Source organism: Ornithinimicrobium cavernae (assembly GCF_003121625.1).
Taxonomy (GTDB): Bacteria; Actinomycetota; Actinomycetes; order Actinomycetales; family Dermatophilaceae; genus Ornithinicoccus; species Ornithinicoccus cavernae.
In genome coordinates, this window is the sequence record NZ_QDDJ01000004.1 from 1 (window position 1) to 57,671 (window position 57,671).

Genomic DNA, 57,671 nt, shown 5'->3' on the forward strand with positions numbered 1-57,671 from the left:
GCGAACCCGACCGCCTCCACCTGCGACCGCAACCGGCCCACCGCCTCCAGGCCCTCCACCACACCCGCATCGAACACCCCGACCAGCTCGGCCGGACCGACCCCGACCACCCGACCCAACCCCCGCGCCGCGGTCTCCAACCCGCCAGCCAGCTCCTGCGCGACCGACCCCGGGCCCTCCCGCCCGGCCAGGACCTCATCCACCTCCACCAGCCGGTCCCACTCCGCCGGCCCCATCAACTCCTCGACCGGCCCCAGATCCCCCCACACCGGCGACGACACCGCCGCCGCGGACGCCGCGGACGCGGCCATCATCGCCGCGAACCCCGCCTCGGTCAACGGCCCCGGCAACACATCCACCCCCACCCCCGACGCGCCCTCGTCGTGGTCAAGAGCCCCGCCCCCGACCACCACCCCAACGCCCGCCTGCCACATACCCACACCCAACCACCCACCACCGACAAAGCCCTGACCAGCACAAACACCGACCCCAGGAGGCTGGGCAGCAGACCGGGGACGGGCACGATCTAGCGTTGGGAGCGTCCGCCGTGCGCCAGATGCCGCTCGGCCCATGCCCAGTCGATCCGCTCCTGCTCCAGCCGCAGCCGCTCGGCGAAGCGGTCGGAGACGAGATCGTCATAGAGGGCAGCCTCGTCCGACGAGAGTCGAGTGAGCCGGGCGGAGGTCGGGCTCGGTTCCCGGCCCCACCGGTCGCGGTGCTCCAGCAGCGTCCGGCGGTCCATCAGGACGGACCGGGTCTGCGGCAACCACGCCCGCAGGCGGTCCAGGATCGCGAAACCGTGCGTGTCGAGGTCACCCCAATACCAGATGTCGGCCTCACGCAGCCAGCGCAGCGCTCCGGCACGGTCGACCTCAAAGCCCTTGCCCCACACGACGACCCCGGCATCCGGGACCGGGACGCTGAGGTAGGTGATCTCGTTCTCGACGATCAGGGCCGTGCGCACAGGGAGGTCGACCGCGGCCAGTTCCTCCACTCGCAGCGCGGCCTCGGAGAACCCACCGAGGAGTCCGATGGACGGGTCCGACCGCAGGCGCACCAGCTCCGGCTTGCCGCGCAGACCGAGGGCCGACACGAACCCGGCGCTCGGCGAGGGCACGCCGAGCCACCCAGCCAGCAGTGGGCGGTGCTGGTCGATGAACTTCGTGTCCACACCGGGTGCATCCACCTCCCGCAGGTAGCGTCCGCTCCCCCGTTCAGACAACAGCCACCGATACGCCCGCTTCAGGCCCTCCACCGAGGCACCGACCTGCAGCGCCTTGAGCGGTTGACCCTCGGCCCAGGAGCGCAGCACCGGCTCCTCCGCCACCACCGCGATGATCCGGTCCAGCTCACGGACCTCGCCAGCAACCCCGAGCAGGGCCCACGCCTGACCGTAGTCGGACACGACCGCGCGGTCGGGCAGCTCGTTGCGACCGATGACCCGACCGCCGACCGTCTCGTAGGTCAGGGCATAGTGCGCGCCACCACGGCGGCCGGCATCGAGCGCAGCCACCCACTCCCGGACGGCGGACAGGTCGTCGCCGATCTCCGAGGCGCGGGGGCGCCGCAGCGGGAGGTCGAGGACCGGGAACGGCTCCCCCGCGGCGTACGCCCGCAGCAGGGTGCCGTCGTCCCACCGCCGCCGCACCCTGGCCCGGACGTCGGCCACGGTGGACCACGGCCGCGCGGCGCCCGATCGGCTCACCCGCCGGTCCCGGCGAGGGAGGCCTCCAGGTGCTGGGTGCGGACCTCCTGGAACTGCTCGATCGTCAGTGTCTGCAACCGCGAGTAGCTGCCCGAGGGGTTGTCGACGAACCCGATGGCGTGCACATAGGGCTCGATGACGTGAACCTTCTGCAGGGGCGTCACGATGAGCAGCTGCAGGCCGAGCTTGGCGAACAGGTCGAGCGCATAGCGGGTGGACACATCCGACCCGCGCCCGAAGGCCTCATCGATCACCGCGAAGCGGAAGTCCCGCGAGCGCTCAGCGCCCCACTCCAGGCCGAACTGGTAGGCCAGCGAGGCGGCCAGGATCGTGTAGGCGAGCTTCTCCTTCTGCCCACCGGACTTGCCGTCGGAGTCGCGGTAGTGCTCCCACTCCTCGTCGGTCTCCCGGTCGCGCTCGGAGGCGGAGAAGGTGAACCAGTTGCGCACATCGGTGACCCGCCGGGTCCACGCCTTGTCCGACTCGGCGTGTCCCTCCCGGCCGCGGAAACGCTCGATCAGCCGCTCCACATCCAGGAACCGCTGCTCGGAGTAGTGGTCCCCCTCGGGCGTGAGCGTGTCATCGGTCGCCTTGCGCAGGTCACTCCGGAAGGCCTGGATCTCGGAGTTGACGGTCCGCTCGCTCTCCAGCCGGATATAACGACCCTCGTTGTAGGGGATCGCGCCAAGCGCCTCGTTGATCCGGTCGACCCGCGCGTGGATCTCCTCGGACTGCCGCCGCAGCCAGCTGTTGAACTGCGCGAGCTCTCGGATGGTGTTGGTGTTGAGCTGTCGCTTGAACTCCTCCTCGAAGCGTGGCAGGTCGTCGCCGGCCACCCGCTCGTGGAAGGTCAGGTAGTCGGCGCGTGCCTCGACGCTGGCGTCCATCTCAGTCGTTGCCTCCGGCCAGCGCTGGCGCACCTCACTCATGTAGGCCAGCAGGCTCTGGGTGTAGCCGCCCAGCTCTCTCCCGACCCGGTCGATCACAGCCTGCAGGTCGGAGGTGAGCGACTCCTGGGCCCCCGCGCACGCGTCGGCGTCCTGCGGCAGGTCGGCTCCCAGCCTCTCCTCCAGGGCCGGGTATGCCGCACGCGCAGTTGCGAGGACGTCAGCGGCCTGGGTGTCCACGAGGGTCTGGTCACGGTCGCGGGCCGTCCGGGCCCGCCCGATCCGCTCCTCCAGGACCCGGATGTCGCCGGTGAGCCGGGACAGCTCGTCGGTCAGGGCACCGGCCTCGGTCTCGTTATCCTCCAGGCGGCGGGTGATCTCCGACAGCTCAGAGGACCCGGAGACGAGCCGCTGCCGCTCGGCCTCGTCGGTCTCGGCACGAGCCTGAGCGCTGGCCCAGTCCAGCTCCTCCCAGCTGCTGCCGTATGCCGACAGTTGGCTGAGCGCGGACAGGCGCCCTCCCAGGTCGGTCGCCTCGGCCTTCACCGCAGCGAGGCGCTCGTCGCGGGGCTCGATCTCCGCCTGAAGGCCGATCAGCTGCTCGGTGAGCGCGGCGACCTTGCGCTCGTTGGCCCAGCCGAGCACCCAGTTGCGGGGGTCGTCGACGCGGGAGCGGTCGTCCTTCTCGTGCCGGTCACCGGAGCGCACCTGGCCCTGCAGGGTCACCGCACGGTGCTCCTGGCGGAAGGCCTCGACCGTCTCGACACAGCGGTGGTCGGCGCGGCGGGTCAACTGGTCGCGCAGGTAGTCGTGGAACGGGCCGTCCGCCGTCTCAATCGTGTCAGCGAGCAGCAGCGCTCCGGGAGTGTCGGTGTGCTGCAGCCGGATCCGCCGGGCGGGGACCCGCTCGTAGACCAGGCGCGTGCCGGCCACCCGGCCGTCGCTGCGGCGGTAGGTGAGCCGGCGTGCATCAACCCAGGAGGCGACCCGGTCGTAGTGCTCCTGCGGCACCAACAACGAGAGCGCGAAGCCGCGCAGCACGCGCTCGGCCGCACCCCGCCACTGGCTGTGCTCCTCGCGGACGTCGAGCAGCTCGCCGGCGAACGGCAGGTCAGTCTCCGCCAGACCGAGCGCCTCACACAGCGCAGCTCGCACGTCCAGCTGGCTGCTGGGCAGGTTGCTGGTGCGCCCGGCCAGGCTGGTGAGCTCGGAGCGGATCTGCGTGGCTTCCTTGAGCAGGTCGTTCTTCTCACCCTGGACCGTGGTGCGCTCGTCGTCCAGTGCCTCCCGCCGGTCCGCCAGCTCGGCGCTGAGCTGCTCCACGCGGGCGAGGGTGGCTGCGAAGGTGGCGCCGTCGTGGACCGGCTCGAACTCGGCGGTGCGCACCGTGGCGTCAAAGCGCCCCCAGCGGTCCTTGCGCTGGGTGGCCTCGGCGCGGGCGGTGGCGATGCTGCGCTCCAGCTCGGCGACGCGGTTGCCCCCGGCACGGGCCCGCGCCTCGATCAGGTCCTCCCGTGCGCGGACGAGCGCGACCTGGCTCTGCCGGACCTGCTCGGCCAGCCCGGTGTGCTCGTCCCGCTCGCGGGTGTTGCCGTCGATCTCACTGTCCAACAACTCGATCCGCCGCTCGGCGACGAACAGCCGGACGGCCTCCCGGTGTGCCTCAGCCTCGTCGCGGCGGGCGATGGCGTCGTCATACTTGCGGCTGGTCGCGACGAGGGGCTCGAGGGCCTCGAGTTGCTCCCGTGCCCGCTTGACCGCATCGTGGGCCTTGGTGAGGTCCTCGAAGTGGTCGACGATCTCGGCGACCCGCTGGGCGGCGTCCACCGGCTCGAGCATGTGGTTGCGGACGAACTCGTTGAGGTTGCCGACCGACTTCATCGACACGGTCTGGTGGAACAGCTCCATGGCCTGCGGCGACCGGATGCCCAGCAGACGCCGGACCCGCTCCCCGTAGCGGGGGAAGTCGTCGTGCAGGTCCACACCACCGTCCCGCAGCCTGCGGCGCAGGTCGTTGAGCGAGCTGCCGAAGTCGACGAAGTCGGGCTCGATGCGCAGCTCTCGTCCGGCGGTGACATAGAACCGGTAGGGCTGCCCGGTGCTGTCACGCTGCTGGAAGACCTGAGCCAGGGTGACGGTCTCGTCGTGGCCCTCGTTGACGAAGACGCCCAGGATGACCGAGTAGGAGCGGTTGTCGCGCAGTCCGATTGCCTTGGAGGCGCCGGTGGCCTCAACCCGCTCGGACTTGTAATGGCCCTCGACATAGCTGCGCAACGTCCGCTCACGCGAGTCGGCTCCGGCCGCCTTGTTGTAGGAGATCCGGTGCGCTGGCAGCAGCAGCGTCGTCATGGCGTCGACCAGGGTGGACTTGCCGCTGCCGATGTCGCCCGTGAGTAGGGCGGTCTCGCCGTCGGGGGTGATCCGCCAGACCCGCTTGTCGAAGGTGCCCCAGTTGAACACCTCCAGGTGGCGCAACCGGTAACCGGCCCTGCCCGCAGTGGCCACCTCCACCGTCGAGAACAGTGCGTCAGTCATCGTCACCGCCCGGGTGAGCGCCGGCATACTCCTGCAGCTTGCCGGCGAAGTCGTTGAGGGTCTGGGCATCGACGTAGGCCTTGAGGATGCGCCGGACCTCCCAGTGCCCGGGCTGGCGGGGCAGCTGGCGCAGGAACCCGAGGTCGGCCACCTGGCGGATCGTGGTGTCCACGCGGTCGACGACCCGCGCCTCGTTGCTGGAGTCAGCCAGGAAGAGGCGTAGGAGCTCGATCAGCTGGTCGCGGGTCAGCACCAGCTTGCCCTCGCCGCCGGAGGCCTCGAACTCCACCAGCCGTTTGCGCAGCAGTACGAGCAGCAGACTCACGTTGTAGGTCAGGCTGCGGCGCCGCACGAGGCGGGGCAGCGGCTCCTCGGTGTCCTCGTCCTCGGCGCTGCGCAGGTAGGCATAGCCCTCGACGTCGTCGACCACTACCTGCACACCGACCGAGGTGAAGTGGTCGCGCACCGGCGCACCGTGCCGCTCCAGCAGGCTCCATGTGTCCTCGTCGGTCTCGCGGTAGACCACGCCGCGCATCAGCCGGATGATCGCGGTGGCGACCGCGTGCTCCTGGGGTGTCCTCACCGTCGCCTCACGGTGACTCTGGGGAGGCGAGCCCGACGCGGGCCGGTGCTGTCGGCATACTCGATGATGCTCTGCTGGCCCTCGTCCATGGTGACCTCCAGGTCGTCGTCGGTGAGCGCGAGGTAGCCCACGATCTCCGCTGCGCCCTGCTCGACCGGGTAGAAGCTCACGATGTCCTCCAGTAGCACGGTGCCGGACGGGGGCACGATCGTGCGGATGTGGTCGGCCAGGCGGGCCTGGTCGACGAACGTCTGACCGAACAGCACGGAGATGTCGACGTCCGCCTCGGCCTCGGGGTCCAGCAGGCTGTCGACCTCGGCCGCGGGGCGCGCGTCATAGAGCGGCCGCTCGAGCGGCAGGGCGATCTCGATCCCTGGCACGTCGACGTCCAGTCCGATCGGGGGCGGGCTCTCACGGCAGGCCAGCGCGGCGGCCTCGACCGAACGGACCAGCTCGAGGACGCGGCGGTTCTCGAGCCACAGTTGGTCATCCAGGAAGCGACGCAGCTGCTCGGAGATCTGCCGCACGGTCCGCTGGGTGCGCTCGGCGGCGTCGGACCAGTCGTGGTGGATGGTCCGCAGCCGGCGGTCGGGGTCGACGTCAGGGAGGCTCTGCACGCGGGTGAGCAGCTCGGACAGCTCGTCCTGGCGCGCCTCGGACAGCAGCAGGTCATAGAACGCCTGGAAGCTGCGCCCCTGGTCGGAGGCGGTGATATCTGCTCGGTTGCCGACGAGCTCGGCCAGCAGCTCGCCCTTGCCACCTGCCCAAGAGGCGATCTGCTCGCGGGCGGCGCGGTCGAGGGAGCGGAAGTTCTCCTCGACCTCGCGGAAGTCGGACAGGAGCTCGCGGGCGGTGCCCGAGAACTGCTGGTAGCGCTCGCGCAGCGCCGTCGGGTCGAGCACAGCCACCTCACCGGCCTCGGCGCGTGCGATCTCCTGATCGAGTTCGTCACGGCGACGGCGGAGCTCGGCCAGCCGGGCCTCGGGGTCGTCCTCGGCGCCGTGGACGATCTGCCGCAGCAGGTGGAAGACAGTCTCCAGCCGGGAGGCCGTCCCGACGAACGACCTCGCGCGCAGGCCGACGACCCAGGCGTTGGCCTTCTCCAGGTCGCTGGTCGCCTCGTAGTGCACCTCGTCGGAGCCACTCGGATAGAACCGCCGCAGCCACCCGCTCTCGGTGGCCGCCCAGTCCTGTAGGTAGTCGGCGGCGCTCCGCGGGTAGCGGGGATTGTCCGGGTCGGGCAAGTTGAGCGCGTGCAGCTCATCGTCCAGCGCTGCGGCCAGCTCGGTGGAGCTCACCGCGCCGTGGTTGTCCTCGACGAAGAACCGGCCGAGGAAGGACAGGACGAGCGCCGCGTTGCCGGCACGGAGAAGGCGCCAGGCGGGAGACCCCTCCCGCAGCACCTCGATCTCGTCGTGCTCCATGTATGCCGTCCATCGCCTTGCTGTGTCCCTGTCGGGGACAGCCTACGAAGGAGGACCGACACGACCAGCATCCGGCGCCAGGACCTTCGTGCTCCTGTGTCACCCGTTTCAGGGTCAGCACCCCGGAAACGCCTGACACTGTCCCGACTCCGGTCGAGGTTGCCGGCGAGCAAGGCTGGCCTGAAGGTGCTGCCCCCGGTCGGCGCGTGGTCACGGCCGCAAGGTGCCGTCCTCGATGCCGGCCCAGACGTAGGTCGCCACCTGTATCCCCAGCGCCGTGCGGTGCAGAGTCTCCCCCTCGCGGCGCCACACCCCGGTGTCCTCGAGATCCCACAGCAGGCTCTGGACCCACCCATCGCTGTAGTGCCGCACGTGCGCCTTCTCTGCCTCCGGGATGGCGGCGAAGAGATTCGCCGGATGGGACCACCACCAGTCCTTGACCTCCGGCACCGTCACCCGATCGACCCCCACCCGGAGGAACGGACAGAGCACGCGAAGCAGCGGGTCGATCCCCTGCACACCGGCCAGCTCGGGGACCAGTGAGGTGATGGCCCTCGCGCCGAGGTCGGCCCACTGCTCCTCGTCGCGAGGATGCCGTGGGTCGGCTGCTGGCGCCGCACGCGCCGTGGTCTTGCCGAGCTCGATCAGCCCGGTGGCCAGGCACGCCCGCCACAAGCGGTCGAGCGGGACGGCGTCGGCGGCGCTGCGCAGCGTTGACAGCGTCGCCCTCCTCAGCCCGTCCTCGGCCTCTGGTGGAAGGTCCTCCGGCAAGGGCGCGTAGGCCGAGTGCCGCCGGGACTCAAGGTCCCAGGCCCACAGGTCCAGTGCCTCGTAGACCTCACGGGCCGGGGCGAGTCGCAGGACACCGGTGGCAGTCACCTGTTTGCCCTCCCCGACCCACCTCGCCAGGGCGAGGCACTGCTGGATGAACGCTGAGGCCCGCACCTCCTCGGCGACGACGGCCGTGTCCGGCTCGTCCTCCAGATCCTGCACCTTCAGATCCTTCACCTGAGGAAGGAGGTCCCACGTCTCCTCAGCGAAGTCCTGGAACTCGTCGTCGAAGTCGTCGAACTCGTCCCACTCCTCGAACTCTTCCTCAGCGCTGTCGAGCTCGCCGCCATACGGATCCCACGCATCGGCACCGTGCACCTGCTGGAGCAACTCAGTCATCCGCGGGGTGGTGGAGGCGCCCGGTGTGTCCGGCGAGGGCAGCCACCGGTCGCGTTCCTCGAACGGCAGGTTGTTGAAGGCCTCCATCACCTGCTGCATCCGCGCGTTGAGCTCCTCCTCCGACTCCGCGTCGTGCAGGGACAGCCCCGCCTCGTCGGCGAAGCGCATCAGCGCCTTGGACATGGAGTGCCGCTCGGGATCGGCACACGCCTCCCGCATACCCGCCCCGGCTCGCCGGGCCTCCTTGACCAACTCCTTGGGCTCGGCGGAGCCGGAGCGCATCCGTCCGGTGCTGCGCAGGAAGCGCCAGAAGGTGTCGAGGGTCTCGATCAGCGCCTCGACATCCGGCTCCCCACTAGGCCCGTGGGACGGCCAGCGCACCAGCATGAGGTGCTCGACCGAGCCAGGCGGCCATTCCTGGGCTGTCGTGACGTCGTGGAAGGCCCGCAGGCCGATGGTCGTCTCGAGAAGGTCGCGGTCCAGTGGCCGCTTCTTGCCCTTCGCCCACGACTCGGTATGCCGCAGCAAAAGCTCGTAGTCGTCCACGCCCTCATCGTGGCACGAGAGGAACTCCTGGACGCCGCATCATCCACAGGCCGAGCATTCCTCCCACCGTCGGCCCAATGGACAACTCAGATAGTCACCAGGTCGATCGCCCGGAGGAACGGCGCTCTCTGCGTGGAGCAGCACCTCCAGCGATTCAACGACTGTCGAAGTGGTGCCCCGAATGTCCTACTACGGGCGGTGACTCCCACCGCGTCCCGCAACATACGTTCACACGAAACGTACTCCGGATCACGTCGACGTGGTCCGCAGGCACCGACGAGAGCAGGGCGCCTCATGAATGACCGGGGAGTAGGTGGCGGTGGATGAACTGCGATGAGGTCAAGCGCAGGTGGCGCCGATGAGTGCCCCGACACGGAACCGGCCCGAGCCGGCGACTCTGCCGCCACCGGATTCCGTGCGCGCGGCTCACCGGACGCACCCCGGCTGGTGGGTCCTGGTTGTATTCGTGATGCTTTGCGTGCTGGCCCTCGTGCGGATGCTGTTCACGAACCCGAACCTGCAGTGGGACGTCGTCGCAGCATGGTTCTTCAGCAAGAGCATCCTGCTGGGCCTGATGCGCACACTCCAGCTGACCGTGCTCTCAATGCTCATCGGCATCGCCCTCGGAGTCCTCACCGCGGTCATGCGGCTCTCGCCGATCCCCATCCTGTCCTCGGTGGCCTGGTTCTACATCTGGTTCTTCCGCGGCACACCGCTGCTGGTCCAGTTGATCTTCTGGTACAACATGGCGGCACTCTTCCCCACCATCCAGATTGGCATCCCCCTCACCGGTCCGACTTTCTGGTCGGGTGACGCCAACGTCGTGGTGACTCCGTTCGTAGCCGCGCTGCTCGGCCTGGCCCTCAACGAGGGCGCCTACATGTCGGAGATCGTGCGCGGCGGCATACTGTCGGTCGATCACGGACAGAACGAGGCCGCGTCTGCCCTCGGGATGCGCAGCTCACGTGCCATGCGGCGAGTCATCCTCCCGCAGGCGATGCGGGTGATCGTCCCACCGACCGGCAACCAGGTCATCAGCATGCTGAAGGCCTCTGCGCTGGTCAGTGTCACCTCCATGCCGGAGCTGCTCTACTCCGCGCAGATCATCTACAACAGGACGTTCCAGACGATCCCGCTGCTCATCGTGGCGAGCCTCTGGTACCTCATCGTGACCACCATCCTGAGCATCGGTCAGTACTACGTCGAGCGGCACTACGCCCGGGGCGGGCGTCGGTCACTCCCCCCAACGCCCGTCGAGAAGTTTCGACGACGACTGAACTCACTGCGCAGCCGGATGTCCCCGAAGGAGGCGCGATGACCGAGCACATTGAGGACAGCGGGCGTCCCGTCGTCCTGCGGGTCACGGGGCTGAAGAAGCGGTTCGGTTCCCTAGAGGTGCTCAGGGGTGTCAACCTCACCGTGCTGCAGGGCGAGGTGATGTGCATCCTTGGGCCGTCCGGCTCCGGGAAGAGCACCCTACTTCGCACCATGAACCACCTGGAAGAGGTCGACAGCGGCCGGGTCGAGCTGGACGGGGAGCTGGTCGGCTACAAGCAGCGCGGCAGCCGCTACGTCACGCTCCCCGAGAAGCAGCTGGCGGCCCAGCGGGCCCGGATCGGCATGGTGTTCCAGAACTTCAACCTGTTCCCCCACATGACGGTCCTCCAGAACGTCATGGAGTCGCCGATCGGTGTCCTGCGTCGTCCGTCCCGCGAGGTCAAGGAGACGGCGATGGGCCTGCTGGACCGAGTCGGTCTGGCGGACTGGTCGCACGCCTATCCCCGGACCCTGTCCGGAGGCCAGCAGCAGCGTGTGGCGATTGCCCGGGCGCTGGCGATGAAGCCACGGCTGATGCTCTTCGACGAACCGACCTCGGCTCTCGACCCGGAATTGGTGGGTGAGGTGCTTGACGTCATGAAGGGCCTAGCAGCCGATGGTCTGACGATGGTCGTCGTCACCCACGAGATCGGGTTCGCCCGAGAGGTCGCCGACAACGTCCTCTTCATGGATGGCGGCTACGTCGTCGAGCGCGGCCACCCGGACGACGTCCTGGGCAACCCCCAGGAGCGACGCACAAAGGCGTTTCTCTCCAAGGTCCTGTGAAGTTCCCCCATCCCCGGAGGTTCAACAATGTCCCGCACCCCCTCAACGCTCCTCTCGGCACTGCCTCTCACGCTCGCCGTAACCACAGCGCTGACGCTCGCCGCCTGCTCCGACCCGGCACCGCCGCGCAGCGACCAGGCCGCCGCGCCCCGTGGCTCTGACAAGGCCACCGGCACCGGCGGGTCCGAGGCCTCCGGGTCGATGATCACCACCACCTGGGACCTGGAGCCCGTCGACTCGGTGGTCGAGCTGCTGCCGGAGGGCATGCGCGGCGCCACCCTCACCAACGCGGTCTACAACGACTTCCCGCCCCAGGAGTTCCTCGAGGGCGACACACTGGTCGGCATCCAGCCGGACATGGCCCTGGCCCTCAGCGAAGTCATGGGGCTAACTCTTGAGAACTCCGGTAGCGCCAACTTCGACTCGATCATCCCGGGTCTGATGAGTGGCCGCTATGACATCGCCTCGGCCGACTTCGGCGTCACGGACGACCGTCTGGAGCAAGTCGACTTCGTCAGTCAGTTCGCCATCGGCACCGGCTTTGCCGTGGTCAGCGGCAGTGACATCGCCGTCACCGAACCAACCGACCTGTGTGGGCACAGCGTCGGGGTGCAGGCCGGCTCCTACTACATCGACCAGCTCGAGGCAGCAAACCAGGGGTGCCTCGACGGAGGCCTGGAGGAGATCGGGATCCAGACTTTCCCCAACGACGGTGCACGCACGCTGGCGCTGACCAACGGCCGCATCGACGTGACAGCCACCAACGAGGACGTCCTCGCCTTCCAGATCGCGAGCGACAACCTTGACATCGAGGTGCAGGACCTCGTCTATGAGCCCGTGGAGCAGGCGATCGCGCTGCCGGACGAGAGTCCCCTGGGCCCGGCCCTCGAGGCCGCGATGAAGGAGATCATCGACAACGGCACGTATCAGGACATCATGGACAAGTGGGGCGTGGGGCACCTGGCCTACGAATCCACCGACCGTGTCGTCTACTACACCGACCCCTCCGAGGCACCCTGACATGTCCCACGCGTTCGACGTTGTCGTGGTCGGTGGCGGAGCCATGGGCGGCGCCACCGCCTGGCACCTGCTCGAGGCCGAGCCTGGCCTATCCGTGGCCGTGATCGAGCCCGACACGTCCTACGCCGGTGCAGCCACCTCGGCTGCCAGCGGCGGAGTGCGTCAGCTCTTCACTCGCCCGGAAAACGTCCTGATGTCTCGCTACACCCACGAGGTGATCGACGGCTGGGCCGACTGGCAGCCCCCGTGCGGCCAGGCCGCTCCCGAGGAGGTTCCGGACCTGTCCTGGCACGCGAATGGCTACCTGTTTGTCACGGCACCGGAGCACTCAGATCTGTTGGGCGTCGACTTTGAGAGGCAACGGGGGCTTGGCGTGGACGTCTTGTGGATGGAGCCGACGGACCTCGCCGAGCGCTACCCCCTGATCCGCACCGCTGATCTGGGGCCAGCAGTACTCTCGCCGCGGGACGGCTGGTTGGCTCCGTCCGCCTTCATGGACGGCATGCTTCGCCGGTCCCGACGGCTCGGGGCGACTCTGATCCGCAATCGCGCGGTCGGATTCGAGCGCGACGGCCGTTGTCTCTCGGGGGTCGCGATGGAGTCTGGCGAGGTCGTCGGCGCCCGGCACGTGGTCAATGTCGCCGGCGTCTGGGGGCCGGACCTCTCTGCCGGGTTGGGGCTGAGGCTGCCGGTGGAGCCGATGCGCCGCTTCGACCACTATGTCGAGTCACCGATGGACTTCTCCGCCTATCCCTTCATCAAGGACCCCGCGGGGCTGGCGGTGCGCCCTGAAGGACCCGGTATGACGGCCGCTCTCGTTGACTCCTCAACGCCTGGTGGGTGGGACCTCAGCATCGACAGGACCTGGTTCGAGGGGGTGGTGTGGCCGGCTCTGGTGGACCGGGTCCCGCGCGCCGACGAGCTGAAGCTCATCTCGACCTGGTCCGGCCACTACGACCAGAACCGTCTGGACGGGCAGATGATCCTGGACCGCTGGGACGCCGAGCTGGACAACTACTACTTCGCGACCGGCTTCTCCGGCCACGGCCTGATGCACGCACCGGCCGTCGGCCGGGCCCTCACCGAGTTGATCCTGCACGGGGAGTTCCAGTCCCTCGACCTGTCACGCATGGGCCTGGCGCGGGTGCTTGCCGACGATCCCTATCCAGAGCTCACCGTACGCTGACGTCTCCGTCGCCGCGGGCTCGTGCCGCATGGCCGGTCAACGGGCGTGCACACGTTCCGCCCGTCCTGTTGTGGGCGGGCAAGGCGAACTCACACGTGTGCTGGACCTCCCTTCGCGAGGATCTCGAAGACGTGTTCCAGGTCGTGGCGTTCGGCCAGCGAGGACCGGTGGCGGTGGTGACATCACCGACTGGTCGACGGAGACGCTGATGCTTCATGGCACTGCCGACCTGATGACCCGGTGGTGAACCCCATCTTCTTGCCGACCGTTTCCCTCGGCTCGCTTCCCCTAGTCGGGCGACCCCGCCTCGCGCTCCACCGGTTCAGCAGCAAGCTGACGGTAGTAGCCCGCGTCGGACTCCGGCAGGGGGCGGACGCTCTTGATCATGTCGGCGATCTTCTCCGCCATCATCATCACCGGTGCGTTGAGGTTGCCCGTGATGACCTTCGGCATGATTGAGGCGTCCACGACGCGTAGCCCGGGCACAGCACGCACGCGAGCCTCACCGTCGACGACCGACGCGTCATCCACGCCCATCCGGCAGGTGCCAGCCGGGTGATAGGACGTGCCGGTCGCCGTCCGGATCCAGGCTGCGATCTCCGCATCCGAGCGGACGTCGGGGCCGGGGTTCAGTTCCACCCGCACGTAGCGCCCCAGGCTCGGCTGCGACGCCAGGTCGCGCGCCTGCTGGACCGCGCGGACCATGTCGTCCAGGTCGGCCCGGTTCGTATAGGTCGCGAAGACGATGATCGGCGCGGCGGTCGGGTCCGCCGAGCGCAGCCGCACACAGCCACGGCTCTCCGGACGGGACAGGTCGATCCAGAACTGGAAACCGGGGACGGGCACCAGCTTGTTGCCGCGCAGCTGACGGGTCAGCGGCAGGAACTCGTACTGCAGGTTCGGGAAGTCGACGTCGTCCCCGACCCGCAGGAAGGCCCCAGCCTCGAAGAAGTTCGTAGTGCCCAGACCTCGCCGGCGCGCCAGCCAGTCGGCCGCCAGTTTGGCCCTGCCCACAGGCCCGATCTGCGAGGTGAGCGAGTGCTCGTGGTCGGTGGCGAACTGGATGTCCACCCCAGGGTGGTTCTGCAGGTTCTTGCCGACGTCGCGCACCTCAGCGACGACCGGGATACCGTGCGGCGCAAGCTCGTCGGGGTCCCCGATGCCGGAGAGCATGAGCAGCCGTGGACTGTTGATCGCACCCGCCGAGACGATCACCTCCCGCTGCGCCCGCACCCTCTCCGCGCCCGACCACGTCATCGCCTCGATGCCCACGGCCCGACTGTTCTCGACCAGGACGCGGCTCACCGTCAGCCGAGTGCGCACGTGCAGGTTGGGCCGCTTCATCGCGGGACGCAGATACGCCTTGGATGAGCTCCACCGGACCCCGTCGGCGATGAAGGACTGGGCGATGTGCATGCCCTCCTGCCGATACCCGTTGTGGTCTGAGGTCACCTCCTGCCCGGCCTCGACGCCCGCGTGCAGGAACGCCTCATAGAGCTTGTGCTCGCCGGCCGCCCGGCTGATGCGCAGCGGTCCAGCGCCCCCTCGCCACGGGTCTGCCCCGTCCTCGAAGGTCTCCATCTTGCGGAAGTAGGGCAGGCATTGGGCAAAGCCCCAGTCCGTCAGCCCGTCGGCAGCCCACCCGTCATAGTCCATCGGATTGCCGCGGTTAAAGATCATCGCGTTGATCGAGGAGGAACCGCCCAGGATCTTGCCGGCCTTCTCGTCGATCACCTTGCCGTGTAGTTCGGGCTCGGGGCCGGAGCGGTAGCCCCACTGGATGTGCCGGTTCTGATAGACGAACGGCAGCGCCCCGGGCATGGACACGATCGGCAGCCGGTCGGTGCCGCCCGCCTCCACCAGCAGCACCTCGACGCTGGGGTCCTCGCTCAATCGGGCGGCGAGGATGCACCCTGCTGTTCCCGCCCCGACGATGATGTAGTCGAACTCCAGTGACACCTGCATGCTCCATTCGGCGTGCACGGACAGACCGTGGCCGCGCGACCGGCGGCACGTTCGACGCTAGAAGCCGCCGCACTGGTCGGCATCGCTCACCCGGCGGAAAAGTGACAGGCCAGGTGCGACACCTGTCGAAAGTCGAACGGATGCGCCCGTGCGTCGCTCAGGCCGTGGCGCGGTAGGCCGCCAGCCACAGGGCCAGTTGCAGGTGGGTGCGTGCCTCACCGTCCTGCAGGTCGACGCCGGTCAGATCCTTGATCCGCTCGACGCGGTAATAGACCGTCGTCCGGTGCACGTGCAGCGTGCCGGCGGCGCCGGCCACGTCACCACCGTTGTCCACGATCATGCGGGCTGTGCTCAGCAGGTCCCCGCGACTGTGCTCCGCGAGTATGCCCGCAGCTGGGTGAATGCTCTCGACCGCCACGTCGTCGGGGGCCTCGACGACAAGGCGCCAGGCGCCGAGGTTGTCCCAGGTGGGTGGGTCGACCTGGGCACCTGCCTGGATGGTCCGGCGGGTGGCGGCCGCGCGCCGGACAGCCTCCCTCAGGTGGACCAGTGGGACCGGTGCCCCGCTGGTGGCCTGCCGCGGGCGACGGCTGACCACGTGCGCCGACATGTCGTCCGGCAGGATCCAACCCCCAGTGGTCCCAGGAGCCTCGACCTGGACCATTGCGTCGTGCGGCATCTGCTCCAGCCGGGACAGCTCGCGGACCGCCTCCTCGTCGGGACCGGCAACCAGCCGGCCGATAAGCTCCTCGCGCACGAGACGGACGGTCTCGGCCGACTGACGCGTCTGGACCAGGACGGAGGCGGCAAGGTCGGCACAGTCGATGGCTGACTGCAGGTCGCCCTCGGACAGTGCCTCGTGCTGGTCGAGTACCCAGAGCAGCCCGAGGTAGCGCCCCTCGTGGCGGACCGGGATGGCCCAGCGCGCCCACATCTCGGCCTCGGGGTCGGCGGCCGTGCGCACGGGTCCGTGAGCCTGGCGGAGCCGGTAGCGGGGCACGATCGCAGCAGCCGCCGGAGCGACCTGACGGTGGAGGATCGTGCGCATCCGGGTGGGGTCGACCGGGCCGCGGGTGCACCACCACACCGGTCGCTGGTCGTGGTCCTCGATGAGGACCGACTGTCCGATCACAGCGGCGAGCTCGTCCACCGCCCTCTGGACATCGTCCGAGGTCGTCACACTGTTCTCCTGCGAGTGGGGGCGTTCAGGGCACGCCGCGTCCTACAACTGTAGGAGGTGGCCCCTCCCGCTTCCGATCCCCGCCCGATGTCCAGGGCGCCACTGCCGCCTAGCGTCGATGCGACGCGTCTCGCACTGGAGGTCTACACATGAACTGGGTTGGTCCCGATGTCCCCGCCGCCAGCACCCCGGCGCCGGCGACGTCGTCCCGCGCGTTCGCACCCGGCTCCCCGGAGAGAGCATCCGTGGCGGCAGCGATCGCCGAGGTCCGCAGCACCAACTGGGACGTTCCCACCATCATCGGTGGCCTTGAGGTGCGCACCGGCCGACTGCACCCGATCGTGGAGCCGCACGACCAGCATCCGGAGCTGGGCCGGTTCCACCAGGCGGGTCCAGACGAGGTGCTGGCCGCCATCGCAGCCGCCCGTGCGACCCACCGGGGCTGGTCCACGCTGCCCTTCGAGCTGCGGGCCGAGCCCTTCCGCCGCGCAGCCGACCTGCTGGAGTTCGGCCCCGCCCGGGACCGACTGGTCGCCGCTGCCATGGTCGAGCTGTCCAAGACCTCGGCGCAGGCCGAGGGCGACGTCGCCGAGGCCGTCGACTTCCTGCGGGCCAACCTTGCCAACGCACAGGCGATGATGTCGGTTCAGCCGGTGTGCACACCCGGGGTCACCAACCATCTCGACTACCGACCCCTGGAGGGGTTTGTCCTCGCGGTGACACCGTTCAACTTCGTGTCGATGAACAATCTCGCGCTGGCTCCCGCCCTGTTGGGCAACACCGTGCTGTGGAAGCCCGCCGAGAGCGCGTCCCTGGTGGCCCACCTCACGGCCGAGCTGCTCCGCGAGGCGGGACTGCCGGACGGCGTGCTCAACGTCCTCCACGGTGAGGGCGCCGAGATCGGTGGCGTCGCGCTCCCCCACAGGGACCTGGCTGGCGTGGCGTTCACCGGCTCGACGAGCACCTTCCAGCACATCTGGCAGACAGTCGGGGCCAACATCACCGGCTATCGCAACTACCCGCGCGTCGTCGGGGAGACCGGCGGCAAGGACTTCGTCCTCGCTCACCCCAGCGCCGACCTCGAGCCGCTGGCGGTCGCATGCGTCAGGGCTGCCTACGAGTACCAGGGGCAGAAGTGTGCCGCCGCCTCGCGGCTCTACGTGCCGCGCAGCCTGTGGCCAGCACTCCGCGAGCGCCTGGTTAACCTCATCGGAACGCTACGGATGGGTGACCCGACGGTGCCCGGCACCTACCTTGGAGCCGTGATCAACGCCCGTCAGTTCGCCAAGCACGAGGCGGCGCTGGCCCGGGCTGCCGAAGAGGGCCTGGTGCTGGCTGGTGGACGCACGGACGACTCCACCGGCTGGTTCGTGGAGCCGACGCTCCTCGAAGTCATCGATCCGCAGTCGCCCTTCCTGACTGAGGAGCTCTTTGCGCCGGTCCTGGCCGCCTACGTCTATGACGACGGGGCCTGGGACGAGGTGCTGAGCCTGGTCGATGGGACCAGCGAGTACGGTCTGACCGGGTCGGTCTTCGCCACCGACGAGCGGGCCCTGGCACAGGCCGACGCGACCCTGCGCTACGCCGCCGGCAACTTCTATCTCAACGACAAACCCAGCGGTGCCGCGGTCGGCCAGCAGCCGTTCGGCGGGGCCCGCGCCTCCGGCACCAACGACAAGACCGGCACCGTATGGCACCTGAGCCGCTTCGTGAGCCCCCGCGCGGTCAAACGCAACCACCAACCGCCACGGGACCTGAGGTCCCCAGATCTGGAGGCTTGAGGCAGCATGTCCACCGACCCGTTGCTCGCGCCGTTCGCGCTCAAGAACCTCACCCTGCGCAACCGGGTGGTCAGCACCAGCCACGAGCCGGCCTATGCCGAGAACGGGATGCCCACGGAGCGTTACCGCCTCTATCACGCGGAGAAGGCCAGGGGCGGTCTTGCGCTCACCATGATCGGCGGCTCGGCGAACGTCTCGCTGGACTCCCCGTCCTCCTTCGGCCAGCTCTATCTCGGCGACGACACGGTCATCCCCCACCTGCAGGAGCTCAGCGAGGCCGTACACAACCACGGCGCCCTCGTGATGAGCCAGCTCACTCACATGGGCCGGCGAGCACCGTGGGACAGCGACCGTTGGTTCCCGACCGTCTCCTCCTCTGCGCTGCGCGAGCGGGCGCACCGCAGCACTCCCAAGGAGGCCGAGGACTTCGACTTGCGGCGGATCGTCCGCGACTTCGGCCGGGCGGCGGCGCGATGCCAGGAGGGCGGCCTGGACGGCATCGAGATCAGCGCGCACGGCGGGCACCTGCTCGACCAGTTCCTCTCGCCGCGGATGAACCGGCGCACCGATGAGTATGGCGGTACACCTGCCGGGCGCCTCCGTCTCCTTCTGGAGGTGCTCGAGGAGGTGCGGTCACAGGTAGGCCACCACTTTGTCGTCGGCGTCCGGATGAGTGCCAGCGAGGAGGTCGCTGGCGGGGTTACCCGGGAGGACGCTGTCCAGACCGGGAAGGCGCTCGAGTCCAGCGGCCTGGTGGATTTCCTCTCTCTGACGGTGGGCTCAGCCACGACCGACGTCGAGCTGGCTCAGCAGATCCAGCCCTTGGGCAGTCCACTCGGCGCCTACCTCTCACTGGTCGGAGAGTTCCGAGACAAGGTGCGACTGCCTGTGATGCACGCGGGACGGATCGCGGACTTGGCGACCGCACGACACGCCCTGCGCGAGGGGTATGTCGATCTGGTGGGGATGGTGCGGGCACACCTGGCCGACCCGCACCTGGTCCGCAAGCTGCAGGCGGGACAGGAGGACCGGATCCGACCGTGCGTCGGCGCGTCCTACTGCCTCAACCGGATATACATCGGGCAGGACGCGCTATGCCTGCACAATCCGGCCACGGGTCGTGAGCGGCTGATCCCGCACGTAGCTCCGGCAGCTCCCTCGAGCAAGCGGGTCGTAGTGGTAGGCGCGGGCCCGGCCGGCCTGGAGGCAGCCCGTGTGGCCGCCGAGCGGGGTCATGAGGTGACCGTGCTGGAGGCTGCCAGTGATGTTGGAGGGCAGGTTCGCTTGGCGTCCCGCGCCGGGCCTGCGCAGGGTGAGTTGCTCAGCATCATCAACTGGCTGGCTGCCGAAGTCCGGCACCTGGGTGGGCGGATCCGGCTCAACCGGTATGCCGAGGGACAGGACGTCCTGGCCCTCACCCCGGATGTCGTCATCGTGGCCACCGGCGGTCTGCCAGCCACGCCGGAGCTCGAGGACGGCGCCGACCTGGTGCTCTCGACCTGGGACCTGCTGACCGGGGACGCTTCACCGAAGCAGCGGATCTTGGTCTTTGACGAGCACGGCAGCGATCAGGCGCTGTCCACCGCACAGAAGCTGACCGCGGCCGGGTCACAGGTGGAGCTCGTGTCGCCGGACCGGCTGGTCGGCCAGGAGGTGGTCGGGACGATGTATCCGCAGTATCTGAGCTCGCTCTATGCCTCCGGCGCCGTGCTGACCCCGGACCACCACCTGATCGCGGTCCGCCGTGCGCCCGACGGCCTCGTCGCCGTGCTGCGCAACGCCTACACCCGGCGGACGGTCGAGCGGGTCGTAGACCAGGTGGTCGCCGAGTGCGGCACCGAACCTAACGCAGAGGTCTACGAGGAGCTGCGGCCGTTGTCGCGGAACCAGGGTGAGACCGATCTGCAGGCGCTGGCGAGTGGGACACCGCCGGACCAGTCGAGCCAACAGGACCAGTCGAAGGGCCAGGGGTTCACGCTCTATCGCATCGGTGATGCGGTCGCGGGCCGCAACATCCACGCCGCCATGCTGGACGCCCGCCGGCTCGGGCTGACAGTGTGAGCCACAGCAGTCAGCCACTACCGACCCCGGACCAGGCCGCCGTCACAGCGGATCTCCTCACCGGTGATGTAGGAGGCCGGTTCGCCGGCCAGGAAGGCGACGACTGCGGCGAACTCCTCGGGGCGGCCGTAGCGCCCGGCGGGGATGGTGGCGATGGACGCCGCCCGCACGTCCTCCACAGTGCGGCCTGACCGCTCTGCGTTGGCCTGGTCGATGTGGTGCACCCGTGCCGTCTCGATGCGCCCGGGCAGGACCATGTTGACGGTCACACCGTCCCGGGCGACCTCAGCCGCCAGGGTCTTCAGATAGCCGGACAGCGCCGCCCGGCCGACGTTGGACAGGGCCAGGTTCGGCAGTGGTTGTTGCACTCCGCTGGATCCGACGGCAATGAGGCGCCCCCACCTCCGCTCGACCATGCCCGGGAGCACCAGCCTGACCAGGTCCAGATGCGTGCCGAGCAGGAGGCGGATGGCGCTGTCCACGTCACCACCGGTCATGGCGGCCGCCGTGCCCGGCGGTGGGCCGCCGCCGTTGAGCACGACGATGTCGACGGAGCCATAGACGCGCTCCGTCAGCCGCACGATCTTCTCGGCAGCACCCGGCTCGGTCAGGTCCGCGACAACGGGCAGCGCTGATCCCAGTGCGGCCGCGTGTACCCGGGTGCGCTCAGCGTCCCGGCCGACGGTCACGACGTTGGCCCCTTCGGCCACCAGGGCCCTGCTGACCGCCGCTCCGATGCCGGATGTGCTGCCGAGCACGACAGCCGTGCGCTTCTCCAGACCCAACTCCATCAGCAGACTCCCTCGTCAGGACGCGATGACTCGCGTCAATGTGCGTCCAGGCGCAGGCGGCCCAGCGCGTCCTCGTCCACGGTGACACCCAGACCCGGCCCCGTCGGCACCCGCAGTCGACTCTCCTGAGGTGCGATCACCGGGCTGGTGACCTGCTCGGCGTACTTCAGCGGGCCCATCAGGTAGGATGGGGCCGCGAGGGCGGGGAGGACGGCAGCGAGCTGCAGCCCTGCGGCGTTGGCCACCCCCAGCTCCACGACGCCGCCCACCATCACCGGCAGTCCGTGCGCAGCAGCAACCTGGGCGGCTGCCAGTGCTGGGGTGATCCCACCCATCTTGGACATGCCGACGTTGATCACCGAAGCAGCTCCGGCACGGGCCACCGCGGCGACGTCGGCCGGGTCCCGGATGGACTCGTCAGCGGCGACGTCAATACCGTGCTCACCGAGGAGGATACGGGTGGCCGTGGCATTGCCGAGCGGGTCGGCGGGGTGGACGGGCTGCTCGATCAGCTGCACGCCCGCCTCACGCAGACGGGGGCCTGCCCGGACGACGTCGGTGACCGTCCAGAGCCCGTTGATGTCCAGCAGGAAGGGGTGCTCAGCTCCGACTGCCTCGCGAGCAGCCTCGATGCTCCGGAGGTCGGCGTCCAGCGTGCCCTTGCCGGCATACAGCTTGAGCCAGGTAAACTCCTCGGCGTAGGCCTGCGCAGTCCTGGCCACAGCCTGCGGGTCCTCGTCCCAGCCGACCGAGCCGTGCACCTCGACCTGCTCGCGCACGCGGCCTCCGAGCAGGTCCGAGACGGCCATGCCATGTCCTTGTGCCACCACATCGAGCAGCGCCGTATCCAGCGCAGCCATGGTGAAGTGGATGCCCAGGTGGACCCGGTTGACAGCTGCCAGCAACGCATGTCGAGCTCGCGCGTCCTGGCCGACAAAGGCCTGCCGCACCTCGCCGTTCACGAGGGCGGTGACCGAAGCCTGCGTCTCGGCGGTCAGCTGAGGCACGGGGCAGGCCTCGCCCCAGCCGGTCGCGCCGGTGTCGGTCGTGATCTTAACCAGGACGTTCTGGGACCGGGTCCGGACGATGTTGCCGAACCGGAAGGGCTGGCTGAGTTCGGCCCGCAGCGGAATGGCCTCGACAGAGGTGATGAGCATGACGCGATCAGTTCTTCTCACGGAGCCAGACCCCGGAGGTCTCCTCGAGCTGCTTCACGGCAAGGAGCTGACCGCCGTCGCCGTAGGTCAGCAGCGCACGACGGTGCATCTGCTCCACGAGCGCGGACACCTCGAGCGGCACGCCGACGCGGCGACCCAGGTCCACAGCGAGCCGGATGTCCTTGAGCGCGAGCGCGAGGCGGAAGTACTCCTTGTAGTCGCCCTTGTAGACGTTCTGCACCAGATCGTTCTCGAGGAAGGCACTGGAAGCACCGCTGCCGGTGAGCGCGTCGTGCAGCAGGTCCAGGTCGACCCCCGCCTTGACCCCGAGGGTCATCACCTCCGCCCCCGCGATGGCGTGCAGGAAGAAGCCCAGGTTCAGGCAGAGCTTGACGGCATAGCCTGCGCCGGCGTGCCCGACGTGAAGGATCCGCTCCGGGTTGCCCATCAGCTCCAGGACGGGGCGCGCCTTCTCGAGGTCCTCGGCCGCGCCACCCACGAAGATCTGGAGGGTGCCGCCCTCGGCGCCGGGCACCCCACCGGTCACTGGCGCGTCGAGCGCTCCCCAGGTGCGCTCCGCGTGGGCCTGGAGCACGTGCTCCATCGCCTCGAGGCTGCTGCTGCTCATGTCCACCCACACCGCTCCGGGCGCGAGCCTGCTGGCCACCCCGTCGGGGCCGCCCATGACCTGCTCGATCTCATCGGGGCCGGGGAGCATGGTGACCAGGACGTCGACGCCGTCCGCGGCTTCGTGGGCGGTTGCGACGGCGGTCAGATTGTCCGTGGCCAGGCCGCCGGCCACCTCCACGTTCACGTCGTAGGCCAGCACGGGAAGGGACGCGGCCACATTGCGGGCCATCCCGGCGCCCATCTTTCCGAGCCCGATGAAACCAACCTTTGTCACGATGGAACCTTCCTGCCCGGGCGTCCCGGGATGGGTCTGGCGAGCACTCGGTTGGCTCGCGGCTGTGAGAGCTAGAATATTGATTGGTAACCCCAATCTGGGACTAGGGTAACCCACTGCACATCGTCAGGCGTCGCGAGCCCACCACTATCTTCGCAGGCCCAGCTGCTGGAACCTCCTTCCTTGACAAATTCCGGCGATACATCACCTGAACCAAACCTGGGCAGAACTGCCTCATGTTGGTACTGTGGGTCACCCACAACGATTGAAGGAATCTCATGCCGATCATTGACATCACCCTCAGCCCCGGCCGCTCCCCCGAGCGGCTGGGCACCCTCGCCCGCCTGGTCGCGGAGGTCACCAGCGCCGCCCTGGAGATCCCGCAGGAGAAGGTGCGGATCATGATGCGTGAGGTGCCCGACACCCACTGGTCAACCGGCGGTGTGACCATCGCGCAGGAGAAGGCCGAGAGGGGCGCGGTGGTGGGGTCTGCCGCGCAGGCTGTGCCGGCCACGGATGCCGTCCCCGGTCACGAGGCAAAGTAGGCCACCGCGATCAGGCCGACCCCGACGACGACGGACCGCAGTGCCCAGGACGGGAGTCGGCGTCCGATGCGTGCGCCGACCAGCCCACCGCACAGGGAGCCCGCCGCAATGATGAGCACCACGGTCCAGTCGATGGCCGAGGGCTGCACCATCAGGAACACCGTGGCCGACACGAGGTTGACGATCATACCGAGCAGATTCTTCACCCCGTTGGCAGCCTGGATGCCGATCGGCACCAGGAGCCCGAGGACGCCGAGGACGATCACTCCCTGGGCTGCTCCGAAGTAGCCGCCGTAGGTGCCGGCGAACAGCACGCCCGCCGCGACCAGGGGCCACCGCACGGTGGCCTCTGGTCCGGCCGGTCTGTCCGCAGCCCTGCGCTGGACCCACGGACCGATGATGACGAGGCCCACCGCGAGCAGGATCAGCACCGGCACGACCGCCTCGAAGGCCTCCGGCGGCAGCCAGAGCAGCAGCAGCGCCCCGGCGATCGCGCCCGTCACCGACACCGGGACCAGGCGCAGCACCAGGGTGCGCAGGCCAGAGATCTCCGTGCGGTAGCCCCACGCCCCGCTGATGCCCCCGGCGACCAGGCCCAGGCTGTTGGACACGTTGGCGACCACGGGTGGGAAGCCCAGGACGAGCAGGGTGGGGAACGTGATCAACGTGCCCGACCCGACGATGGTGTTGATCGTGCCGGCCGCCAGGCCCGCCAGCAGCAGGAGGACCACATCGACCGGGCTCACCGGACGCGGTCCGCTCCGCTCCCGAGGGCTTCGTAGCCCTCCGCGGGGACGCCGGGTGCGCCCCGGACCACCAGGTCCCACACCGCGGAAGACTCGATGACGAGTACCTGTCGCATGGGCTCAGGAGCCCATGTGCGGGTAGCGCCAGTCAGCGGCCGGAACGAAGGTCTCCTTGATCGCCCGGGTGCTGGTCCAGCGCATCAGGTTTGCAGCGGAGCCGGCCTTGTCGTTGGTGCCCGACGCGCGCGCTCCGCCGAATGGCTGCTGGCCCACGACTGCTCCGGTCGGCTTGTCGTTGATGTAGAAGTTGCCAGCGGCAAAGCGCAGTTCCTCGGTGGCGCGGGCGATCGCGGCCCGGTCCTGGGCGATGACGGCCCCGGTCAGCGCATAGGGCGCCACCGACTCCATCTGGCGCAGCATGGCGTCGTAGTTCTTGTCGGCATAGACGTGCACCGACAGCACCGGGCCGAAGTACTCCTCCCGCAGGTGCTCGTGTTCGGCATCACTGACCTGCAGCACCGTGGGCCGGACGAAATAGCCCGTCGAGTCGTCGTACGCACCGCCAGCGACCACCTCGACCGCCTCGTCCTGGTGGGACCGGTCGATCACGCCCGCCAGCCGGTCGAAGGCCCTGCGGTCGATCACCGCCCCCATGAAGTTGGACAGGTCCCGAACGTCCCCCATGGGCAGTTCCTCGACCGCTGCCGCCACCTGCTCACGCAGCCCGCCGCGCCACAGCGACTCGGGAACGTAGGCACGCGAGGCCGCCGAGCACTTCTGTCCCTGGAACTCGAAAGCACCGCGCACCAGGGCAGTGCGCAGCACGTCGAGGTCGGCGGAGGGGTGGGCGACCACGAAGTCCTTGCCACCGGTCTCGCCCACGATCCGCGGATAGCTGCGATAGCTGGCGATCCGCTCGCCAACCTGTGACCAGAGCTGCTGGAAGACGCGGGTGGACCCGGTGAAGTGGACACCCGCCAGCTGCGGGTGTGCCAGGGTCACGTCCGAGACCTCTCCTCCCCCGCCGGTGACCATGTTGATGACCCCGGCCGGCAGACCGGCTTCCCGGAGCAGGTCCATCACGACCGCGGCGGCACGCTGCTGTGTGGTGGCGGGCTTCCACACCACGGTGTTGCCCATCAGCGAGGGTGCCGTCGGCAGGTTGCCCGAGATCGCCGTGAAGTTGAACGGCGTCACCGCATAGACAAAGCCCTCCAGGGGCCGGTGGTCGGCACGGTTCCACACCCCCGGTGAGCTGATCGGCTGCTCGGTCAGGATCTGCCGGGCGAAGTGGACATTGAACCGCCAGAAGTCGATCAGCTCACACGAGGCGTCGATCTCCGCCTGATGGGCGGTCTTGGACTGGCCGAGCATCGTGGCAGCGTTGAGCCGGCCACGCCAGGGACCGGCCGCGAGGTCGGCCGCTTTGAGGAAGACGGCGGCACGATCGTCGAAGGACAGGTCACGCCAGGCGGGCGCGGCCCGCAGCGCAGCATCGACGGCTGCCTCGGCGTCGCGGTGCTGGGCGTTGCGCAGCGTGCCGAGCACCTCAGCGTGCGCGTGCGGCTGCACCACCTCCACGACGTCGCCCCCACCGGTCACGTCCTCCCCACCGATCACGTGGGGCAGCTCGACGGCCTCGGCCGCCATGCGGGTCAGCTCCTGCTCGAGATCGGCCCGCTCTGCGCTGCCGGGCGCGTAGTCACGCACCTGCTCGTTGACGGGGGTCGGCACGTCGGTCACGGCATCCATGCTGATGGGGGTTCCTCTCTGGGTGGTCAGCACCGGCTCAGACGAGCTGGCGCACGGTGGCGGTGAAGCGGCGCAGGCCCTCGGCCACGGCGGCCCGCTCGCCGCTGAACGACAGCCGCACGAAGCCCTCACCGGACGGCCCGAACTCCCGGCCGGACCGGACGAGGACACCGCCGGCAGTGAGTCGCTCGACGAGCTCGTCGGACGTCAGGTCACTCTGGATGCGCGGGAAGGCATAGAACGCCCCGCCCGGCTCGGCGAAGGTGACCGCGGACCCGAGCTTGTGCATCGCCCGCACCACGAGCCGGCGGTTCTCGCGGTAGTGCTCCAGCAGCGGCGGCAGCACGGTCGGGAGCACCTCGAGGGCGCGCACAGCGGCGTCCTGGACAAACATGGCGCTCTGGCCGTTGAACGTCTGGTGCACCGTCCCCACGTGAGCGAGCAGAGAAGCCGGCCCCGCGGCATACCCCAGTCTCCAGCCGGTCATCGAGAAGGTCTTGGAGAAGGTGCCCACGAGCACGACGTGCTCGCTGGTCCCCAGCCAGTCGGCGGAGGACTGGAACGGGATCTCGTCGTCCAGCAGGATGTCGCGGTAGGCCTCGTCTACCACGCAGAGCACCCCGAGCTCCTCGCACCGCTCAATGAGAGCCTGCAGCACCGCTGGGGTGAGCACCTCGCCGGTGGGGTTGCTCGGGTGGCACAGGACCAGCATCCGCGCGCCGCCCAGACCTGCCAACACCCGCTCCGGGTCGAGCGTGCCGTCCGACCTGGCGGGCACCCACTCGGTCTGGGCGCCCGCCATGGCGACCAGGTCCGCATACAGCGAGTAGGTCGGCTCCGGCAGGACCACCCGGTCCCCCGGGTCGAGATGGGCCAGGAAGACCGCGGCGAGCCCGGCGGCCGCGCCGTGCGTGACCACCACCTGGTCGAGCGGCCGGGCACCGTTGGTGCCCAGGTCGAGGTGGGCAGCGACGGCCGTGCGCAGCTCGGGGGTCCCGAGCATCGGGGGGTAGGTCGTGCGGCCGGCTCGGAGCGCGGCCTCGGCAGCCTCGATGATCGGTTGGGGAGTGCCTCCGGCAGGCTCACCCATGGCGAGCGTGACGGCGCCCTCCGGCACCTGCCCGAGGGTAGCCGGGCGACGGCTCACCTCTCGGATGCGGTTGGTCAGGATGGACATGGGTTAACTCCTTGCCTGACGCCACAGGGCCAGACCGAGGCTGAGCACGGTGAGCACCAGGAGCGTGAGCGGGATGGGGTCGAACAGCCAGGCGAACGAGCCGTCGCTGACGATGAGGGCGCGGCGCAGGCTGCTCTCGGCGATGGGGCCGATGATGGCCCCCACGACGAGCGGGATGATCGGCACTCCGGCCTTCATCATGAGCCAGCCGATGACACCGAACACCGCCATCACGAGGATGTCGAAGGTGTTGCCGCGCAGGGAGAACGAGCCCAGCATGCAGAGCACCAGGACGATGGGCCACAGGATGTTGCGGGGCACGCGCAGGACCTGTCCCCAGAGGCGCGTGCCGGCGTAGCCCACGATCAGCACCAGGATGTAGGCGATGATCAGACCGACGAACAGGCCGTAGACCAGATCGGTGTTGGACTCGAACAGTCCGGGCCCGGGGCGCAGGCCATGGACGGTGATCGCCCCGATGAGCAGCGCCGTCGCCGCGTCGCCCGGCAGCCCGAGGGTGAGCATGGGCGCCAGGGCGCCCGCGATCGAGCTGTTGTTGCTCGCCTCGGCAGCGGCGACACCGCGCGGGTCGCCCTTGCCGAAGGAGTCCTGGGCACCCTTGGCGAAACGCTTGCCCTCGTTGTAGGCCAGGAACGAGGCGACGGTCCCACCGGCGCCCGGGGCGACGCCCACGAAGAAGCCGATCAGCGAGGACCACCAGGTTGTCGGGGCGAGCTTCGCCCAGTAGCGAAGGGGCAGCGAGAAGGTGCCGATCGGCATGGGCTTCTGCTGCTTGTCACGGAACTTCTCATACTGCGTGAGGGCCTCGGCGACACCGAAGACACCAACCAGCACAGGGACGAACTCGATACCGGACGCGAGGTTGTCCACACCAAAGGTGTAGCGGGCGAAAGCCTGGATCGGGTCCTGCCCGACGGTGGCGATGCCGACACCCACGAGTCCGGCCATCACGCCTCGGATCACCGCGCCCTCGGAGAGGCTGGCGATCATCACCAGCGCGAAGACGGCCAGCATGAAGTACTCAGGGGCACCGAAGGACAGTGCCCACGCCGCCAGGAAGGGGACCAGGACGGCCAGCAGGATCACGCCGATGATGCCGCCGACCGAGGAAGCCACCAGTGAGACGGTCAGGGCCTCTCCGGCCCTGCCCTTCTCTGCCATCGGGAAGCCGTCGAGCACCGTCGCGGCGGCGCCGGGGGTCCCAGGCGTCTTGATGAGGATCGCCGGGATGGCTCCGGAGTACAAGGCGCTGGCGTAGAGCCCCAGCAGGAGCATAAGCCCCGGGAGCGGGTCCATCGCGAAGGTGAAGGGCAGCAGGATCGCGATGCCCATGTTGGCGGTGAAGCCGGGGATCGCCCCGACGAAGATGCCGAGCAGCACACCGGCGCTCAGCATGAGCATGGCGTCAACGGTCAGGACCGCCTCGAGACCGAGCATCCAGTCGCTCACGGCAGCCACCCTTCGACCAGGCCACGGGGCAGCGGCACGTTGAGCAACTCGGCGAAGACCCCGTGCACCCCCAGAGCCGTGATGAGCGTGATAACGGCGAGGAACACCGGCTTGCGCACGTGCGCCAACCAGAGCGTCGCCACCATGAACACCGCGGTCGTCAGGATGAAGCCGAGCTCACGGAGCAGATAGGCGTAGGCCACCATCGCGACGAACACCAGACTGATCCGGGCCAGGGCGCTGCGCTCTGGATACTTCTCGTCCGCAGCGGCTGGTGCGGGCACCCTGAGCAGATGCGGGACGGCGCACAGGATGAGGCCGATCCCGACCACGCGGGGCATGAAACCCGGGCCCGGGTCAGACCGTCCCACCGCATCTGGGAAGCCCAGGGAGCCCACCGCAAGGACCAGGCCGGCCACCAGGAAGATCGCCCCGATGACATAGCCGGGTGCCCGTGACGTCGGCACCTCGGGGTGCGCTTCGACGTCCTGCTCAGCCAAGACCGCTCACCAGCTTGGCCCCGGAGTCGAAGTCTGTCTGGAGCATCGTGGCGAACTCCTCGCCCTGGACAATCTGGATCTCGTAGCCCTGCGTGTCCATGAACTCCGTGAAAGCGTCCGCCTCGGCGGCCTGACCAAAGCAGTCGATGATCGTCTGGGTGACCTCCTCGGGCATGTCCAGCGGACCGACCAGTCCGCGCCAGACGCCGGACTCCCACTCCACACCGGACTCCTTGAGGGTCGGCACGTCCGGCAGGATCGCCAGTCGCTCGGCGCTCATGGACGCAAGCGGCTTCAGCTCACCGGACTCGATCTGGGTGAGTGCCTCGACGCCGCTGACCGACGTGGCATCAGCCTCCCCGCCGAGAACCGCCACGATCGCGGGGGCCGCGCCGTCGTAGGGAACGTTGGTCGGCGGTGTGATCCCGGCAGCATCAGCCATGCCGCGGTAGGACAGCTCCCAGATCGAGCCCGTGCCGCTGGTGGCGACCGTGAGGCCACCGGTGTCGGCGCCCAGGAAGTCCTCGATGGTCTGGTACTCGCTGTCTGCCGACACGGAGAGCACGGAGGAGTCGAAGTTGAACTGCATCAGGGGCGTCATATCCTCCGGCGTGACGTCGGAGACACCCTGGTGCGTGGCCAGGAACTGTGAGGACGTGCCCACCGCGAGGGTGTAGCCGTCGGGCGGGGAGCCCAGGACGCGCTTCAGGCCGACCGTGCCACTTGCCCCCTCCTCGTTGGCGATGGTGACGGACGTGCCGCAGGTCGACTCGGCCTCCTTGGCCAGGGCACGCGCGATCTGATCGGTTCCGCCGCCGGCAGCGAAGGGCACCACAACCTCGATCGGTCGGGACGGGAAGGCATCCTCGTCCCCTCCGTCACTGCCACAGCCGGCCAGGGTCAGGGCGAGGACGCCCACACCTACTGTGGCGACCCGGCCTGCACGCTTCTGCGAGACATCCATCAGGTACTCCTTCGTACGAGAACTTGTCGCGAGCGCCTCTCTGGCTGCTCCCGGACCTTGGTGACTTCCTGCCGACCAAAGCAACCCGTGGTCCAGCCATTGGCCCTTTGGGTCACCCACAGACCATACGGACCCGTCCGCAGGTCGTCAAGCACTTCCCGCAGTTGAGATGCCCCTTCGTGGCGTTTCACGCTGTTGGGACTTGACAGCACCCGCTAGGGTGGGCTCACATTCTGGTCCATTGGAAACCCCAAGGGAGGGGACCATGACGGCTTCGCCGGAGTCGCGCTCACACGCGCTCCCACAGTCGCAACGCCGCTATGAGGCGGTCGTCGACGGCATCCTCGAGATGGTCGAGGCGCAGGAGATCCAGCCGGGGCAGGCCCTGCCCACCGAGCGTGAGCTCGCCACCGTCTTCGGGGTGAGCCGCAATGTCCTCCGGCAGGCGTTCGGAGTGCTCGAGGAACGTGGTCTGTTGCGGACGGTGCGCGGTTCGGGCCGCTACCTGCGCGAGGCCGCCGCCGGCGGAGGTGGCACACGGACCTCCGTCGAGGTTGCCTCCATCGCCGACGTGCTCGAGGCCAGGATGCTCATCGAGGTCGAGGTCGCCAGGCTCGCCTGCGATCGACGGACGAGTGAGCAGTCCAGGAACCTCACCACCATGGCTCGGCAGCTCACCTCATGGGAGGACAACCTGGAGTTTCACTGCGCGGTGGCCGCGGCCACGCAAAACTTCGTGCTCGAGCGACTGGTGCGCGAACAGGCGATGCTGTCCGGCGAGCTGCACCAGCGCGACCACTACTCCGATCCGGAGCAGCTCAACCACATGCGGCGGGAGCACCAGGAGATCGCCGCAGCTATTGCCGTCCGGGACGCGGACGCCGCCACCGAACTCACCCGGCTCCACCTGCAGCGGACCAAGCGCGTGGTCTTCGAGGCTGCCCTCGGCCTAGAGGCAGGAGCCGAGGACACCGACTCCTGACCGGCAGGTGCGCCCGGCCGGCCTCCGCCCGCTGGGTTGCGGGGCGAGCTGGGCATCGGAACCAGCGGGGCACACGCAGCCAGCACGCCGGCGAGCCACCCGCCCCGCAGGGCGGAGGTGATCACCAGGACGAGCAACGGGCCGGGACTGATGCCGGCGGCCGCTCTGAGCGCCAGGCCGAGAAGCACAACATCCACGGGGGGAGACTAGGCACCCACCGACACACCGCTGTCCGCGCGCCCGGCGCCTCAGCCCCCGAGGTCTCGGCGACGCCGCTCCAGTCTCCTTACCAGGTCTCGACGGCGGCGGGCGTCCCACGGCACGACGCCGTCCCGCACCTGCTCGATCAGGTCAGCAGTGACCGTGAGGACCTCGTCCAGGACGCGCTCCACAGCGGGACCAGGGAGCCCCAGCTGCTCTCCGAACCGGCGGAAGGCCTTGGCCGAGAGGTTGTCCCGACGCCCGGCGAGAGGCAGGGCGAAGGTTGTGTCCCCGTAAGGCACCGTGGAGGGCACGTCGTAGATCGGTGCGACGGCACGGTCGACGGATCCCACGACAGACAGGTTCTTGGCGTGCAGGTCCCCGTTCCCCGTCGCCCACGCCAACACCGCCTGTTGCAGGACCGCACGCAGGGCGAGCGGGCGCGAACGACAGACCCCCGCCAGGCCGGCGGCGAGCTGCTCCATGGTCACCGCATACTTGTTCGCCGGGTGGATGCCCAGCACCTGGGCGCCGTCCTCGACCGCGAGCCGTCCCAGACGCTCACCGTCGGGCACGCGGTCAAACCGGGTGACGAGCAGCCCGGGTCGCCCGTTGCGGTCGTGCAACACCTCGGCGGCCACGACCGGGTGGCGCAGACGGCGGGCCAGCCCGAGGAAGAATGCCTCGTTCTCCACAACGAGGGGATACTCCGGAACCTCCAGCTTCAGCAGGTGGGCGCGGCCGGCGTGGGCCAGCGGCACGGTGAGCATCCGACCGGACACCTTGTCCTGGACGCCCGCCAGGGCCGACGGGTCACCAATGCCCTGGGTGGCCAGCAGGTCGGCGAAGTCGATCTCGGCAAAGCTGCCCTCGACGACCGGTGTGGGGACGTCGTCCGCACCGTTCGGATCCACGAGCACCTGCACGTCTCCCACGGGGTCGGCACCCACCGCCACCAGCAGGGATAGCTCGTCGTCCGCACTTGTCTTGACCGCACGCCGCAGCGCCGTGAGGCGTCGCCCCTCGGGCAGCAGGTTGGCAAAGAAGGCGGGCACGGCACCAGCAACGGTCCGCACGGGTTCCTCAGTCAGCGGAAGGGTTGTGGCCACGGCCCGGCCACCCGACTCGAGGTATGCCGTGGAGTAGGTGAACTCCACGCCACCATCCACCCGGGTCAGGGTTGCCGCCGGTCGCCCGTCCTTGAGGACGTGGGCCTCCCGCACCTCGCGGGGGTCAGGCCCGTTGACGGTCCAGCCACTGACTGGCGTCACGGCACCTCCACCGCGACGAGTTCCAGCCGCAGACCGAGGACCTCCAGCACCGGCTCCACCTTGTCCAGGCGGACGCTGGTCTTGCCGGACTCAAGGAGGCGGATGAAGCGTTCCGACACCCCGGCCAGCTCGGCAAGATCGACCTGCCGGAGACCGAGCTCCCGGCGACGCGCGGTGACCTGCTCATGCCATGTCGGCATTGGCCGTCACCTCCCTACCGGCACGATCGTGCTGATTCCTCCCAGTATGACCGAGGTAACGACACGTGTCGAGAGGAAACGGCACGATCGTGCCCGTCGCACCCAAGGAGGGCGCTACTCGCCACTCTCCTGCGATCCCTCGGCACGATGGTGCCGGTGAGCGCACGCACCGGAGGTGACGTCGCCGTCCAGCTCTCCCAGCACCGACAACGGGACGGGCTTGATCGGGAAGTGCGCGGTGAAGTGGCCGACCTGCGCCACGGGTCGCCCGGTCCGCCCGGCGACGAGGGTCCCCACCGTGGTCTCGCAGTAGCGCCCCTGGCAGGGCCCCATACCGCTGCGGCACTCGAGCTTGACCGCGTTGGCGGTGGACATCCCGGGGTTGGCGTCCAGCACCTGCTCGATCGCGCCCCGGCTCACCAGCTCGCAGCGGCACACGACGGTGTCGCTGCCCGCCAGGTCGGCCAGCGCTTCCCGCTGCGGTGCGAACATGCGCTGCACGACCCGGGCGAACCGTCGGGCCCGGCGCGCCGACCTGTCGGCCTCCTCCAGCTCGACGTCGACGTTGTGCCCGGTGAGGTCGCTGACCACGCCCAGCCCGGCGAGCCGGCCCTGGCTGCGGGCCATCTCGGCGCCGCTGACACCTACGGGCTCGCCAGCGGCATACACACCGGGCACATCGGTGGCCATCCGGTCGTCGTGAGCGACGACCCAGCCACCGGCCGGTGAGTCCCAACGCATCGCGCACCCGGCCTGGCGGGCCAGCTCGGCGGAGGGCTGGAACCCGTAGCCCAGGACCAGGGCGTCCGCCTCCACGCGGCGGGCCTGGCCCACACCACGCCACTGCCGGTCCACCTGAGTGAGGGACACCGCCTCGACGTGCCGGTGCCCGTGCGCGGCCGTCACGACCGTGCGCGGCGAGATGCGGACGCCCCCGGCGACCAGCCGGGCCACCGCCCGCGCCGAGTCGCCGAGCAGTGACAGGTGCCCGGGCACCGCCCCCAGGGAGCCCAGGGCCTCACGCGGCGTCGGCAGCCCCCTGGCCAGCGCCACCTCGGCCACGTCGGCGCCGGCCGAGCGCAGCTGGTCGGCGACGAGCAGGAGCAGCGGGTGCGACCCGGCGAGCACGAGCCGCTCGGCCGCGAGCACCTGCTGGCTCTTCAGGAGGGTCTGCACCGCGCCGGCCATCATCACGCCGGGCAACGTCCAGCCCGGCACCGGCACCGGCATGTCGAAGGCGCCCGTGGCGATGACGAGGCGCCGCGCCCGCAGCAGCGCGCTGCCCCCGGGACCGGTCGTCGCCAGCAGGATCCCGTCGTCGCGCTCCTCGTGCACCACCCCGAGGGCGGTCGTCTGGAAGCGCCAGTCGATGTCGGTTGCGCTCTCCGCCCGCTCCAGGAGGCTGCTGGCCCAGGGATAGCCGGCCGGCGGGGTCCACGGCTGGTGCGGGAACTCGGGTGGGCGCTGCCGGAAGATCTGGCCGCCGGGTCGGCGCTGCTCGTCCACGACCGTGACCCGTAGGCCGTGGTCGGCGGCGGTGAGGGCGGCCATCATGCCGGCCGGGCCGGCGCCCACGAGGGCGACGTCGCAGGTCAGTGGTTCTGCCATGAGTGCACCTCCATCCCGTCCTCGACAGGGGTCAGGCAGGAGCGCACCAGCGACCTGCCGTCGACGGTCACGGCGCAGTCGAAGCAGGTGCCCATGTTGCACAGCGGCTGGCGCGGCTCCCCGTCACGGGTGAGGCTGACGCCCTCGACCCCGTGGGCCATCAGGGCGGCAGCGAGGGTCTCCCCCGCGTGCGCCGCGACCGGCTGCCCGTTGAAGCTGAAGGACACCGGGGCGCCACGCTCGGTGTCGAGGCGGGTGCTACGCGACGTCAATGCTCTCTCCGAATCGTTGCGGCCCGTAGGGCGCCAGGTCGATGGTGGGCTCCAGACCCTGCGCGAGGTCCGCCAGCACCCGCGCGAACGTCGGCCCGAGGGTGAACGCCGAGCCGCCGGTCGCGAGGAACAGGCCCGGTCGGCCGGGCACCGGCCCGACGACGGGCAGCTGGTCCTCGGCGACGGTCGTCATGCCGACCCAGGTGCGCAGCAGCGGGATCCCCGCCAGCCGCGGCACCGCGCGCAGGGCGGCCCGCGCGTTGCCGACCACGGAGTCGTGCAGCAGGTGGGGACGCTCCGAGAGCCTCGGTCGGCCACTGGCGTCGCGCCGCAACCTGGCCGGCCACCCCCCGCCGATGAGCACGGTGCCGTCCTGGGACTGCTTGAGCGAGAGTCGCTCCCCGGCGTGCTGCACCAGGTGGGGCAGGAACTTCGGGGTGCGTGCGGTCACGTTCATCTGCAGGGCCAGCGGGATGATGGGCAGGTCCAGCCCGACCATCTGGCCGAGGTGCTGGGTCCAGACACCCGCGGCCAGCAGCACCACGTCAGCCTGGATCTCCTCACCGACCTGGTTGCCCACTGCATCGGTATGCCGCGTGCTCACCTGCCAGCCGCGGCCCACCCTGCGCAGTCCCACCACCTCGGTGCGTGTGGAGACCTGGGCACCCAGGTCGGCCGCGGCACGTGCGAGGGCGGGGGCGGCGGTGCGGGTGTCGGCCTTGCCCTCGATGGGACAGAACGCGGCGGCCACGATGGAGGGCGACAGGTAGGGCGCGACGTCCCGGATCTCGTCGCCGGACAGGAGGCGGACGTCCAGCCCGTGGGAGCGTTCCAGGTCGCCCTTGGCCTCCAGCACCCGGGCCTGGTCGGCGGTCTCGGCGAGCATGAGGCCGCCGGTCTGCGCCACGCCGAGCGACGGCCCGAAGGCCTCCCCCAGCTCGGACCACCGGGCCGCGGCGTCCAGGTGCAGCGGCATGGCCTCGGCAGCCACCTGTGCGGCCTCGAGCCCGCGCTCGACCATGCGGTACTCGAGCTGGAAGTGCAGGCTGCCGGCGTTCTGTCCGGACGCGTGCGCGTTGATCTGGTCCCGCTCCAGGAGCACCACACCGACGCCGTCGCGGGCCAGGGTCCAGGCGGTGGCGCAGCCGAGCAGGCCACCGCCGACCACGACGACATCGGTACGGATCATGACAGGGGCGTGGTCTCGATGCCCAGCGAGTGCAGCGTCGACTCGATGCGGGCGACCTCGTCGGGAGTGAGCTCCAGGAGCGGCTCGCGGACGTAGCCCGCGGGGACCCCCTGGAGCCGTAGCGCGGTCTTCATGATGGCCTGCTGGTTGCCGAACTGGGCGCCGTAGTTGGGCAGGAACCAGCTCTGCATCACCACGCGGTCCCGGGCGCCGAGCTCGATGGCCCGCTCCCGGTCGCCCTGGTCGATGGCCCGCCAGAAGTCGGGGTGGTCCGAGCCCAGGGGCGCCCCGGAGCCCATGAGCCCGTCGCCGTGACCGAGCAGAGCGAGGTCGGCGCCGAGCGGGGAGGTCGGGGTGCCGAAGTAGCGGACCTTGTCCTCGAGGGCATACATGCCGTCGAGGAAACCGGCGAAGTTGCCGGTCGAGTTCTTGATCGCCACGACGTTGTCGAGCTCCGCGAGCTCGCTCAGCAGCTCGGTCCCCATGTCGACGACGCAGCCGCGCGGCCAGTTGTAGACGCAGATGGGGATGTCGACCGCGTCCGAGATGTCGCTGTAGAACTTCACGATCTCGCGGTGGTTGGGCACCATGTAGGGCGGCGGGGTGACCAGGATCCCGTCCAGGCCCGCGTCCATCGCGGCGCGGGCGTGCGTGATGGCCTCCGTCTGGGTGAAGGCGTTGCAGCCACCCAGCACCCACATCTTGCCGTCGGCGTTGCGGGCCCCGGCGTGGAACAGGCTCGCCCGCTCCTCGGTGGACAGCGAGAACCACTCACCCGACGTGCCGGCCAGGATGATGCCGTGCAGGCGCTGCTCGACCATCCAGTCGACCTGCCCGGCAAAGGCCTCCAGGTCCAGGGCGCCGTCCTCGGCGAAGGGGGTGGTGATGGCCGGGATGTAGCCGGTCCACTCAACGCTGGTGCGATCCATGTGGGCTCCTCAGGGGGTGGGTGGGGTGACGGACAACAGGAACTCGACGGGGGTCGGGCTGTCGTTGAGATAGCGGTGCGGGTGCCGGGAGTCGATCGTGATCGCCTCCCCCTGGCCGACGGTGTAGCTCACCTCGGAGACGACCACGGTCAGCTCACCGGTGAGGACGTAGACGCACTCGACGGCCTCGTGTGCCCACGGCTCGTCGCTGGAGGACTCCCCGGGCTCGAGCGTCGAGCGCAGGACCTCCAGCTGACCGTTGCTGGAGGAGACGCGTTCGTACTGCACCCGCCCCTGGGGGGAGACGATGCGCGAGCGCGCTCCGGGCCTGCTGACGTGCACGCTGGGCACGGCGTCGTCGTGAAAGAGCTCGGCGACGGACTGGCCGAAGACGCCCGCCAGCGTGCGGAGCGAGCGGAGGCTGGGCTCGGTGACCCCCCGCTCGATCTGGCTGAGCATGGTGACCGACAGGCCGGAGCGCTCGGCGAGGGCGCGCAGCGTCATCCCGTTCGCGGTCCGGAGGCGCTTGAGACGTGACCCGATCATGGCGCTGACCTTACAGTCACAGTGTTCATCCGTTCGTCGCTCCACCGGGCCACAGCAGCACCTGCCGTGCAGTGCAGCCGCAAGCGCGCTGCATACTGTCGGCTCTCATTGCACTGACACTGTACATTCGGTCTCCGAGGCGAGTACAGTGCCACCGCACTGCCCTCACACGTGCTCAACGATGACGCTGGAAGGATGAACCCGATGGACGACACCACGTCGCTGGAGTTCCGGGGAGGGTGGACCGTGGCATTCCTGCCGGTCCTCATCTTCCTGGCGTTCTGCGTCACCTACTTCGTTGTGCTCGATGCGTTCGACATGACCGCCCTGGCGATGGGTGGGCTCGTCGCGCTCCTGGTCGGCGCGATGCTCGCGACGGACTACACGCGCTTCTGGGACCACGCGATGAAGGGCATCGGCAGCCCGACCTCGGTGACGATCATCGTCATCCTCATGGTCGTCGGCATGCTGTCCCAGCTGATCAAGGACACGAACGTCTCCAGCGGGTTCGTGTGGATCGCGGACATGGTCGGCCTCAGCGGAGCCCTGCTCACGCTGTTCACGTTCGTCGCGGTCGGGCTCGTGGCCATGGCCACCGGCTCCTCGATCGGGACCATGTTCACGGCCTTCCCGATCTTCTATCCCGCGGGCGTGCTGCTGGGAGCCGACCCGGCCTTCCTCGCGGGCGCCATCGTCTCCGGCGCGATCCTCGGCGACAACCTCGCCCCCATCTCCGACACCACCATCATCTCGGCGACCAACCAGCGCTTCCGGCGCAAGGAGGGCTCGGCGGACATCGGCGGCGTCGTGCGCTCCCGGGCGAAGTATGCCGCGATCGCTGCGGTGGTCTCGGCGGTGGGGTTCTACCTCTTCGGTGGCACCGGCGGTTCAGGCAGCTTCAGCTCCGAGGTGGTCGGCGCGACCGCGGACCCGGCCGGTCTCATCATGCTCATCCCGGTCGGCATCATGGTCGTCGTCGCCTTCGTGACCCGGGACATCTTCAAGGCCGTCACCGTCGGGCTCATCCTGGGCTCGATCACCGCCGTGGCGACCAACCTGCTCGCCCCGAGCGACATCGTCGGCGCGACGGACGGCGCCCCCACCGGCTTCCTGGTCGCCGGTGTGCAGAACATGCTGCCCACGGTAGCTCTCGTGATCGCGGTCTTCGGCATCATGGGCGTCCTCACCGGTGCCGGTGTCCTCGACCGTGCCGTGACCGCCCTGTCCACCGGCCGCCTCAGCAACACACCCCGCGGCGCCGAGATCGCAATCGGTGGTGGCATCACCCTGACGACGCTGCTCTTCGGCGGCGTCAACTCGGCCTCCATGATGACCTTCGGCCCCGTCGTGGACGAGCTGGGCGCGCGCCACCAGCTCCACCCCTACCGCCGCAGCAACGTGATGGACTGCTTCGCCATGGGCATCTCCTCGGTGGTCCCCGGAGTGAGTGCCTTCCTGCTGATCGGTGCGATGCTCACGGCCGGTCACGAGGGCGTGCCGGAGGTCGGCATGACCAGCCTGTTCGTGGCGGTGCTCTATCCCCTGGTCCTCACGGTCGTCATGATCGTCGCGGTGCTCACCGGCTGGGGCCGTCGTTTCGAGGGACCTGACGGCGAGCCGGTGCGCGAGCAGCCCGCGCCGGTGGCGGCGGCTGCAGAGGTCAGCTGAACCTACCTGGCCTCCGTCACCAGCGACTCGAACTCGTCGACAGTCATGACGTGTCCCGTCGTCGCGCCGACCACCGTCAGGATCGTGCGGTGCAGATCCTCGGCCTTGACGGCTCCGTATCCGATGTCGGGGTAGTCGTACGTGCCGATGGCGTCGGAGAGGAACGCAACCCGGTAGCCGCGGTACATCGCATCTCGCGCGGTGGCCAGGCAGCAGTCCTCCGACGTGGCGCCGGCGATGGCGACGTCCTTGATGCCGTTGCTGCGCAGGAGCAGGTCCATGTTGGTCTGGAAGAAGCCGCTGTACCGCTGCTTCCGGACGACGAGGTCACCGTCTTGAGGAGCGACCTCATCGAAGACCTGTGACCCACGCTGACCCTCGATGAGCGCCGCCCCCTCGCCGAGCCCTGGATAGATCTGTGCGAACAGACCCATGTCCGAGCCGTCTGCGTCGTGCGCGTGACGGGTGTAGATGAGCTGGATGCCGCGGTCTCGACAGAAGGTGATGAGCTCCTTGAGTCGAGGCAGGTTCTGGTACGCCATCGGCGTATCCAGCGGAGCACCGGGCTCGACGAAGTCGTTCTGCAGGTCGAGGAGCAACAGAGCAGTCGTCTTCGGGTTGAGTGCATCGATCTTGAGAGACACTGCGACCTCCTTGTCACATTTCCACTCTGGTGCGAGCGCGTATCACCCGACCCTAGCCCGCCTCCGACCAGGCTGACCGAGGCGCGGTGCTCCGCGGCGAGACGGTGCCCTCCTCGACGCCACTGCGCTCCTCGGTCTCCCGGGTGACGTTGCGACACATCCACGCTCGCTCAGGCGGTCTCCTTCAGAACCCGCGAGAGGAATGTACGGGTCCGCGGGTCGCTGGGGTCGCTGAGGATCTCGCTGGGGGGTCCCTTCTCGACCACGAGCCCGCCATCCATGAAGACCGCCGTGTCCGCGACCTCTCGAGCGAATGAGATCTCGTGGGTGACGACGATCATCGTCATGCCAGACCGCGCGAGGTCCTGGATCACTGTGAGCACCTCCCCGACAAGCTCTGGGTCCAGCGCGGATGTGGGCTCGTCGAACAGCATGAGTGCCGGATGCATCGCGAGTGCGCGAGCAATGGCAACACGCTGCTGCTGACCGCCGGAGAGCATGGCCGGGTACGCGGCCGGTTTGTCGGCCAGGCCGACACGCTCCAGCAGCTCGAGAGCCTCGCGCTTGACCTCCTTCCTGGGCCGCTTCGCCACGTAGATGGGCGCCTCCATCACGTTCTCCAACACCGTTCGGTGGGCGAACAGGTTGAACCGCTGGAACACCATGCCGATGTTCTGACGCTGCCGGGCGGCCTGGCGCGAAGTCATCGGCAGGAGGTGATCGCGGCGGCGCTCATAACCGATCCGCTCCCCACCAACATGGATCTCACCGTCGTTGAGGCCTTCGAGGTGGTTGATGCACCGCAGCAGTGTCGACTTGCCCGAACCGGAGCGCCCGAGCAGGACACACACCTCGCCCTGGTCCACGTCCAGATCGATGCCCTTGAGCACCTCGAGGGAGCCGAAGCTCTTGTGCACACCCCGGATCCTCACCAGTGGCTCGGTGGTCTTCTCTCTCATCGTGCCTCCAGGCTGGATCGGGCCTCGGACCGGCCGAAGTGTCTCTCCAGGTAGTACTGACCGACGCTGAGGACCGACGTGATCAGCAGGTACCACAGGGACGCCGTGATCAGTAGCGGGATCGTCTGATAGTTCACGGCGTAGATCAGCTGGGCGCTGTACAGCAGCTCCGGATAGGCCAGTACGGCCACCAGGGAGCTGGTCTTGAGCATCCCGATCAGTTGGTTGCCCGTCGGCGGGATGATCACCCGCATGGCCTGCGGCAGCACCACGCGCCGCGTGGTCAGCCCGTCCGGCATGCCCAGGGCGGTGGCCGCCTCGGACTGGCCGCGGTCCACCGACTTGATCCCGGCCCTGACGATCTCGGCCATATAGGCAGCCTCGTTGAGACCCAGCCCCAACACCGCCGCGATATAGGGCGTGATCAGGTCGTTGGCAGACATCTCCAACCAGGCGGGTCCCCCGAACGGCAGACCGAGGATGAGTTTCGGGTACAACGCGGAGATCGATCCCCAGAACAGGAGCTGGACGAACACCGGGGTGCCACGGAAGAACCAGATGTAGGCCCAGGCGATGCTCTGCACGAACCGGTTCCGCGACATGTGCATCAGTGCGAGGATCACGCCCAGCACGATGCCGATGGCCATGGACAGGGCGGTCAGGTGCAGCGTCCGGACGAGACCGGAGAGTATCCGGGGGGACGTGAAGTACTCGAAGACGATGGGCCAGCCGAAGTTCTCGTTGTTGACCACCGAGAACGCGCCGGCGGCGACCACCAACCCGAGGACGGCGATCAGGGCCCACTGGACCAGCTTTGGCCGTTTGCGAATGGGCAGACTGCTCTCCCCGATCGGATCGGCCGTCGCGGACGCCATCACTCCAGGGGCTCGCCGTTGATCAGGACCTGATCAATGGCGGCGTCTTCCATGCCCCACTTCTCCAGGACCTTCAGGTACGACCCATCGTCCATGATCGCCTGCATGGCGACGGCCAGCGGCTGCGCGAGCTCGCTGTCCTTGATGACTGCAATGCCGTGGTAGACCGCGCCGTAGGGCTGACCGGTGAGCTCGAACTTGCCGTCGGACTCAGTGACCTGCCACGACGCCACCGGGGTATCGGCGATGGAGACGTCGGCACGAGCCGAGGCCAGGGCGCTGTTCGCGGCGTTCTGGTCCGGGAAGACCTGCACCTCCACGGGTTCCTTGCCAGCGGCCACGCACTCCTGCGACGCGGTGTCCGCGTCGGTCTGCTGCACCGTGCCCTTCTGCACGGCCACGCGGAGCCCGCACAGTTCCTCCAAGGACTCCGGGCGCGCCTCGGACTCGGCAGGCACGAACATCGAGGAGCCGTCCTCGCTGTAGTCGATGAAGTCGACGACCTGCCTCCGCTCCTCCGTGTCGTTCATCCACGACATCCCCGCGTCGTACTTGCCGCCCTGGAGGCCGGGGATGATCGAGTCGAAGCTCGCGTTCTCCACGCGGAGCTCGATGCCCAGCTCGGCGCTGAGGAGCTCGGCGAGCTCGTGGTCCAGTCCGACGATGGTGACGCCGTCCTCGTCCATGAAGCCGATCGGTGGGTAGGACGCATCACCGGCGACGGTGATGTAGCCCTGCTCCTTGATCTCGTCCGGCAACAGTGCGGCAGCCTCGCCGCCATCGCCGTCGCCCGCAGGGGCAGCGGTGCCCTCGGACTCCTGGCTGTCCGCGTCGGAACTGTCATCGGAGGTCGCGTCCCCGCCGCATGCCATGAGCGTGAGGGACAACCCGGCCGCGAGCACGGCGATCCGGGTGCCGAAGAACTTTGGTCGGGCCATCGTCTCGTCTCCTTGCCTCTAGATGGGATTGGTTGCCATCTAGTGGGAATTCCTACATGATGTGGGTACGTTACTCAGCACCCGACGGGACCGCAAGAGTTGCGAGCGATTTGCCGACAGCCAACAGACGGAGACATGCATGGAGGACGACCAGGGGCGGCGCGGCCGACATGCCGAGGTCATCGTCATCGGCGCCGGCGTGATCGGTGTCTCCACGGCGCTCGCCCTCGTCCGCCACGGCCACGACGTGCTGGTCATCGACCGCGGAAGCGCCGTCGGGCACGGCTCGACAAGCTCCTCCGCCGGCATCATCCGCTTGCACGCTGACGATCCGGTCTCCTGCTCCCTAGCCATGGAGGCACTACCGTTGTGGGAGGGATGGCGTGACTTCCTGAGGGCGCCCGCCGACGAGGAGATCGCCGAGTTCGTGCGGTGCGGCACGGTGATCCTTGATCACGGCAACGGCTCAACGGACCGGTATGCGGAGGTGCTGGCTTCGTGCGGCGCTGAGGCAGAGCACCTGGACACAGCTGGACTCCTCGAACTCGCCCCGTATCTCGATGTCCACCGTTTCGGGCCTCCCGTCGACGTCGCCGACGATGCCTTCTGGTCAGAACCGGATGGACTCCTCCGCGGTGCCCTGCACACCCCGGCCAGCGGATACGTCGGTGATCCCGCACTGGCCGCCAAGAACATGGCGGACGCCGCGGCTCGAGGAGGCGCACGGTTCAGGATGCGAAGCGAGGTGATCGGGTGTGACCGCGGGCCGGGCACGTGGACACTGCATCTCGCAGACGGGACCGTCCTGACGGCTGAGGTCGTGGTCAATGCGGCGGGCCCTCACTCGTCACACATCAACACACTGGCTGCCGTACGAGACGACTTCACCGTGACGGTCCGGCAGCTCCGTGAGGAACTGCACCACGTCCCGGCACCCGCAGCAGTCGACCTCCGGCGCCACGGTGTGCACGTCGTGGACGGCGACCTCGGGATCAACTTCCGCCCTGAAGGAGACGGGGCGTTCCTCGTCGGGAGCAACGGCGCCGAGTGCGATCCGGTGACAACCGTCGAGGACCCCGACGACTTCCCCACGGAGGTGTCGGTGACGTCGTGGGACCGTCAGGTGCTGCGCCTGGCGCGGCGGGTCCGCGGACTCACCGTCCCTCACCGGCCGCGGGGGGTCGTCGGTCTCTACGACGCGACCGAGGACTGGGTCCCGATCTACGACACCACGGCTCGTGAGGGGTTCGTGGTGGCGATGGGAAGCAGTGGCAACCAGTTCAAGACGGCGCCTGCCGTCGGGGACCTGATGCGCCAGATCGTCGAGTCGGCGCTCGATGGGGAGGAGGCGCCCCCAGTTCTGCGCGGACCAACGACCGGCCACGAGTTCCCCGGGGCGGCGTTCTCCCGCCAACGAACCGCTGTGGCAGCAAGGAGCAGAGGATGAGCAGCACCACCCTTCGGCAGCGCCTCCTCGAGGAGTTCTTTCCGGGCAGCACACCTGCGAACTTCGTGGGCGGGCAGTGGGCGACAGGCGCCACAGAGGACGTCACCGACCCTTCGACCGGTATGCCGTACAGCACAGTCCCGCTGACGAGCCCAAGCGATCTGCGGTCGGCGGTGGACGCGGCGGAGCAGGCCCAGCCGGACTGGTCGCGGCGCCCGCTCGCTGAGCGCATCGAGTGCCTGCAGGCGTTTGCTGAGCTGCTGCGCGCGCACGGGCACGCACTCTCGGTGCTGGAGTCCGTCGACAGCGGCAATCCTCTGCCGGCGACCCGCCGGGACACCGGGTTGGCCCTGCGCTACCTGCGCGACTGGCCCGCCTGGGCCATTGCCCAGCAGGGACGGGCCTCCCGGCCCTTCGACGACGGCCTGAGCTATACGGTCCGCGAACCCTACGGCGTGGTGGGTCGCATCATCGCCTACAACCACCCGATGCTGTTCGCCGTCGCCGGGATGATCCTGCCGCTGCTCGCGGGCAACACGATGGTGATCAAGGCAGCGCCACAGACCCCGGTGGCGACCCTCGCGCTGGGCCGCCTGCTGCGAGAAGCCCTGCCGGACGGGGTCGTCAACCTCCTGACGGGCGACGGTGCCGCGGGTGATGCCCTGGTGACCGACCCGCGCGTGAAGCGCCTGTCCTTCGTAGGCAGCGAACAGACCGCCGTCACCATCCAGGGACGCCTGGGCGCCGGCGGTGCCGTGAAGCACTTCACCACCGAGCTGGGCGGCAAGAACGCGATGATCGTCGCCGATGACGTCGATCTGGACGAGGCCGCACAGGCCGCGGTGGCCGGCATGTCCCTCACTGTCAGCCAGGGCCAGAGCTGCCAGTCGACATCGCGACTGATCGCCCATGAGTCGATCATCGAGCCCCTGACGGCACGCGTCCGGAAACTGATGAGCGGGTTGTCCATGGGGGTCGCCTACCAGGATGGCGTCCAGATGGGCCCACTCGTCTCTGCACCACACCTGGACCGGGTGCGTGGCTTCCTGGCCGAGGCCGAGCAGGCGGGAGCGGATGTCGTGGAGTGCCCGACAGACGATGCGGCAGACCGGCCACAGGGCGGCTACTACCTCGCTCCCCATCTCGTTGTCGGTGCCGACCCATCCAGCCGAGTGGCCACGGAGGAGATCTTCGGGCCGGTCCTGAGCGTGCACCCGTTCACCACCGAGGACGAGGCCCTCGCCCTCGCCAACGAGGTGCGGCACGGCCTGAGCGCCGCCGTCTGGTCGCGCGACCTGGACCGCGCCCTGCGCCTCGCGCACGGTGTGGATGCTGGCTACGTCTGGGTCAATGATGCCAACCGTCACTATCCCGGTGCCCCGTTCGGCGGGATGAAGGGCAGCGGGGTCGGGCGCGAGGAGTGCCCCGAGGAGCTCGACAGCTATACCGAGCTGAAGGCCGTCAACGTGCGTATCCGTCCAGCGCCCGGAGGTGCCGCATGACCACGCGGCGGATGATCATCGGCATCACCGGCGCCAGCGGCGTCACCTACGGTGTGCGCCTTCTTGAGGAGCTACGGGTGCTGGGCATCGAGACCCACCTGGTGCTGTCCAAGGCCGCGCACCTCACGATCGACCACGAGCTCGACATCTCGGTGCGCCAGGTCAAGGAGCTGGCGGACGTCGTCCATCCGGTCCACGATGTGGCCGCATCCATCTCGTCGGGGTCCTTCCCGACGATGGGCATGATCATCGCCCCCTGCTCAGTGCGCAGTCTGGCCGAGGTGGCAACCGGGGTGACGACCACCTTGCTGAGCCGGGCTGCGGACGTGACTCTCAAGGAGCGACGACGGCTGACGCTACTCGTCCGGGAGACACCGCTCAGCCTGGTGCACATCCGCAACATGGCGGCCGTCACTGAGATGGGGGGCGTCATCTTCCCGCCCCTGCCGTCCTTCTACACCGCCCCGAACAGCATCGAGGATCTCGTCGACGGCACGGTCGGTCGGGTTCTCGATCTGTATGGGCTCGACTCACAGATCACGCCGCGCTGGGAGGGCACGCCGCCACCCCGCTATCCGAAAGGGATCACCTCATGAGCACCTTCACACTCACCGGAGACGACGTCGAGCTCCAGGACCTCGAACCTGCCTACGCCGGCCCGATCACCGTGTCGATCACAGACTCGGCCTGGACGAAGGTGGACGCTGCCCACGCCGTGATCGCCGGCGCCGTCGAGCGTGGCGACGTCGTCTATGGCGTGAACACCGGCTTCGGAAAGCTCGCCGACCGACGCATCTCCCCGGACGATCTGGAGGAGTTGCAGCGCCGCGTCATCGCGTCCCACATGACCGGCGTCGGAGATCCTCTGGAGCCTGCGCTGGTCCGCGCGACGATGCTCGTCAAGCTGATCGGCCTACTGCGTGGCCACTCCGGTGTGCGCCGCCTCGTCGTGCAGCAGATGGTCGACATGCTCAACCACGACGCCCTGCCGGTCATCCCCGGGCAGGGGTCCGTCGGAGCTTCCGGCGACCTCGCTCCCCTGTCCCACATGGCCGGCGCGATGATCGGTCTGGGACACATCCGCATCGGCGAGGAAACCATGAGTGCCGTGGACGGGCTCGCCGCCGTGGGGCTGGAGCCCATCGTCTTGGGCCCCAAGGAGGGCGTCGCCCTCATCAACGGCACGCAGGCCTCGACCGCGATCACCATCCGCGGGCTCTTCCGCGCCCAGGATGTGCTCAACGCCGCGGTCGCGGCCGGGGCGCTGACGACGGAGGCCACTGCCGGCCGACAGACAGCATTCGACGACCGCATCCAGCAGGTCCGTCGCCAACCAGGGCAGATCGCCGTGGCCGACCAGCTGCGCCGTCTCGTCGCGGACAGCGCAGTCCTCAGCGTGGAGTTCGAGGGGCGCCGCCTGCAGGACCCCTACTGCCTGCGCTGCCAGCCCCAGGTGATGGGCGCCGCCCTTGACCTGCTGGACTTTGCTGCCGGCACGCTGGGCCGGGAGGTCAACGCGGTGTCGGACAACCCGCTGATGTTCCCGGACGACGACATCGTGCTTTCCGGTGGCAACTTCCACGGTCAGCCCGTGGCCTTCGCCGCCGACGTCATCGCGATGGCACTCTGCGAGATCGGGTCGCTGTCTGAGCGCCGCACGGCCATGCTCATGGACACCTCGATGAGCGGCCTGCCCCCGTTCCTCATCGAGAGCGCCGGCCTGAGCTCGGGCTTCATGCTCGCCCAGGTGACCAGTGCCGCGCTCGTCGCGGAGAACCGATCCAGGGCGATGCCGAACAGCGTCGACAGCATTCCCACGTCGGCAGGCCAGGAGGACCACGTGTCCATGGCGACCCACGCGGGACTACGGCTGTCCGCGATGGGCCGCAACTCGGCATACGTCGTCGCGATCGAGTTGCTCTGTGCCGCCCAGGGACTCGACCTGCGCAACGGGGGGACCCCCGCTCCCGGACTGGCCAGCACCTACGACCTGGTGCGGTCCCTCGCCGACTTCCTCGAGGAGGACCGTGTGATGTCCCCCGACATGGAGGCGGTCTGCTCCGAGGTGCTCGGTGGGGCGTTCACGAAGGTCGTCGGAATCCGCGCAGGTGAGCGTCCATGAGTCCCGCGCCCGACCTGCGTGTCTTCCTCGACCAGCTGCGAGCCGGCGATGAGCTCATCGAGATCCACCGCGCGACGCGCACGGACGGTGAGATCAGCGCCATCGTCAAGGAGGTCGAGCCGGCAGGTGCACCTGCCGTGCTCTTCCACAACGTGGTGGGCTCCGACCTGCCGGTTGTCGCCGGTGTCTTTGGCACCCGTTCCCGGATCGCCTCCGCCGTAGGTCAACCACAGTACGGGCTGCTCGAGCACGCCCTCACTCTCATCGAGGAGGGTGGGCCCGCGCCCGTGACGGTCGCGCGAGACGTCGCACCGGTGCAACAGATAGTGCAGGATGCCGAGGATGTCGAACTCGCACGGCTCCCGTTCGGTGTGCACAGCAAGGACGACGCCGGCACCTACATCACCTCCGGTGTCGTCCTCGCCCGGGACGACCTGACCGGGACCATCAACACCGGCATGTACCGGATGATGATCACTGGTCGCCGCACGCTCACCGTCAATGCCGCCCCCGATCATGACCTGGGTCGGGTCATTGCCCGGGCGCGGGCGGCTGGGCGCCCGGTGGAGATCGCGATCGTCATCGGCCACCACCCGGCCTACGCCATCGCCTCCCAGCTCAAGAACCCCACGTCTGTCGACACCCACGAGCTGGTCGGGGCACTTCTCGGCGCGCCCCTGCGCGTCACACCCGGGGCGACCGTGGACCTACCGATCCCTGCCGACGCCGAGATCGTGCTCGAGGGCAGGGTCGACCCGACCAACATGGAGGCCGAGGGTCCGTTCGGGGAGTTCTCCTACTACTACGGTTCCGCCCAGGCACCGGTGTGCACGGTCACGGCGGTGACGCGACGTGCAGACGCGATCTTCCACGACCTGCACCCGACCCATGCCGAGCACCGCTGCCTCTGGCTGTTCCCCGGCCGGGAGGCCCGGCTGCTGCAGGCTGTGCGCAGGTCGGTGCCGGGCGTGCGCGACGTGCGGATCCCGTTCATGGGCGGCTCCCTCAGTGCCTACATCCAGGTGGAGAAGCAGAAGCAGGCCGACGGGACGCAGGCGATCCTGGCTGCACTCGCCTCGGATCACTTCATCAAGCACGTGTATGTCGTGGACGAGGACATCGATATCCACGACGACCAACAGGTGCTGTGGGCGCTGAATGTGCGCTTCCAGGCCGGCCGCGACCTGATGGTCCTACCGAATCAGAAGGGCATCCGGATGGACCCCAGTGCGCGGCGGGTCAACCCCGAGTCGGCTACGGAGCTCGTGACCGACAAACTCGGATTCGATGCCACCCGGCCGTTCTTCCCCGCCTTCCCCGATCGGGCGGACCGACCCGTTGCCGCCTACGCTGACGTGAATCTGGCCTCGTTCCTTGACGAGAATGATCTCGATCGGGTGCAGAGCTGGTTGTCCTTCCGCCAAGGTGCGGGTGAGTGAAACGAGGGTGGCGCGATGTCGAAGCCTGATTCTGCGGACGGTTCCCGCAACACACGCAGCGTGGAGCGAGCCCTGGACCTGCTTGATCTCGTCGCCCGCAGCGCAGACGGCACGACGTTGAGTTCGGCCGCCCGCGACGCCGAGTTGGCCACGAGCACGGCCGCCAGGCTCCTGCAGTCGCTCGCCGCGACAGACTTCGTCACCCGGGACGAGCACGGCCGCTATCGCGCGGGTCCTCGGCTCTATCAGATCGGCGCGTTGGCCGTCGGCAACCTCGCGATCTATTCGCTGTCGGAGCGTCATCTCAGGGGACTGGCCGAGGCGACGGGCGAGACCGCCTACGTCGGCCTCCCCGTGGAGGGTGCGAGCAAGTGCCTCTATCTGCGACAGGTGGAGAGTCCGCACGCCATCCGGCATGCCCACTGGGCAGGGCTGGTCATCGAGACACCCGGCACTGCCATTGGCGCCGCCCTCCATGACCAGGTGGGACCGGGAGGGTTCGTGCTGTCCCGTGCAACCAGGATCGAGCCCGACGCCGCTGCCGCCGCTGCGCCGGTGCGCGACACGTCTGGCTCCGTCATCGCCGCCCTATCGATCATCGGACCCTCATTCAGGCTGCCCGATGAGGAGCTCGAGCGGATCGGGGCGATCGTCGCGCAGAGCGCAGCGGACCTGTCCGAGGAGCTCGGTTATGTCGAGGACGCCTCGGCGCCCACTGATCACACTCACCCGATCTGGACTGTTGCTGGGGCGGCCACGCGACGCTGACCCACTCTGCCGGGGCCTCCCACCGGGCATCCCGGTGTCGCCTCCTACCCCAGCCGGTCACGGCACGACCGTCAGCCGGGCTGGCTCACGAGCGCCTGCCAACGCGTTCGCCGCGTCGCCTGTTCTGCCGGGTCAGGAACAGGAGCTGCAGCCAGCAGCTGCTGGGTGTACTCCTCCTGCGGCGAGGCGAGCACCGAGGCGGTCGGACCGAGTTCCACCAGCCGGCCGTCGCGGAGGACACCGACGCGATCGGCGACCATTCCCACCACCGCCAGGTCGTGCGTCACGAAGATCGCGGCGAAGGACAGTTCCCTGTGCAGCTCGGCAAAGACCTCGAGCACACGCGCCTGCACGGACACGTCCAGGGCGGAGGTCGGCTCGTCCGCAATGAGGAGTGCGGGGTCCAGGGCCAGCGCCCGGGCCAGGCTCGCGCGCTGTCGTTGTCCTCCCGAGAGCTCGTGCGGAAAGCGCCCGGACAGGGCAGGCGAGAGCTGCACCATGTCGAGAACGGACGCAACGCGAGCACGCAGCTGGGCCTCCGTCAGGTCTCGGCGGTGGACCCGCAGCGGCTCGGCGACGCAGTCGCCGATGCTCAGCTTGGGGTTGAAGCTGGTCGCCGGGTCCTGGAAGACGAAGCCGATCTGCTGTCGCAGTGGTCGGATATCGCGCTCTCGAGCCCCTCGGAACTCCTGGCCGAGGACCGTGAGTGAGCCGCCCGTCGGCCCCACCAACCCTGCCACGGCACGACTGATGGTGGTCTTCCCCGAGCCGGACTCACCCACGAGCCCCAACACCTCACCAGGAGCAACGCTGAAGGAGACGTGCCGGACGGCATGAACGGCGGGTCGCCCCAGCCGTCCAGGGAAGGTGATCGCCAGGCCCTCGGCCACCACCACAGGCGGTGCCTCCGCGTTGGGTGGGGTGCTCCGGATCGGTTCGCCCGCTGCGGCCCTCAGCCGAGGGACGGACGCCAGGAGCTCCCGGGTGTAGTCGTGCCGTGGTTGGGCGAAGAGGTCTGCGACGTCAGCGACCTCAACCAGCTCGCCGTGCCTCATCACTGCGACCCGGTCGGCCAGGTCGGCGACGACGCCCATGTTGTGGGTGATGAGGAGCACCGACCGCCCGAAGTCGTCCCGCAGCCTGCGAAGGACTTCCAGGACCTCGGCCTGCACCGTGACGTCCAGGGCTGTGGTCGGCTCGTCCGCGATGATCAGCTGCGCGTCGAGAGCCAGCGCCATCGCGATCACGACCCGCTGTTTCTGCCCGCCGGAGAGCTGATGCGGATAGAAGTCGACCCGTTGCTCCGGGTCCGGCAGTCCGACCTTGCGGAGCAGATCCACGGCACGCGCACGCGCGGCCCTGCGGCCGATGCGTTGGTGCGCCCGGATCCCGTCGGCGATCTGCCAACCGATGGGAAAGACCGGGTTCAGTGCCGTTGAGGGCTCCTGGAACACCATGGCGGCGGCGGAGCCTCGCAGCAGCCGGAGGTCCTCCCCCGACAGCGACAGGACGTCAGCGCCAGCAAGCGTGATCCGACCGGTGATGCGTGCGTTCTCCGGCACCATCTGGAGGATCGTGTGGGCGGTCACGGTCTTGCCCGATCCGGACTCGCCGACGAGGGCCACGATCTCTCCGCGGCCCACCTGCAGGTCCAGGCCGCGAACCGCTTCGACAACCCCCGAGTCGGTGTCGAAGCCGACGGTCACCTGCTCCAGTGACAGCACCGGCCCGGCGCCCTCTGATGTCCTCTCCTGCGTCACCTCACGCCTTCTTTCGTCCGCGGTGCCGACGACGCCGCAGCCGCGGGTCGGAGATGTCAGTCAGGCTCTCCCCGACCAGGGTGACCCCGAGCACGAGCAGCACGATGGCCGAGCCCGGGAAGACACCGGTCCACCAGATGCCGCTCGAGGTGTCGGCCACCGCCCGGTTGAGGTCATATCCCCACTCGGCTGCGGCCGTCGGGTCGATGCCGAAGCCCAGGAAGCCCAGGGCGGCGAGGGTCAGGATGGACTCGGCAGCGTTCAACGTGATGATGAGCGGTATCGAGCGCGTCGTGTTGCGCAGCACGTGGCGCCGCAGGATCCGCGTCCTGGGCATCCCGAAGACCCGGGCGGCCTCAACGAACGGCTCGGCCTTGACCTGCAGGGTCTCGGCGCGCACGACCCGGAAGAACTGCGGGATGAAGATCACCGAGATGGCGATGGCTGCGGAGAGCACCCCGCCGAAATAGCTGGACTGCCCGCCGGAGATCACGATCGACACCACGATCGCGAGCAGCAGCGCGGGAAAGGCGTACACGGCATCGGCCAACATCACCAGGACCCGGTCCAGTGGTCCCCCGAAGAACCCGGAGACCAGGCCGAGGCCGACGCCCAGCACCAGCGAGGCGCTGACCGCCATGAGGACGGTCAGCAGGGCGGTCCTCGTTCCCCACAGTGTCCGGGAGAACACGTCGTACCCACCGACAGTCGTGCCCCAGATGTGCTCCCCCGACGGTGGTGCGTGGCGGGGAAAGGGCCCCGCCGCGCCGCTCATCTGGGCGTGCGAGTACGGCGCCAGGAACGGGGCTAACACTGCGACGAGCACAATCCCCAGCACCAGGACCAGGCCCGCTATCAGCATCCCGCGCTGTAGGCCGGCACTGTGGCGCACGTGCCAGACAACGGGCAGGTCCGTCCACCCGCGCCGTTGCCGCGGTTCCTGCACGACGGTCGCCATCAGTACCTCACCCTCGGATCGATAAAGGCAGCGACGACGTCCACGAGGAAGTTGGTCAGCGCCACGATCACCGCGAGGAGCGCCACGATCCCCTGCACAGCCACGTAGTCGCGGGCAGCCAGGTAGCGAGCCAGCTCGAACCCGAGGCCGCGCCACTCAAAGGTGGTCTCGGTCAGGATCGCCCCACCCAGCATCAGGGCCAGCTGCATGCCCATCACGGTGACGATGGGGATCAAGGCGGGACGGTACGCGTGGGTGCGCACCAGTCGCGACTCCCGAACGCCTCGGGACCGCGCGGCGTCGACGTACGGCATGGACAGTGTGGAGATCATGTTGGTGCGCACGAGCCGGACGAAGACGCCGGCCGTGAGGAGGCCCAGTGCCACCGCCGGCAGCACCAGGTGACTGAAGACGTCCCCGATGAGGTCAGCCCGCCCGGTGCGCAGGGCGTCGACAGTCAGGAGTCCACTGGCCCCTGGAATGGTGCCGAGTGAGATCTGTGTCTGCGTGCTGGCCCGACCGCCCAGCGGCAGCCACCCGAGCCACACCGAGAAGACCAGTTTCAGGAGGAGGCCCGCGAAGAAGACCGGTGTGGCATAGGCGAGGATCGCCAGCACACGGAACACGGCGTCAGACGCCCGGTCCCGGTGGTAGGCCGCAAACCTCCCCAGAGGGATGCCGATCAGCATCGCCAGCAGTCCGGCATACACCGCCAGCTCCAGAGTGGCCGTGCCATAGGTGATCAGGACCTCGGTGATGGCCTGGTTATCGGTGGTCCGACCAAAATCTCCCCGCGCGAGATCGCCCAGGTAGTCGAGGTACTGCACCAGGATGGGCCGGTTGTAGCCCGCTTCTGTCAGTCGCTGCTCCAGCTGCTCGGCCGTGAGCCGCCCACCCATCGACGCGGTGATCGGGTCACCGGCGACGCGCATGACCACGAAGACCATGCTGACCAGGATGAGGACCGTGGGGAAGATCAGCAGGAAGCGAAGCAGCACGTAGCGGCCCAGGCTCCCCACACCACGCAGCCGTCCGGGACTCTCGACCTGGTCCGGAGTGACTGTCATGCGTTCAATCAGTCTTGCTCAGCAGCCCGACCCGGAAGCGGAAGGAGGGGTCCTGGGTCTCCTCCACGCCCTGGACGTTGCTGCGGGCGACGATGACGTCCTGGCCCTGGAGGAGCGGGACGATCGGCAGGTAGTCCGCCAGGGCGTCCTGGGCCTGCCCGAGCAGGTCGGCCCGCGCCGCGGCGTCGGTCTCCAGCCGCGACTGCTCAATGAGCTCGTTGGTCGTCGGGTCCTCGTTGGCCTTGCCGAGGATGGACTCCACCGCGTCCGACCCGTAGACGAGGTTGAGGTAGTTGTCCGCATCGGGGTAGTCGGTGAACCAGCCCAGCTGGTACAGCGGGTACTCGTCGTTCCGGTAGCCGTTGCTGTACTCGCTCCAGACCGTCGACTGCACATTGACGGTGAACAGGCCGTCCGCCTCCAGCTGGGACTTGATCATCGCGTACTCGTCCGCGGCCGACTCGCCGTAGTGGTCGTTGTTGTACTGCAGGTTCAACGTCACCGGGGTCTCGACCCCTGCCTCGGAGAGCCGGTCGGCCGCGCGCTCGGCATCCGGCCCCCCGCTTCCGTCACCGTAGGCGTCGAGGTAGGAGTCGACGGCTCCGTCCAGGGCGGAGGGCACGACACTGTAGACGGGCTGGTAGGTCCCCTGGTACACGTCCTCGGCCAGCGCCTCCCGGTCGACCAGGTCCGCGACCGCCTGCCGCACCGCGAGGGCCTTGTCCGGGTCGGGCTCGTCCGTGGCTGAACCGTATGGCGCGGTCTCGGCGTTGAAGACGAAGTACCTCAGCTCGGCGCCGGGGCCAAGATGCACCTTCACACCGTCCTTGTTCGCCAGGTCGGCGACGGCGGTGGCTCCGAGGGTGCGGTAGGCAACGTCGACCTGCCCCTGCTCGATGTCCAGTTTCAGGTTGCTCGCGTCCGTGTAGTACTGGAACGTCACGTCCTTGGTCTGAGCAGACCCGAGCAGGCCGTCGTACAAGTCGTTGCGCGTCATGACGGCATGCTGGTTGGCGCTGTAGTTCGTCATCGCGTACTGCCCACCGAAGGCGTTCGCCTCGACGATCTCCGCGTCCGTGGCCAGGTTGTCGGCCGGGAACGACTCCTCGTCCAGGATGTAGCCCGCCGGGCTGGTGAGGATCTGCGGCCACAGGACGTTGTTGTCAGAGTTCAGGAGGAACACGACCGTGTGGTCGTCAGGCGTCTCGATCGACTTCAGGTCGCCGAGCAGCTGGGCCGGACCGTTGGGGTCATTGATCCCCACCAGCCGCTCGAAGCTGAACTTGACGTCCGAGGCGGTCAGGTCGTTGCCGTTGGCGAACTTCTGGTCCGGACGGATCGTCACGGTGTACTCGTCGGGGGCGGTGAACTCTGCTGTCTCAGCGACATCAGGCACCGGATCGGTGGAGCCCGGCTCCGAGGTCAGCAGCCAGCGATAGATCTGGCCGTGGAGCACGGCAGAGCCCAGGTCCCAGCTACCAGCCGGGTCGAGCGCGGTCACGACATCCGTCGTGCCCACGGTCAGGCTGTCTGCTTGTGCCCCGGAGGCCGTGGACGCGTCGCTGGTGTCCCCGTCCGCCTCGCCGGCCACCTCGGCACACGCAGCGAGCGGGAGCACACTGGCGGCAGCCAGGACGAAGAACGTGCGCACAGAAGTCATGGTTTCTCCTTGAGACAGAGGGCGAGAGATTGCCAGAGGTTCAGTCGAGGGCGTCGGCGACACGGTCGCCGGCCATCACGGCGACCACAGCGTCCTCATCCACGAAGTCGGCGGGGTCGGTGCGGTCCAGTCGGAACGAGGTCGGCGAGACGAACGGCTCGTGCCCGAGCACCATCTCAGCCACGAGCCGACCCATGCCGGGCCCGTGGGTGACGCCTGACTCGTTGTCGCCGCTCAGGGCAAACAGGCCCGGGGCGCTGGGCACGGCCCCGGCGTAGAGGTTGCCGTCTGCGCTGTAGACAGGCATGCCCTGGATCGTGGTGACCGCGGCCTGCCCGGCCAGTGTCGGGAACACCTCGGCCACCTGTGGTTGGGCGGCTTGTTGTGCCTCAATCAGCTCGGCAGCCACCGGCCGGCCGATGCTGGTGTCCACACCCTCGAGGAGTGACGCTCGACGGTAGGCGCTGCCAACACCCCAGGACCAGGCACCGTGCAGCTCGCGGATCCACAGCCCCAGTTCCGGGCACTGGATCGTGGGCAGGTCAGCGGGCACCCCGACGTCGGCCGACACCATGCGGGTCGCCACGACCGGCACGAGGGGCAGCTGCTGGCCCAGTGGCGTCAGAAGGTCATTCACCCACGCACCGCACGCCAGGATCACGACGTCCGCTGAGATGTCGCCCTGAGTGGTGGTCACACCCGTCACCCGGCCGTCGGCGTCCCGCAGGATGCCCGTCACGGCGGTCGAGAACCGCAGGTCTGCATCAGCTGCGCGCAGCTCCTCGAGCATGGCGAGCACAGCCTTGCCGGTCGTCACCTGGATGCCCTCGGGCATCAGCACCCCACCGGCAACCTTGTCCGTGTTCACCGCACCAGAGGTCAGGCCGTTGATCTCCTCGGGAGTCACCGCGCGAGTGCCGGGCAGCCTGGCCGGGTGCTCAAGGAGGCCGGCCTGCAACCAGCTGTACTTCTCCGGCGTCAGGGCCAGCACCAGGTTGCCCCGGGCAGAGAAGTCGATGTCGTGCCCTCGTGCGTCGAGGTCTGTATAGAAGTCGACTCCGTAGGTCTCGAGGGGCACACAGTCCGGGTGCAGCCTGCGGTTCGTGTCAGCAGCAAACGCCGCGACGAACCCGGCGCCGGCCGGCGTGGTGCCCGCGAGGGGCTCGCCCGCGTCCACCACTGTGACCTTGGTGGCTCCCAGGCGTGCGAGGTGCAGGGCTGCTGACGCCCCGACAATTCCGGCGCCGACCACGCAGATAGCGGGGGAATCGGTGTGACCAACCATGAGGACATGTTTCCGCCCTCACCAGGGCGGGCGCGACAGCGTCCAGACGGAGATCGCGCGGCCGACCTTCGACTGCAGTAGAAGATGAACTCACCTCACGGCTGCGCTGGAACGGCCAGGTAGTGATCCAGCCAGCACAGCAGGTGCGCCACGAAGTGTGCGGTGTCGGGAAAGTCCTTGATGCCGTGGCCCTGCGAGGGGTACAGCACCAACGCCGTCGGCGTACCCTGCTCCCGAAGTGCCTGGTGGAGGAGGATCGCCTGTTCCGGAGGCGTGGTCTTGTCGAGCAGGCCCGCCGTCAGCAGTGTCGGCGTGGTCGCCCCGGCAACGTGGTGGATCGCGCTCCGGCTCCTGTACTCGCCGTCCACCGCATGCACGTCGTCGCGGACAAAGAGCCGGTCGAAGTCCGGGATGTCAGAGCAGTAGTGCTGGCTCACCATGTCCACCGAGGGCGAGGTGGGGATGGCCGCCGCAAAGCGGTCGGAGCTCACAGCCAGCCAGGCTGCCATCATGCCGCCGTAGCTGTTGCCGGTCACAGCGACGCGGGTCGGGTCCACGAGGCCCTGGCGAGCCAGATGGTCCACGCCACTGATGATGTCGTCGACATCCGCGCCCACCATGTCGCCCCGCACCCGGTTGATGAAGTCCTGGCCTCGGCCCTGGCTGCCTCGTGGGTTCGGGTAGAAGCTGGCATACCCGCGGGCGGCGAGCAGGGTGACGTAGGGGTAGCGGTCAAAGTTCGCCACACCCCACCGGTTCCGCCAGGCCGAGACCGGGCCACCATGAACATTCACCAGCAGCGGAAAGGGCCCCTCCCCCGCCGGCGTCACCAGAAGCCCCTCGATGCGTAGGCCGTCCGGAGCCGTCCAGGAGACCTCGTGCAACCGTGGGTTCGCCGCCAGGTACGCGTCCGCGCCCGGGTGCCGCAGGTCGAGCACCGTGTCGACCTCGACGCGGCCGGGCGCCGCCGACTCCGTGACCACGACCACCTGCGGATAGCGGGTGAACGACTCGCAGACGCCGTGCAGGCGACCCCGCTCGTCGAAGGCCCCCGAAGGCCCCAGGTTGGCACCCATCGTCTCGGTCGACTGCCACAGGACCGAGGAGGTGCTCGCGGCCCCGTCACCCAGGTGGATGCGGCCCGCCACGGTCGACAGGCCTCGCAACCCCAGGTAGCCCAGGACGTCTCCGGCACTACTCAGGGCCGTGACATCGGCGACCGCCGGGTG

Annotated in this window: 49 protein-coding genes (1 of these 49 running past the window's edge); 15 read left to right on the forward strand and 34 right to left on the reverse strand. The window is 68.8% G+C overall.

The genetic code is table 11. The features are described from left to right. The 6 genes from DA085_RS04910 to DA085_RS04935 all read right to left on the reverse strand — a co-directional run. Positions 1–440: hypothetical protein (locus DA085_RS04910; protein ID WP_202619106.1), on the reverse strand; the 440-nt coding region annotated here is incomplete at its 3' end. Positions 441–526: 86 nt separating this feature from the next. Next, positions 527–1,705 carry a Wadjet anti-phage system protein JetD domain-containing protein gene (locus DA085_RS04915; protein ID WP_109471843.1) on the reverse strand — a complete coding sequence of 393 codons (1,179 nt, stop codon included), beginning with the start codon at positions 1,703–1,705 and terminating at the stop codon, positions 527–529. Further along, positions 1,702–5,127: an ATP-binding protein gene (locus DA085_RS04920; RefSeq protein WP_109472088.1), complete on the reverse strand. Its 3,426-nt coding sequence runs from the start codon at positions 5,125–5,127 to the stop codon at positions 1,702–1,704. Before DA085_RS04920 ends, DA085_RS04915 begins: the two co-directional genes overlap by 4 nt. Continuing rightward, complete coding sequence (locus tag DA085_RS04925) at positions 5,120–5,710, reverse strand: DUF4194 domain-containing protein (RefSeq protein ID WP_202619107.1); 591 nt, start codon at positions 5,708–5,710, stop codon at positions 5,120–5,122. Before DA085_RS04925 ends, DA085_RS04920 begins: the two co-directional genes overlap by 8 nt. Further along, on the reverse strand, positions 5,707–7,134 hold the full coding sequence (locus tag DA085_RS04930; protein WP_109471844.1) for a DUF3375 domain-containing protein: 1,428 nt from the start codon (positions 7,132–7,134) through the stop codon (positions 5,707–5,709). The genes DA085_RS04925 and DA085_RS04930 overlap by 4 nt, the downstream gene beginning before the upstream one ends. Positions 7,135–7,344: 210 nt before the next feature. Continuing rightward, positions 7,345–8,850: a hypothetical protein gene (locus tag DA085_RS04935; RefSeq protein WP_109471845.1), complete on the reverse strand. Its 1,506-nt coding sequence runs from the start codon at positions 8,848–8,850 to the stop codon at positions 7,345–7,347. Positions 8,851–9,319: 469 nt separating this feature from the next. Between DA085_RS04935 and DA085_RS04940 the strand changes: the two genes are divergently transcribed. The 4 genes from DA085_RS04940 to DA085_RS04955 are packed head-to-tail and all read left to right on the forward strand — an operon-like array spanning position 9,320 to position 13,159. Further along, the gene (locus DA085_RS04940) at positions 9,320–10,168 is read left to right on the forward strand and encodes an amino acid ABC transporter permease (RefSeq protein WP_237565325.1); all 849 of its coding nucleotides are present in this window, start codon (positions 9,320–9,322) and stop codon (positions 10,166–10,168) included. Continuing rightward, complete coding sequence (locus DA085_RS04945; protein ID WP_109471847.1) at positions 10,165–10,953, forward strand: amino acid ABC transporter ATP-binding protein; 789 nt, start codon at positions 10,165–10,167, stop codon at positions 10,951–10,953. Before DA085_RS04940 ends, DA085_RS04945 begins: the two co-directional genes overlap by 4 nt. A 27-nt stretch (positions 10,954–10,980) precedes the next feature. Continuing rightward, positions 10,981–11,973 (forward strand): ABC transporter substrate-binding protein, encoded by a 993-nt coding sequence (locus DA085_RS04950; protein WP_109471848.1) that lies wholly within the window; start codon positions 10,981–10,983, stop codon positions 11,971–11,973. Between the two features lies 1 nt (position 11,974). Beyond that, a complete protein-coding gene (locus DA085_RS04955) occupies positions 11,975–13,159 on the forward strand; it encodes an NAD(P)/FAD-dependent oxidoreductase (protein WP_109471849.1) in 1,185 nt (394 codons plus the stop codon). 288 nt (positions 13,160–13,447) lie between these two features. On the opposite strand, the gene DA085_RS04960 is transcribed toward DA085_RS04955, so the two are convergent. Both DA085_RS04960 and DA085_RS04965 read right to left on the reverse strand, forming a co-directional pair. Then, a complete protein-coding gene (locus DA085_RS04960; protein WP_202619108.1) occupies positions 13,448–15,118 on the reverse strand; it encodes a choline dehydrogenase in 1,671 nt (556 codons plus the stop codon). Positions 15,119–15,281: 163 nt separating this feature from the next. Further along, the gene (locus DA085_RS04965; RefSeq protein WP_109471851.1) at positions 15,282–16,304 is read right to left on the reverse strand and encodes a PucR family transcriptional regulator; all 1,023 of its coding nucleotides are present in this window, start codon (positions 16,302–16,304) and stop codon (positions 15,282–15,284) included. A 149-nt stretch (positions 16,305–16,453) separates the two neighbouring features. On the opposite strand from DA085_RS04965, the gene pruA (DA085_RS04970) reads away from it, so the two are divergent. Both pruA (DA085_RS04970) and DA085_RS04975 read left to right on the forward strand, forming a co-directional pair. Then, positions 16,454–18,085 carry an L-glutamate gamma-semialdehyde dehydrogenase gene (gene pruA / locus DA085_RS04970; protein WP_109471852.1) on the forward strand — a complete coding sequence of 544 codons (1,632 nt, stop codon included), beginning with the start codon at positions 16,454–16,456 and terminating at the stop codon, positions 18,083–18,085. Positions 18,086–18,091: 6 nt separating this feature from the next. After that, positions 18,092–20,146, forward strand: a complete 2,055-nt coding sequence (locus DA085_RS04975; protein WP_109471853.1) for an NADH:flavin oxidoreductase — start codon at positions 18,092–18,094, stop codon at positions 20,144–20,146. A gap of 17 nt (positions 20,147–20,163) precedes the next feature. Here the strand turns inward: DA085_RS04975 and DA085_RS04980 are convergent, their stop codons facing one another. Genes DA085_RS04980 through DA085_RS04990 form a run of 3 tightly spaced genes read right to left on the reverse strand, consistent with a single transcriptional unit; the run spans position 20,164 to position 22,998 of the window. After that, the gene (locus DA085_RS04980) at positions 20,164–20,937 is read right to left on the reverse strand and encodes an SDR family oxidoreductase (protein ID WP_109471854.1); all 774 of its coding nucleotides are present in this window, start codon (positions 20,935–20,937) and stop codon (positions 20,164–20,166) included. Between the two features lie 35 nt (positions 20,938–20,972). Further along, positions 20,973–22,094 carry a mandelate racemase/muconate lactonizing enzyme family protein gene (locus DA085_RS04985; protein WP_109471855.1) on the reverse strand — a complete coding sequence of 374 codons (1,122 nt, stop codon included), beginning with the start codon at positions 22,092–22,094 and terminating at the stop codon, positions 20,973–20,975. 7 nt (positions 22,095–22,101) lie between these two features. Beyond that, a complete protein-coding gene (locus DA085_RS04990) occupies positions 22,102–22,998 on the reverse strand; it encodes an NAD(P)-dependent oxidoreductase (RefSeq protein ID WP_202619109.1) in 897 nt (298 codons plus the stop codon). A gap of 278 nt (positions 22,999–23,276) precedes the next feature. Here DA085_RS04990 and DA085_RS04995 point away from each other — a divergent pair, with 278 nt between their 5' ends. Beyond that, a complete protein-coding gene (locus DA085_RS04995; protein WP_109471857.1) occupies positions 23,277–23,543 on the forward strand; it encodes a tautomerase family protein in 267 nt (88 codons plus the stop codon). Here DA085_RS04995 and DA085_RS05000 read toward each other — a convergent pair. The 6 genes from DA085_RS05000 to DA085_RS05025 form a co-directional block, all read right to left on the reverse strand. Next, on the reverse strand, positions 23,528–24,289 hold the full coding sequence (locus DA085_RS05000; RefSeq protein WP_109471858.1) for a sulfite exporter TauE/SafE family protein: 762 nt from the start codon (positions 24,287–24,289) through the stop codon (positions 23,528–23,530). The two genes, DA085_RS04995 and DA085_RS05000, sit on opposite strands and share 16 nt — an antisense overlap. Positions 24,290–24,409: 120 nt before the next feature. Next, positions 24,410–26,041 carry an L-glutamate gamma-semialdehyde dehydrogenase gene (gene pruA / locus DA085_RS05005; RefSeq protein WP_109471859.1) on the reverse strand — a complete coding sequence of 544 codons (1,632 nt, stop codon included), beginning with the start codon at positions 26,039–26,041 and terminating at the stop codon, positions 24,410–24,412. Positions 26,042–26,078: 37 nt separating this feature from the next. Then, on the reverse strand, positions 26,079–27,218 hold the full coding sequence (locus tag DA085_RS05010) for a pyridoxal phosphate-dependent aminotransferase (RefSeq protein WP_109471860.1): 1,140 nt from the start codon (positions 27,216–27,218) through the stop codon (positions 26,079–26,081). Positions 27,219–27,221: 3 nt separating this feature from the next. Then, positions 27,222–28,688, reverse strand: coding sequence for a tripartite tricarboxylate transporter permease (locus tag DA085_RS05015; protein ID WP_154402102.1), 1,467 nt, complete (start codon positions 28,686–28,688; stop codon positions 27,222–27,224). Continuing rightward, entirely contained in the window at positions 28,685–29,188 is a 504-nt protein-coding gene (locus DA085_RS05020) for a tripartite tricarboxylate transporter TctB family protein (protein ID WP_109471862.1), read from the reverse strand. Before DA085_RS05020 ends, DA085_RS05015 begins: the two co-directional genes overlap by 4 nt. After that, on the reverse strand, positions 29,181–30,152 hold the full coding sequence (locus tag DA085_RS05025; protein ID WP_109471863.1) for a tripartite tricarboxylate transporter substrate binding protein: 972 nt from the start codon (positions 30,150–30,152) through the stop codon (positions 29,181–29,183). Before DA085_RS05025 ends, DA085_RS05020 begins: the two co-directional genes overlap by 8 nt. A gap of 265 nt (positions 30,153–30,417) precedes the next feature. On the opposite strand from DA085_RS05025, the gene DA085_RS05030 reads away from it, so the two are divergent. After that, positions 30,418–31,134 (forward strand): FadR/GntR family transcriptional regulator, encoded by a 717-nt coding sequence (locus DA085_RS05030; protein ID WP_161958413.1) that lies wholly within the window; start codon positions 30,418–30,420, stop codon positions 31,132–31,134. A gap of 248 nt (positions 31,135–31,382) precedes the next feature. Here the strand turns inward: DA085_RS05030 and DA085_RS05035 are convergent, their stop codons facing one another. From DA085_RS05035 to DA085_RS05065, 7 genes are all read right to left on the reverse strand, one after another. Beyond that, on the reverse strand, positions 31,383–32,606 hold the full coding sequence (locus tag DA085_RS05035; RefSeq protein WP_237565327.1) for a type II toxin-antitoxin system HipA family toxin: 1,224 nt from the start codon (positions 32,604–32,606) through the stop codon (positions 31,383–31,385). Beyond that, positions 32,603–32,806 carry a type II toxin-antitoxin system Y4mF family antitoxin gene (locus tag DA085_RS05040; RefSeq protein WP_109471865.1) on the reverse strand — a complete coding sequence of 68 codons (204 nt, stop codon included), beginning with the start codon at positions 32,804–32,806 and terminating at the stop codon, positions 32,603–32,605. The genes DA085_RS05035 and DA085_RS05040 overlap by 4 nt, the downstream gene beginning before the upstream one ends. A gap of 114 nt (positions 32,807–32,920) precedes the next feature. Next, a complete protein-coding gene (locus tag DA085_RS05045) occupies positions 32,921–34,414 on the reverse strand; it encodes an FAD-dependent oxidoreductase (RefSeq protein WP_109471866.1) in 1,494 nt (497 codons plus the stop codon). Further along, the gene (locus tag DA085_RS05050) at positions 34,399–34,686 is read right to left on the reverse strand and encodes a (2Fe-2S)-binding protein (RefSeq protein ID WP_109471867.1); all 288 of its coding nucleotides are present in this window, start codon (positions 34,684–34,686) and stop codon (positions 34,399–34,401) included. Before DA085_RS05050 ends, DA085_RS05045 begins: the two co-directional genes overlap by 16 nt. Next, on the reverse strand, positions 34,673–35,875 hold the full coding sequence (locus DA085_RS05055) for an NAD(P)/FAD-dependent oxidoreductase (RefSeq protein WP_109471868.1): 1,203 nt from the start codon (positions 35,873–35,875) through the stop codon (positions 34,673–34,675). The genes DA085_RS05050 and DA085_RS05055 overlap by 14 nt, the downstream gene beginning before the upstream one ends. Then, positions 35,872–36,804, reverse strand: coding sequence for a dihydrodipicolinate synthase family protein (locus DA085_RS05060; protein WP_109471869.1), 933 nt, complete (start codon positions 36,802–36,804; stop codon positions 35,872–35,874). The genes DA085_RS05055 and DA085_RS05060 overlap by 4 nt, the downstream gene beginning before the upstream one ends. A gap of 9 nt (positions 36,805–36,813) precedes the next feature. Then, positions 36,814–37,350, reverse strand: coding sequence for a helix-turn-helix domain-containing protein (locus DA085_RS05065; RefSeq protein ID WP_109471870.1), 537 nt, complete (start codon positions 37,348–37,350; stop codon positions 36,814–36,816). A 300-nt stretch (positions 37,351–37,650) separates the two neighbouring features. Here DA085_RS05065 and DA085_RS05070 point away from each other — a divergent pair, with 300 nt between their 5' ends. Then, positions 37,651–39,018: a Na+/H+ antiporter NhaC family protein gene (locus DA085_RS05070; RefSeq protein ID WP_419866501.1), complete on the forward strand. Its 1,368-nt coding sequence runs from the start codon at positions 37,651–37,653 to the stop codon at positions 39,016–39,018. 2 nt (positions 39,019–39,020) lie between these two features. On the opposite strand, the gene DA085_RS05075 is transcribed toward DA085_RS05070, so the two are convergent. The 4 genes from DA085_RS05075 to DA085_RS05090 form a co-directional block, all read right to left on the reverse strand. Next, the gene (locus DA085_RS05075; RefSeq protein ID WP_109471872.1) at positions 39,021–39,662 is read right to left on the reverse strand and encodes a cysteine hydrolase family protein; all 642 of its coding nucleotides are present in this window, start codon (positions 39,660–39,662) and stop codon (positions 39,021–39,023) included. A gap of 170 nt (positions 39,663–39,832) precedes the next feature. Then, complete coding sequence (locus DA085_RS05080) at positions 39,833–40,621, reverse strand: amino acid ABC transporter ATP-binding protein (RefSeq protein ID WP_109471873.1); 789 nt, start codon at positions 40,619–40,621, stop codon at positions 39,833–39,835. Next, on the reverse strand, positions 40,618–41,496 hold the full coding sequence (locus DA085_RS05085; RefSeq protein WP_109471874.1) for an amino acid ABC transporter permease: 879 nt from the start codon (positions 41,494–41,496) through the stop codon (positions 40,618–40,620). Before DA085_RS05085 ends, DA085_RS05080 begins: the two co-directional genes overlap by 4 nt. Further along, positions 41,496–42,434, reverse strand: coding sequence for an ABC transporter substrate-binding protein (locus DA085_RS05090; RefSeq protein ID WP_202619110.1), 939 nt, complete (start codon positions 42,432–42,434; stop codon positions 41,496–41,498). Before DA085_RS05090 ends, DA085_RS05085 begins: the two co-directional genes overlap by 1 nt. Positions 42,435–42,573: 139 nt before the next feature. Here DA085_RS05090 and DA085_RS05095 point away from each other — a divergent pair, with 139 nt between their 5' ends. From DA085_RS05095 to DA085_RS05120, 6 genes are read left to right on the forward strand one after another with little or no spacing between them, the layout of a single operon-like run. Continuing rightward, on the forward strand, positions 42,574–43,881 hold the full coding sequence (locus DA085_RS05095; protein ID WP_109471875.1) for an NAD(P)/FAD-dependent oxidoreductase: 1,308 nt from the start codon (positions 42,574–42,576) through the stop codon (positions 43,879–43,881). Next, the gene (locus DA085_RS05100; RefSeq protein WP_109471876.1) at positions 43,878–45,383 is read left to right on the forward strand and encodes an aldehyde dehydrogenase family protein; all 1,506 of its coding nucleotides are present in this window, start codon (positions 43,878–43,880) and stop codon (positions 45,381–45,383) included. Before DA085_RS05095 ends, DA085_RS05100 begins: the two co-directional genes overlap by 4 nt. Next, on the forward strand, positions 45,380–45,979 hold the full coding sequence (locus tag DA085_RS05105; protein WP_202619111.1) for a UbiX family flavin prenyltransferase: 600 nt from the start codon (positions 45,380–45,382) through the stop codon (positions 45,977–45,979). The genes DA085_RS05100 and DA085_RS05105 overlap by 4 nt, the downstream gene beginning before the upstream one ends. Then, the gene (gene hutH / locus DA085_RS05110) at positions 45,976–47,505 is read left to right on the forward strand and encodes a histidine ammonia-lyase (RefSeq protein ID WP_109471877.1); all 1,530 of its coding nucleotides are present in this window, start codon (positions 45,976–45,978) and stop codon (positions 47,503–47,505) included. The genes DA085_RS05105 and hutH overlap by 4 nt, the downstream gene beginning before the upstream one ends. Beyond that, on the forward strand, positions 47,502–48,944 hold the full coding sequence (locus DA085_RS05115; RefSeq protein WP_109471878.1) for a UbiD family decarboxylase: 1,443 nt from the start codon (positions 47,502–47,504) through the stop codon (positions 48,942–48,944). Before hutH ends, DA085_RS05115 begins: the two co-directional genes overlap by 4 nt. 15 nt (positions 48,945–48,959) lie before the next feature. Next, a complete protein-coding gene (locus DA085_RS05120) occupies positions 48,960–49,712 on the forward strand; it encodes an IclR family transcriptional regulator (RefSeq protein WP_109471879.1) in 753 nt (250 codons plus the stop codon). 71 nt (positions 49,713–49,783) lie between these two features. Here DA085_RS05120 and DA085_RS05125 read toward each other — a convergent pair whose 3' ends face one another. From DA085_RS05125 to DA085_RS05150, 6 genes are all read right to left on the reverse strand, one after another. After that, on the reverse strand, positions 49,784–51,472 hold the full coding sequence (locus tag DA085_RS05125) for a dipeptide ABC transporter ATP-binding protein (protein WP_202619112.1): 1,689 nt from the start codon (positions 51,470–51,472) through the stop codon (positions 49,784–49,786). A gap of 1 nt (position 51,473) precedes the next feature. Then, on the reverse strand, positions 51,474–52,430 hold the full coding sequence (locus DA085_RS05130; RefSeq protein ID WP_109471881.1) for an ABC transporter permease: 957 nt from the start codon (positions 52,428–52,430) through the stop codon (positions 51,474–51,476). Then, the gene (locus DA085_RS05135; protein WP_109471882.1) at positions 52,430–53,497 is read right to left on the reverse strand and encodes an ABC transporter permease; all 1,068 of its coding nucleotides are present in this window, start codon (positions 53,495–53,497) and stop codon (positions 52,430–52,432) included. Before DA085_RS05135 ends, DA085_RS05130 begins: the two co-directional genes overlap by 1 nt. 4 nt (positions 53,498–53,501) lie before the next feature. After that, a complete protein-coding gene (locus DA085_RS05140; protein WP_109471883.1) occupies positions 53,502–55,157 on the reverse strand; it encodes an ABC transporter substrate-binding protein in 1,656 nt (551 codons plus the stop codon). A 40-nt stretch (positions 55,158–55,197) separates the two neighbouring features. Then, positions 55,198–56,442 (reverse strand): NAD(P)/FAD-dependent oxidoreductase, encoded by a 1,245-nt coding sequence (locus DA085_RS05145; RefSeq protein ID WP_109471884.1) that lies wholly within the window; start codon positions 56,440–56,442, stop codon positions 55,198–55,200. Between the two features lie 95 nt (positions 56,443–56,537). Then, positions 56,538–57,671, reverse strand: partial view of an alpha/beta hydrolase family protein gene (locus DA085_RS05150; protein ID WP_109471885.1) — the 3' portion only. The gene runs 888 nt beyond the window's last position; the window shows 1,134 of its 2,022 coding nt (coding positions 889–2,022); its start codon lies beyond the right edge, outside the window — the gene reads right to left on this strand; the stop codon is at positions 56,538–56,540.

Bases quoted from the DNA above. Each gene is read 5' to 3' on its own strand.
- DA085_RS04955 (WP_109471849.1), top strand. From the start codon at position 11,975: ATGTCCCACGCGTTCGACGTTGTCGTGGTCGGTGGCGGAGCCATGGGC.
- DA085_RS05090 (WP_202619110.1), bottom strand. From the start codon at position 42,434: ATGGCCCGACCAAAGTTCTTCGGCACCCGGATCGCCGTGCTCGCGGCC.
- DA085_RS04995 (WP_109471857.1), top strand. From the start codon at position 23,277: ATGCCGATCATTGACATCACCCTCAGCCCCGGCCGCTCCCCCGAGCGG.
- DA085_RS05025 (WP_109471863.1), bottom strand. From the start codon at position 30,152: ATGGATGTCTCGCAGAAGCGTGCAGGCCGGGTCGCCACAGTAGGTGTG.
- DA085_RS04930 (WP_109471844.1), bottom strand. From the start codon at position 7,134: ATGGAGCACGACGAGATCGAGGTGCTGCGGGAGGGGTCTCCCGCCTGG.
- DA085_RS04950 (WP_109471848.1), top strand. From the start codon at position 10,981: ATGTCCCGCACCCCCTCAACGCTCCTCTCGGCACTGCCTCTCACGCTC.
- DA085_RS04975 (WP_109471853.1), top strand. From the start codon at position 18,092: ATGTCCACCGACCCGTTGCTCGCGCCGTTCGCGCTCAAGAACCTCACC.
- DA085_RS05085 (WP_109471874.1), bottom strand. From the start codon at position 41,496: ATGGCGTCCGCGACGGCCGATCCGATCGGGGAGAGCAGTCTGCCCATT.
- DA085_RS05120 (WP_109471879.1), top strand. From the start codon at position 48,960: ATGTCGAAGCCTGATTCTGCGGACGGTTCCCGCAACACACGCAGCGTG.
- DA085_RS05030 (WP_161958413.1), top strand. From the start codon at position 30,418: ATGACGGCTTCGCCGGAGTCGCGCTCACACGCGCTCCCACAGTCGCAA.
- pruA (WP_109471859.1), bottom strand. From the start codon at position 26,041: ATGGATGCCGTGACCGACGTGCCGACCCCCGTCAACGAGCAGGTGCGT.
- DA085_RS05115 (WP_109471878.1), top strand. From the start codon at position 47,502: ATGAGTCCCGCGCCCGACCTGCGTGTCTTCCTCGACCAGCTGCGAGCC.
- DA085_RS04985 (WP_109471855.1), bottom strand. From the start codon at position 22,094: ATGCTCATCACCTCTGTCGAGGCCATTCCGCTGCGGGCCGAACTCAGC.
- DA085_RS05095 (WP_109471875.1), top strand. From the start codon at position 42,574: ATGGAGGACGACCAGGGGCGGCGCGGCCGACATGCCGAGGTCATCGTC.
- DA085_RS05060 (WP_109471869.1), bottom strand. From the start codon at position 36,804: ATGGATCGCACCAGCGTTGAGTGGACCGGCTACATCCCGGCCATCACC.
- DA085_RS05010 (WP_109471860.1), bottom strand. From the start codon at position 27,218: ATGTCCATCCTGACCAACCGCATCCGAGAGGTGAGCCGTCGCCCGGCT.
- DA085_RS05065 (WP_109471870.1), bottom strand. From the start codon at position 37,350: ATGATCGGGTCACGTCTCAAGCGCCTCCGGACCGCGAACGGGATGACG.
- DA085_RS05055 (WP_109471868.1), bottom strand. From the start codon at position 35,875: ATGATCCGTACCGATGTCGTCGTGGTCGGCGGTGGCCTGCTCGGCTGC.
- DA085_RS04940 (WP_237565325.1), top strand. From the start codon at position 9,320: ATGCTTTGCGTGCTGGCCCTCGTGCGGATGCTGTTCACGAACCCGAAC.
- DA085_RS05105 (WP_202619111.1), top strand. From the start codon at position 45,380: ATGACCACGCGGCGGATGATCATCGGCATCACCGGCGCCAGCGGCGTC.
- hutH (WP_109471877.1), top strand. From the start codon at position 45,976: ATGAGCACCTTCACACTCACCGGAGACGACGTCGAGCTCCAGGACCTC.
- DA085_RS05080 (WP_109471873.1), bottom strand. From the start codon at position 40,621: ATGAGAGAGAAGACCACCGAGCCACTGGTGAGGATCCGGGGTGTGCAC.
- DA085_RS05130 (WP_109471881.1), bottom strand. From the start codon at position 52,430: ATGGCGACCGTCGTGCAGGAACCGCGGCAACGGCGCGGGTGGACGGAC.
- DA085_RS04945 (WP_109471847.1), top strand. From the start codon at position 10,165: ATGACCGAGCACATTGAGGACAGCGGGCGTCCCGTCGTCCTGCGGGTC.
- DA085_RS05140 (WP_109471883.1), bottom strand. From the start codon at position 55,157: ATGACTTCTGTGCGCACGTTCTTCGTCCTGGCTGCCGCCAGTGTGCTC.
- DA085_RS05045 (WP_109471866.1), bottom strand. From the start codon at position 34,414: ATGGCAGAACCACTGACCTGCGACGTCGCCCTCGTGGGCGCCGGCCCG.
- DA085_RS04920 (WP_109472088.1), bottom strand. From the start codon at position 5,127: ATGACTGACGCACTGTTCTCGACGGTGGAGGTGGCCACTGCGGGCAGG.
- pruA (WP_109471852.1), top strand. From the start codon at position 16,454: ATGAACTGGGTTGGTCCCGATGTCCCCGCCGCCAGCACCCCGGCGCCG.
- DA085_RS05135 (WP_109471882.1), bottom strand. From the start codon at position 53,497: ATGACAGTCACTCCGGACCAGGTCGAGAGTCCCGGACGGCTGCGTGGT.
- DA085_RS04980 (WP_109471854.1), bottom strand. From the start codon at position 20,937: ATGGAGTTGGGTCTGGAGAAGCGCACGGCTGTCGTGCTCGGCAGCACA.
- DA085_RS05040 (WP_109471865.1), bottom strand. From the start codon at position 32,806: ATGCCGACATGGCATGAGCAGGTCACCGCGCGTCGCCGGGAGCTCGGT.
- DA085_RS05145 (WP_109471884.1), bottom strand. From the start codon at position 56,442: ATGGTTGGTCACACCGATTCCCCCGCTATCTGCGTGGTCGGCGCCGGA.
- DA085_RS05100 (WP_109471876.1), top strand. From the start codon at position 43,878: ATGAGCAGCACCACCCTTCGGCAGCGCCTCCTCGAGGAGTTCTTTCCG.